A 50,803-nucleotide genomic window follows, 5' to 3' on the forward strand; every position below is an offset into this window, starting at 1 on the left:
GAGTTCGATAGACTCGGGATGTGCGCGCCGAGGCAACGAGGCGTTAAGTCCACGAGCACTAACAGACCGAAGCCACAATCATACGGCACTGACACCACACTCGCATGAGTTCAGGCGGTAACTGGATCGCACGTACACACGGTCGGCCGATCGCAAGATCGGAACCACCCGACACAGGCGTCTCTCCACACGGAGAGTCTCGGTTCGAGTCCGAGAGTCGGCATGAAGGCGGCCAGAGCGGTGGAGGAACACCCGTACCCATTCCGAACACGGAAGTTAAGCCCACCAGCGTACCGGGAAGTACTGGAGTGAGCGATCCTCTGGGAACCGCGGTTCGCCGCCTACCCACTCATACCGGGAGTATACTCCCACTCACGCCCAGCGACACCGCGTCGCTGGGCTTTTTACAGTTATACAGAGAGCTATCAGTCGCACATGTAGCGCCGCGTTTTTACGGGCGTTGTACCCGAAGTGAAGCTGTTTAACTGCGATCCCGCTACCGTGGTGAGTCGTTCGGCTCGGGGGGGTCAAGGTGATGGTCGACGACAGTTCCGTCTGGATCGAGCGTGACTGTCCCGAGAGAGACGGTTTCGCCGGGTTCGAAGCGCTCGGCGATGGCGTGGAGTGTCGATTCTTGATCGAGTTGGTCCCAGACTGTGTCGGCGACGAGCGTTTGAAACGCCTCCGGATCGGTCCATCCCGAGTCGATCTCCGAGGGAACGTGAACGACGAACTGGAGTTCTGCCTCGGTGAGATGGATTCCGACGCCGAACGTGTCTGCACACATACCGCGTAATTCGTCGGCGGCGGGTTAAGTATCGCCGGTGCGTTTCGATTGGGTTTTTGACGGGAAATGGTGCTGTTTTCGGGGACGCAGTGGCCGCAAGTTCTCGGAGGCGATATTTTTGACTCAAGGTTCAAATGGGATGGAGCGGTTGATATCGCATGCACAGACGCTCTGTCGTCACGTTCGTCGGTGACGATCCGGGCGTACGCGATCGCGTCGGACGTGCGATCGAGTCCGCGTGGGGTGGGTCGCGTGTTCCGGACTACCGAGACGTTGGACCGGCCGAGTTGGTCGGAGCACGCGCGGACGACACCGAGTTGTTGCCACTGACAGACGTGTGTGGGATCGTCGCAACCGGTCGTGCGGTGGCGGACGACGCGGTCGCAGAGAAGTTCTCTGCGACGCCTGCGGGAGTTCCAGTTATCGTCGTTCTCGAGGAGACGACCGCAGACGGGTTTCGGTCGGCGCTTCGGGCCGATCCGTCGGATGTTGTCACCAAAGCGGAACTCGACGTCGAACCCGAAGACGCGGGCGACGCTGACGTGCTCGCGCAACGACTCGCAGAGCAGGTATCGCCGGGTCGGCTCCGATTTGGCGCAGACGATGCGGATCGGCTCCGTGAGGTCTTGTTAGACGCCGGGTCGACGCTCATGAGTACGCGAACGGACGAGGTCGATACGAAGATAACGTGGACGATGGCGAACGTCGGCGAACACGCCGAAGCTGACCGCATCATCTGTTACCTCCGTGACGGCGACACCTTCGATCCGCGGTACGTCTGGTGTCCCGATGGGTGCGATACCGCGAGTCGCTCGCTCGACGAATTCCCGCAGGCCGAGCGGCTGTCTACCTTCGAGAACGTGGTTCACTCGTCTGCTCAGTCGGCTTCCGAGTCCCGGATAGACGACTCCGAGAGAGCGGAGAACGAGACCACGGGTGAACCGCCCGCAACCGTTCACGTTCCTCTCGTAGCGGATTGGGAGCTGATCGGCGTTCTCTCCGTGGAGACGGATGCGTGGCGCACTTGGATCGAAGAGGAGGTCGACCTGTACCGGACGTTCGCCGGCCTGATCGCACATACGATCGCGCGAAACGATCGGAGACTGGAGCTACGGCGACGGACCGAACAGCTCGAACAGTTCAGCTCCGTCGTCTCTCACGACCTTAGAAATCCCCTCAACGTGCTTTCGGGATACGTGGACATGATCGACGGCGAGATCGCTGCGTCGAAACACGCTCCGATGGACCGTGCGATCACGCGGATGGAGACGCTTCTGGACAACTTGCTCATGCTGGCGAAACGCGGTGAGACGATCGGGGAGACGGAACCGACTCCCGTTTGTCAGGTCGCTGAAGACGCGTGGACCTCGATCCGCGCACCACACGCGACGCTGACGCTCGCAGACGAAATCGGCACCGTGCAGGCCGACCCTCTTCGGCTCCGTCAGCTGTTCGAGAACGTGTTCCGCAATGCCGTTGAACACGGCGGGCCACAGGTCACGATCGAGATCGGCCCCCGAGACGACGACGGCGGTGGGATGTATATCGCCGACGATGGTCCCGGCGTGTCACCGGACGTGAGCGACTCGCTTTTTGATTCAGGGATCTCGACTGCGGACAGTTCCGGTATCGGACTCGCGATCGTCTCTCGTATTGTTGACGCCCACGGCTGGGACGTCGATGTCACCAACGACGACGGTGCGGTGTTCGATATCTCGTTCGAGACGCCGACTGCCGTCAAGCCTACCTGATGTCGGGGCCTCCGTCTGCGGTGGCTGTCGTCTCGAACCGGTCGACGGTGCGACGGTGTCTGTCTCGGAACATGCCTTCGAAACCGACCTTCGCGAAGGGACCGGCGGCGTCTCCGAGAAGACCGAGCGGCAGTCGGTAATCGACCGTGTCGACGAGCAGCGTCTGGTCGCCGTCCGCGTAGAACGCGTGCGTGTGCTCCCACGTCCGAAAGGGGCCTCCGTCCATCTCGTCGACGAACTGCGCGCGCTTTCCGACTGGCTCGTCCCCGTTGGGCGTTCGTTCGACGATCCGTGAGGTCCACCGCTGGCGTGGGCCGACTCCGAAGGGACGGATCGACATTCGTATGCGGGATCCCTCAACGAGTAGTTCTGGGTCGGCGTTCCCCTCGGGTCCTTCGACGCCGTCGATCACGAGGTTCATCCAATCGGGGGTGAGCCGTCGGAGTCCGTCGATCGTCGAGTGAAACGTCCACACCTCATCGATGGAGGCGGGGATTCGGGTCGTCCGGCGATACGTCGGCATATCGTACGTCACGGTCCGCTCGGACAAAAACCCGTCTTCGGTCGGCCGTTGGTCGGTTCCCCGCTACCGAAACCCCGATACGACCGCATCGCGAGTGTCTATGGTATGGAACGAGGTGCGGTTGACATCGCCGATCTTGTCGGGCCGTTCGATCTGCAGGCGACGGTCGAGAGCGGTCAGAGCTATCTCTGGAACCGCGCCGACGGCGGCACGTACGACGAACTCCACGCCTACGGTGGAGACGAGTGGTACGAAACGGTCGTCGATCCGATACCCGATGTCGTCGACGAGCGGGTGCCGCTGCGAGTCAGACAGGTCGGTGGCGTTCACGACGGAACGCTTCACTGGGAGTCGTCTATCGACGCCGTTCCGCTCTTGTATCATCTGTTTCGCCTCGACGACGACCTCGACGCGATCCGCCAGTCGACGCCGGATCTTTCGCTCCTCGATCGGGCGTACGACGCCTATGAGGGAATGCGCCTCACGCGCGACCCGGCGTTCCCGTGTCTCGTCTCGTTCATTTGTTCGGCACAGATGCGAGTCGCACGCATCCACGGGATGCAGCGCCGACTCCGCACGACGTACGGCGACACCGTCACGCTCGACGGTGAGGAGTTCCACGCGTTTCCGACGCCGGAGCAGCTCGCTTCGCGGACGGAAGACGAACTCCGCGATCTCTCGCTCGGGTACCGTGCCCCCTACGTCCAGCGAACGGCGGAGATGGTCGCTTCCGGCGAGGCTCACCCGCGGGAGGCGGCGGATCTCCCGTACGAGGAGGCTCGCGAGTCGCTGACGCGGTTCGTCGGGGTCGGAGACAAAGTCGCTGACTGCGTGTTGCTGTTCTCGCTCGGATTCCTGGAGGCGGTGCCGCTCGATACGTGGATCCGGACGACTATCGAAGAGTACTATCCCGACTGTGAGCGGGGGAGCTACGCCGAGACGTCGCGTGCGATACGCGAGCGATTCGGCGGCGAATTCGCCGGCTACGCACAGACGTACGTCTTCTACTACCTCCGGGCCGGGGGCGACTAACCTCGAAACGTCGGCCGAAGTTTCATGCTGATTCGTGTGGTACGCTGACTTGTGATGGACTGTCGAGTCGTCGTCGAGGCCGCCGTTCCAGTGTACGATGTCGAGACGCCCGATGAAGCGGTCCGAATCGCGATATCGAAGACCGGGAAAATGCTGAATCCGGACCTCAACTACGTCGAGATCGAGACGGGAACTCGACACGCACCGAGCGGTGAGGAGCTTCCGCCGGCGTTCGTTGCGGCCGACGAGGCGCTCGTCGCACTCGAACTTCGAATGGACGTGTTCAACGTCGACCGTACGGAACACGCGAGCCGCGTCGCCAGAAAGGAGATCGGTCAGCGTCTTCGCAACATTCCGCTGGCGGTGATCGACGTGGAAGTGATCGACGATGGCACCGACGACGGCGATTCCGACTCAGTCGACGACCCGACGTGAGCGAACTCTCGTTACGTTCGCGCTTCCGGATGACGCGACGGGTCGCACTCGGCGAAGCGTTGTTATCACTCGGTGGGTGACGAACGACTGCAGTCGGCTGTGAAGAGTTAGTCTGCGGTCGGGGCCAGCGGCTCCGATTCAGATTCGTCCATCGGCTCGGTGATTCCGTCGGTCAATTTAAAAACAGCGGCTTTGTGGTCAGTCTTCGATTTGTGTATCGATGTCGGCTTCACGCCGAGTTCTTCGTAGGCGTCGAGGTCAATGTCCTCGTTCCAGAATTCGCACTGTTTTCGTACTTCTGCGAGGAGGCCGTGAAGATGGATGAGCTCCTGCTTCTTCATGAGTACCAGTCCTTTGCTACCGGAGGTTTATATTATTATCTTGAGTCACGTTATCATGGGTAGCTCGAATATTACGCCTGTACGGCCACAAACGGCCCGTTCTACGTTATCGATCGGTATAGTTCCGGTGGGCGGCTTCATTACGGAACATTCGAGGCGAAAGCCTCGCGCTGAGCGCGGGGAGGCTGTCACGGACCAACGTCGACGACGATCGGTTCGCTGTCGATCGCGTCGCATCTCACCGTTACTGGAACTGTCTGACCGCTTCGAGATCGCGTTCCGTTCGCATGAACTCCGTCAACCGTCGGGTGGCGTGACAACTGGGACAGCTAAAGTTCGAGCGAAGTTGTTGCAGGTCTGCGGGGTTGTCCTGCCACTCTTTGCCACATTCCGGACAAACGAGTCTGACGAACGCGTCCACCATGAACCGTGGTACACGCTACCAGGTTAAAAACATGCGTGGCGGATCGCGTCCGCGGTCAGCCCCGTAGCTTGGTGGGAGGCGGCGAGCAACCGCGACGCGGTATCGACGTTCGAATGGGGTCGACTCAGGCGGCGACTCCCTCGCTCGTTTCGAGCAGCTCCTTGTACCGGTTCCGAATCGTAACCTCCGAGATGTCGGCGACGGCGGACACCTGACTCTGGGTGACTTTCTCGTTCGAGAGCAGCGCGGCGGCGTAGACCGCAGACGCCGCGAGGCCCACCGGCGACTTCCCGCTCGTGATCCCCGCGTCTTTCGCGCCGTCGAGTAGGTCGCGGGCGAGACGCTGTGTCTCCTCTGTGAGTCCGAGCTTGGAGACGAACCGCGGGACGTAGCTCCCCGGGTCTGCGGGCTGGACGCGCAGCCCGAGTTCGCGGATCACGTATCGGTACGTTCGGGTGAGCTCCATCTTGTCCACCCGCGAGACCGCGGTGAACTCGTCGAGGCTCCGCGGATTCCCGACCTGCCGAGCCGCGGCGTAGAGCGCGGCGGTCGCGACTCCTTCGATGGAGCGGCCGGGAAGGAGATTCTCGCTCAGCGCGCGGCGATAGATGACGGATGCCGTTTCACGGACGTTGTCGGGGAGGCCGAGCGCGCTCGCCATGCGGTCGATCTCGCCGAGCGCCTGCTTGAGATTGCGCTCTTTCGAGTCGCGGGTGCGGAACCGTTCGTTCCACGTGCGGAGCCGCTGCATCTTCTCGCGCTGGCTACTCGACAGCGACCGGCCGTAGGCGTCTTTGTCCTGCCAGCCGATGTTCGTCGAGAGCCCCTTGTCGTGCATCATGTTCGTCGTCGGAGCCCCGACTCGCGACTTGCTGTCCCGCTCGCTGGCGTCGAACGCGCGCCACTCCGGCCCTCGGTCGATCCCGTCCTGCTCGACGACGAGCCCGCAGTCGTCACAGACCGTCTCTCCGTGCTCCGTGTCGGTGATGAGCGACCCGCCGCACTCGGGACAGGTGGTCGTTCGCTCGCCGGCTCGCGTCGTCTCGCTGTCCGACGTCTCCTGGTCGGCCGTTCGGTCGTCGGCTGTGCGCTCCCGTTCCGTGTTTCCGCTGTAGCTGCGTGTGCGTGTTTCTGTCATGGGTTCTCCGATCGAACTCCCGACAGAAATACTGGTGCCGGGCACGCCGATTCGTTAACTAACAGTAAGTCGTGAGTCTATATAAATGTGTCGCCAGTCTTATCTAGTCTCGCGACAGAAGCTTCGGCTTGACGGGTAATACCACGGAATAGTGATTCACTCCGTCTGATCGCTTCGCCAATAGACCGGACCGGGTTCGACGGACACATATATACTTTGCTAGTCTTTGCCAGTCGTTTCGGCCGCCCTCTGCCCCGGCGTCACGCGGATGTGACGGCGGAGGCGCGCGGTGCCGTCGCCGTCGGATCGGCCGCTCGGGTCTCGGTCAGCGGTTTCGTCCCGCGGGGAACCCTCGGGCTGGTGCTCTACGTCCTTCTCGGTCGGACGCGCTGACCGGGCTCTCAGACCCCCCTGAGAACGTCGGTCAGGCCGACCGTCTCCGTGAGTATCCACCCCACGAACAGCAGGTACGCGACCAAGAGCGTGTACGACTCGGTGCTGGTGAGTCTGAGGTCGGTCCGGAGCAACGCGAAAAGGAGCACGGTCGCCACGGTGAGGACGCCGAGCATCGGGACCGCAGTGGAGAAGTTGATCTCCGCGCTGCCGACGATCAACACCCCGATCGGGATCGCCACGAGCAGGTCGAACGTGTTCGATCCGAGGACGTTTCCGAGGCTCGTCGCGCCCCTGCTCTCGCGGGCGGTCCGGACGCTCACCAGCGCGTCGGGCAGGCTCGTCGCGGCGGCCACGACCGTGATGCCGGCGAGAAACTCCGGGACGCCGAACGTCGCAGAGAGCGCCTCGACCGACGCGACGAGCCGCTCCACCGTGACGACGATGACGAGCAGTCCGGCGGCGAGTTTCGCCCACTCGCGGCGGACGTCGACCCCGGACCGGAGCCGATCCATCGCGGCGTCGCCGACGTCTTGATACTGGATGAACAGGTAGAGCCCGTACAATGAAAGCGGGATCACCGCGAGCGGTCGCGTGAGTTCGCCGATGATCGGCTCTGTCGAGACCGGATAGTAGATGACCGCGAGCGCGAAGGTGACGACGAGCGCAGAGACGGCGATCATGTAGAACTGCGCCTCCTTGTAGACGATGGCGCGGCTGGCTTCGAGCGGCTCGTCGGTGCCGAGTCCCGACAGCGCCGGAATAACGAGGATGTTGAAGATGGCGGAGCCGACGAGCGCGCCGACGCCCATGTCGAACACGCCGACCGCGGCCGTGACGAGAACGCTCACGAGCTCCGGGAAGCTGGAGCCGATCGCGACGACGATCGATCCCTGCACGACCGCCGGCAGTCCGTAGTACCCCGAGAGCGCCTCGGCGGACTCCTCTAACCACCCGCTTCCGACCCAGAGCGCGGCCGTCGCCGCGGCGACGACGAGGACGTGAGCGAGCGGCGAGTCGGGAATGAGGGCCGAGCCGCCCGCGAGCGCTCCACCCATGAATCACCGGACGTGTTTACCGGCTAGCTCCCACAGCCGGTCTGCGATCTCGTCGTCGAGCGCTCCGGGTGACACGCGCCACTCCCAGTTCCCGTCGAGGGTACCGGGTTCGTTGAACCGGGCGTCGCTCCCGAGTCCGAGCAGGTCCTGGACCGTCGTCATCGCGAGTACGGCTTCCGAACGCCACACCTCCTCGATTATCTCCCACTCGACCGCCCGGTCGCCGTCCGCGCCGACGTTGTACCGGAAGCAGTTGCGCTGTTGTTCGGGGAGATCGTCGTAGTAACCGACCCAGGTGTCGGTGTCGTGTGTCGAGGTGTAGCCGACCACTCCCTCGGGGTAGTGCATCGGCTGGTACTGGTTCCCCTCGGTGCACCAGTCCGCGTACTGCGGCACGCGCATGCCGGGGAAGCCGAACTCGGCCATCAGGTCGTCCATCGCCGGTTCCTCGAAGCCGAGATCCTCGGCGATGAAGGGGGCCTCGCCGAGTTCGCGTTCGACCGTCTCGAACAGGTCGCGGCCGGGGCCGTCGCGCCACTCGCCGTCGGCCGGATCGTCGCTGTCGGCGGGGATCGCCCAGTAGGAGACGAATCCGAGGAAGTGGTCGAGCCGCGCCACGTCGGCGAGGTCGAACAGCCGGCGGAACCGCGCGATCCACCAGTCGTAGTCGCGTTCGGCCAACCGGTCCCAGTCGTACACCGGGTTCCCCCAGCGCTGTCCGTCGTCGCCCGGGTTCGGCGGGACGCCGGCGACCACTGTCGGCCGACCGCTCTCGTCGAGCCGGAACGCCTCCGGGTTCGCCCACACGTCCGCGGAGTCGAGTGCGACGTAGATCGGCACGTCGCCGACGATCGAGACGCCCTCCGCCGCCGCGACCTCGCGAAGCTCGCGCCACTGCCGGTCGAAGGTCCACTGGACGAACTCGCGGTACCGGACCTCCTCGGCGTGGCGCTCGCGGGCCTCGGCCAGCGCGTCCGGGTCGCGGGTCCGAAGGCCCTCGGGCCACTCGGTCCATGTATCCTCCGGGCGCGACGACGATATCGCGCGGAACAGCGCGTAGTCGTCGAGCCACGGCTCCCGGTCGCAAAACGCCGCAAGCTCCGCGCGGTCCGACTCCCCGGCCCCCTCGTCGAACCGTTCGAACGCTCTCCGTAACAGCGGCAGCTTGTACTCACGGACCGCGTCGTACGCGACCCGGTCGTCGGGGAACGACGGAACCGGTTCGAGGTCGGCCGCGTCGAGCCACCCGTCGTCGACGAGCCCGGATAGATCGATCAAAAGCGGGTTGCCGGCGAACGCCGACGGCGACTGGTACGGCGACTCTCCGGCCCCGGAGAGCGTCGGTCCGATCGGACAGATCTGCCAGTGGCGAACGTCGGCGTCGCCGAGGAACGAGAGGAACGCGCTCGCGCCGTCGCCGAGGTCGCCGATCCCGTGGTCGCCCGGGAGCGAGGTGAGGTGACAGAACACGCCGCCGGAGCGGTCGAATCGCATACGCCCCCCTGTGTCCCCCACCGACTCAAGCGTTGCGTCCGAGGTCGACGGCGGTCGTCGCCGCTCGTCGCGCTCTCGGTCCCGGCCCCCTCGTCACACCGCTTCGCGAACGACCGCGACCGCGTCGACGCGGATTCGCTCTCGTCCCTCGCCGTCGACGACGACGCACGAGTCGCCCGTGACGAGGTCGCGGTCGGCGTGGGTCGTCTCGACCGCGACGCTCGCCGGCTCTGGGGCGAAATTGAGCACGACGACGAGCGACTCGTTCCCGTCGCTGCGGCGGAACGCGACCACGTCCTCGGGATGGACGTCGCCGCTGGCGGCGATCGGCCGCTCGCCGAGGTCACCGCTCGCGACGTGGTAGTCCAGCCGTTCGAGGTCGCCGTCGGGTCCGAGCGCCGGGTGCGCTCCGCGGACGTCGAGCAGCCGTCTGTAACGCTCGCGGACCGGCTCGCGGGCGTGATCCCACGCGATCGCGTCTCTGCGCCCGCGCTGTCCGATCTCCTGTCCGGCGTAGATCATCGGCACGCCGGGGAGGACGAACGTCGCCGCGCCCGCCGCGGCCGCGGCCGCGTCGCCGCACTCGACCCGGTAGCGCGTCTCGTCGTGGTTCTCGATGTACTGCAGGAAGCCGGCGTGGTCGGGGAACCCGATTTCGGCGCGCTGGTCGATCGCGTCGAGGACGCTTTTCGCCGGCTCCGCCCCCCGACCGATCTGTCTGAGCTGGAAGTACAGCGTCGCGTCGAAGTGGACGTCGAACATCCCCTCGTGGAAGTCGGGGATGTACGGGATCGTCTCGTCCATCAGCAGGAACTCCCGGTCGATGTCTTTCACGCGGTCGCGGAGTTCGCGCCAGAAGGCGTCCGGCACGGCCCACGCCATGTCACAGCGGAACCCGTCGACGAGCGGAGCCCACTCGTCTATCACGTCGAGGAGGAACCGCCGGACGTGGAGGTTCGCGTGGTTCAGGTTCGCGATGAGTTCCCAGTCGAAGTAGGTGCCCGGCTCGCCGGAATCTTGCCACTCGTAGCGGTCGCGGTACGGCGAGGCCGGGTTCTGGTAGGCGTCCTCGAACCACTCGTGGTCGCGGGCGGTATGGTTGGCGACGAAGTCGAACAGCACGCGCATCCCGTGGTCGTGGGCCGTCTCGACGAGCGCCTCGTAGTCGTCGCGGTCGCCCAGATCGGCGGCGGTGTCGAAGAAGTCGGTGATGTTGTACCCGTGCGGCTTCCCGTCGTGTTCGAGCACCGGTGTGAGCCACAGCGTGTCGACGCCGAGATCGGCGATCTCGGGGATGCGGTCAGCGAGCGCGTCGAACGCCTCGCCACCCTCCGCGTCCGAGAACGTCCGGACGTACACTTCGTAGACGGTGGCGTCCGACGCCCACGACGGCGGGTCGTTGAGCCGGACCGTCTCGAACCGCGTTTCGCCGGCCCCGAACGCCCCCTCGTCGAACGCGTCCCCGTCGAACGCCCCGGCGGTCGTCCGCTCGACCGCGACCGCGTCGGCGACGCTGACGCGCGGGTCCGCTCCCGGCGCGCGGGCGACGGCGACGGCGTGGACGCGAAGCCGGTCCGGAACCGCCTCGGCGTCGACGCGGAGCGCGCGCCCATCGTCGGTCAGTCGCATCGCATCTCGCGGGTTCGTTCGACCGGTCGCCACCGCGGTTTCCACGTCGCGGTCGTCGACGACGAACGTCACGGCCAGCTCCTCGGCGTCGAGCGCCGACTCCGGATTCGGCGTCGGCGTGGCGCGGACGACAACCTCGGTGCTGTCGGTCTCGCCGCCCCGCGTTCCGGATTCGTCCTTCCCTTCCACGGTCGCGTCGAGCCGGACGCGCGGGCGGCCCGCCCCCTCTCGGTCCCGGTGGGCGGCGTAGCCGCGGTCCGCGGTGTCGTCGGCGTCGCGGTCGCGCAGCGCGGTGCCGCTTCCGCCCGCGACGTCGACGTCCGCGTAGTCGGCGGCGAACGCGTGGACGGTCAGGCGGTGGTCGCCGTCGGGCGCGTCGAGTCCGAGCAGGTACCGGCCGGGCACGTCCGGCGTGAACTGCGTCACCGGCTCCGTGCCGACGGTCGCGTCGCTGTCTGGCGGTGCGTCGACGATGCGCCACGCGTAGCTCGCGTCCGGGTCCGGATCGCGCGGAGCCAACTCGGTCGTCTCGCCGGTCGAGAGGAACCGCGGGGGACCGGGGTGGTGCTGGCCGACCCGTGGCGCGTCCGTGTGGGGGTCTCCCTGCCGTGTCATGTCACACCCATCGACGCCCGGGGTCTTCGGTGTTGCTCTTCGAGACACCCGTGAGACTCCGATCGACCGCCTCGGTCGTCAAGACTTTTACCGCGGGTATCACAGGGTGACCATGCGACTGCGAACCGCTCTCACAGAGCACGAACGTCGACGCGACGAGCGCTACCCGGCGGAGCGTCCCACGACCGCCGGCGCGTTCACGGGCGACGACGGACGGCTGGTCCACGTCGGACCCGACGGCACCGTCCACGACTGTTCGTACTCCCTGTCGGGAGTCGGCGGAGCCGACCGGCTCCGCATGGGGATCACGGCCGGGCGCGGCGTGCGCTGGTTCGACGAACTCACGACGACCCGTCAACACTACGACGGCGACACGCCGCTCGTCGAGACCGAGTACGACGCCGGGCGGTACACGATCCACCAGTTCGACCTCGTGGTCAGCGACACGCACCTCACGCACGTCGAACTCCGCGGCGCGCCGCCCGCCGGGGCGGAACTCGTCGCCGCCTGCGCGTTCGCGCCGGACATGGTCGAAGGCCGCGTCGGCAACCTCGTCCACGAGTCGGCCGGTCCCGAAGACGGGAGCGTCGTCGAGGTGTACCACCGCACCGAACACGACTTTTTCACCGCCTCGACCGGGCTCTCTGCGGCGCACGGCCAGCGCCTCCGCACGATCCCCGAACTGCTCGGCGAGAGCGGCGATGGGTTCCCCCACCGCGGCGAGATCGACCAGCGCGAGGACTCCCGGCTCACCCCCGACGTCGTCATGCGCGCGCCGTTCGAGCGCGACGGACGCACAGAGCGCGTCACGCTCGCCAGCCGCGCCGTGGTGGACCGGCGAGACGCACGCGACACGGGCGAAGACGCGAAGGACGCGCTCTCGGACGGTCCCGACCGCCAGCGCCGCATCGACGAGACAGCACGCATCGCGACCGCCTATCCGGACGCCGGTGACCTCCGCGAGGCCGCCGCGGGACGCGGGCCGACCGTCCCCGACGACGTGCCGCGACGGGACGTCGTCGCGGGCGACCTCCGCACGCTCGACCTCCTCGCGGCGGAGTCGGGCGCGCGGATCGCCGCCCCGGAGTTCGATCCTTTCTACTCGACGTCCGGCGGTTACGGCTACACCTGGTTCCGTGACGAGGCGGAGGTGTCGATGGCGCTTCTGGACGCCAGCGAGGAGATCGGCCTCGACGCCGACGAGGACCTGCTCGCGACCGCCGCCTTCTTCTGTCGCACGCAGGACGCCGACGGCTCGTGGCCACACCGGGTGTGGGCGGACTCGGGGAAGGTCGCTCCGGGCTGGGCGAACGCGCGGATCGAGGGTGCGAACGGGACCGCGGGTCCGAACGACCAGCTCGACCAGCCCGCCTCCGTCGTCGCGTTCCTCGCCCGGCTCCGTCGGACGGCCGACCTCCCCGAGGAGTGGCGCGACCGGATAGACGCCACCGTCGCCGACGCGGTCGCGTTCCTCCGCGAGACCACCGAAGCGGACGGACTTCCGCGACGCTGTCAGAACTGCTGGGAGAACGCGCTCGGTCGGTTCACCCACACCGGTGCGACGTACCTCCGGGCGTTCGCCGCGGTCGCGCGCGCGCCGGTGGACGACGAGACGCGCGTCGCCGCGGCGGCCGCGGCCGACGACGCGCTCGCCGGGCTCGACGAGCGGTTCGACGCCGACACCGGACGCTTCCCGCAGCGCGCGAGCGACGACGGCCGCGACGGCCGCGCGGACGCGAGCACGTTTGCGCTCGCGAGCGCGGCGACCGAGTACGCGGCCCTGCGGGACGAGCGCGCGGAGGTCGACGGCGCGCCCACCGACGGGTCGGACGCGGCGGTCGCGACGGCCGACTTCGAGCGGTTCCTCGACCGCGTGCAGACGCACGTCGGGAACACGATCGACGCGCTCCACCGGGAGACCGCGGACGTCGATGGACTCGTCAGGTTCACGGGGGACGACTGGCGGACGGCAGAGCAGGGCGCGGCGAAGGTGTGGTCGCTCGCGACGCTGTGGGGAGTGACGGCGGCGGCCGAGATCGGCGGTCTCGTCGCCGACCGCGGTGGCGACGCCGGACCGCTTTTTTCGGACGCGAGGGAGCTGTACTCGCTCTGTGAGTCGGACGGACCGTTCGTCAACGACGCGGGGCTGTTCGCCGAACAGGCCTTCGACGACGGCGCTCTCGACAGCGCGACTCCGCTCGCGTGGTCGCACGCGCTCCGGATCGACGCGACGGTAACGCTCGCCGCACATGGCGCGCTCCCGGTACCGCACGACCGTCCGACGGGACCGGACGAGGCTCCGCACTGGACGACGGGGCGGAAGTTCGGCGTCGGAACGCCGGCCGACCACGACGCCGACCGGCCGGTTCCGGTCTGGTACACGCTGACCGAGGGGGCGCTCACCGAGGCGCGGTTCCCGCGGATCGACGTGATGAACGTGCGGACGTTCGATTTCCTCGTCGCTGACCCGGAGACGGGGTACACGATACGGACCTTCGACGAGACGAGCCATGTGACGGCGACCGAGACGGTCGAGCGAACGACCGAACCGACCGTCGGCGACGCGCTCGCGTACACGCAGACGATCCGCGAGACCGGAGACGGCCACGGCCACCGATGGACGCTGACCGTCGAGTACGCGGTCGACACGGAAGGAAACGCCATCCTCGCCGACGTGGAGTTCGAGGGGAGCCGCGAGTACGACGTGTACGCCCTCGTCGACACGACTATCACGAACGTCGGGACCAACGACCGCGGCGACCGGGTTCGCGACGAGGAGGGGTACCACCTGCTCGCGCGCAACGATGACGCGGCCGACCGCGACCCGGGGAAGCTCGTCGACGACGACGGGGAGTCGTTCGAGGTGGCGCTCGCGCTCGCCAGCGAGGACCGCTTCGACTGGGCCAGCGCGCTCGCGGCCGGCGGCCACGAGGCCGACGCGCTGTTCGGCGAGGGAACGCGCGGCGAGGGGATCGCGGAGGCGGTCGGCAACGTCGTGTTGGCCGGGCTGGTCGGCAGCGGCACGGACGTCTCCGACACGGTCGCGCTCGGATTCGCCGAGGAGGCCGACACCGCGGCCGCGCTTGACGAGGCGGAGGGTGCCATCTCCCGCGGGTTCGAGACGGTCAGCGACGCCTACGTGGAGACGTGGCGAGACTGGCTCGCCGACCGGTCGTTCCCCGCCTCCGTCGCCGGCGACGTCGACGTGGAGACGCAGTACCGGTTCGCGCTGATGACGCTGGCGGCCGTCGAGGACAAACGACACGACGGCGCGGGGATCGCGAGCCCGTCGGTACCGTGGGGCGAGACCGAGTACGCCGCCGAAGACCGCGGCTACGGCTACAACTTCGTCTGGTCACGCGACCTCTATCAGGTGTTCACGGCGCTCGTCGAGGTCGGCGAGGTCGACCGCGGGGCCGACGCGCTCGCGTACCTCTATAACACCCAGCAGGACGACGACGGGTTCCTCCCGCAGAACACCTACATCGACGGGCGCACCCGGTGGGGCGGCGAGCAGATGGACAACATCGCGTTCCCCTCCGTGATGGCGTGGCAGCTCCACGAACACGGCGTCGAGTTCGCCGACGCCGACTACACGTACGACCACGTCCGTCGGTCGCTCGGGTACATCGCGGTCAACGGCCCCGAGACGGCGCAGGAACGCTGGGAGGAGGAGGCGGGATTCTCTCCGTCCAGCATCGCCGCCGAGATAGCCGGCCTCGTCTGCGGGGCCGCGTTGGCGCTCGCGGAGGCCGACCGTCGGGACGCGCACGGACGGGTCGCGGACGCGGGCGACCTCCTCGATCCCGACGCGCTTCGCGCCGACGCGCTCGCGTGGCTCGCGCTCGCCGACGACTGGACCGACCGCGTCGAGGAGTGGTGCGCGACCGCGACGGGGACAGAGCGGCACGCGGAGACCCCGTACTACGTCAGGATCACGGCTGACGGCGACCCCGAGGCGGGGCGACCGCGAACGATCGCCAACGACGGACCGACGTACGACGAGCGGGAGATAGTCGACGGCGGCTTCCTCGAACTCGTCCGGCTCGGTATCAAGCCGGCGGACGACGACACCGTCCGAAACTCCGTATCCGTCGCCGACGACTCGATCCGGGTCGACACGCCGCACGGCCCCGCGTGGTACCGCTACGTCGGCGATGCGTACGGCGAGATAGCGACCGGCGACCCGGGCGCGCCGTGGGCCGGAACCGGCGACGGTCGCGGCCGCCTGTGGCCGATATTCACCGGCGAGCGCGGCGAGTACGAACTCCGCGCTCGCGCCGACGGACCGGACGGGTTCGGGGGCACGGACGAGGACGCACTCGAACCCGACGCGCTCTTGGAGACGATGGCCGGGTTCGGCAACTCCGGCCGAATGCTCCCCGAACAGGTGTGGGACCGCGAGCACCCGACCGACTACGGCTGGGAGTTCGGCGAGGGAACCGGGGGGGCCACCCCGCTGGCGTGGTCGATGGCCGGGTTCATCCGCCTCGCCCACGGTGTCGACGCCGGCGAGCCGGTCGAGACGCCGTCCGTGGTCCGCGACCGCTACGTCGAACGCGACCGGCCCGAACGCCCCTCGCTCGACGCAACGGCGGAGTTCGTCGCGGACGACCTCGTGATTGCCGGCGAGACGACCGGCGACGTGGTCGCCGTCCACACCCCGACCGGATCGGCGCTCGCGACCCCGCAGGACGGATCGTTCGAAGTCCTCCTCGACGCCGACATCGACGCGCACGGTATCACCGTCGCCGCCGCGTCGACCGAAGCGGCCGCCGACCTCGACATCGCTGACGCCGACAGCGACCATCCCCTCGCCGGGCTTCGCGACGTCGGCACCGCGGTCGAGCGGATCCGTCTGTAGGCGGGCCAGCAGTCATCAGCGCCGCCGATCGACCTCCGTTTATCCCAGTGCGACCACGTCGACCTCGTGGTCCGGTCTGTCCTCATTGTCTCCGCCTCCGCCGGCCTCGCTTCCGCCGGCCTCGCCCTCACTGCTCCCGCCTCCGCGGCCGACGTCGAGCGTCACCGCGTCGGTGAGCGACTCGCGGACGCGCTCGCGCCACGCCTCGACTGCTTTGCCGTGGCGTCGCCGGCGCGTCTCCACGTCGGCGTCCGGATGCTCCGCCGCCGTCTCGTCGACCTCCGGATACGTCGGGACGTCTTCGACCAGCTCTCGCGGGTCGACGTGGATCGCTCCCGGTTCGGCGGTCGATCCCTCCGGTTCGGCCGCCGCTCCCGCGGCCGTTGCTCCCGACGCGTCCGCGGCGTGCAGCCGAGCCCGCATTCGTCCCGAAAAGGGCGGCGTCACCCGCAAGACGACCTCGCGGTCGGTCCGGAGCGTCGCCTCCAAGGCGTTTGCCACGTCCTCTCGGTGGACCGCGATCGATCGGATTCGGGTCGGATCCGAAGCGTCGTCAGTCATGATCACTCGTCGCCCGCCGACCACTCGGCGTCCGAGAGGGTTCGCTGGACCGCCTCCTCACCGACGGCACCGGCGAGGTGTTCGAACCCCGCGCGGACTCCCCGGTCGCTCGCGTTCGCGACGAGCCGCGAAACGATGAACTCCGGCGTCGACTTCCCGACGGTGCCGAACCGCGGCTGGTAATCGACGCGCAACTCGAGGTCGCCGGTGAGCCCCTCCGCGAAGATCCCGTCGATTCGGGCGGCCTCGGGCAGCGGACTGAGATCGTCCGCGAGGTGCGTCACGTACACGCCGAGCGCGCCGCGGTCGACGGTGAGCGTGACGAGGCCGTTCAGCAGGTCGGCGGCGCGGCCCGGCTCCGTGATCGCCTCGAACTCGTCGACAAGCATGAGCGTCCGTCCGTCCTCGACGAGCGGCGGGACCACGGACTTCAGCGTCGACTCCAGCACGCCGGCGTTAAACGAGGCGTGCCGCCGGTGGAAGACGATCCGGTCGAACGGGCCTACTTCGGCCGCGTCCGCCGGCACCGGGAGTCCCATCGACGCGAGCAGTGCGACCGCACACAGGGTTTCAAGCAGCGTCGTCTTTCCGCCGGAGTTCGCCCCTGTGAGTACGCTCACCCGGTCGCCGCTCGGCGGCGCGTCTGTCGCCGCGACGCCCGCGCCGTCCGCGAGCGAGTGAGGCCCGACCCCGTACGACACCGGCTGAACGTCTCCGGAGACGAAGAGGCTACGAGCATTTCTGACCGCGATCCCGTCGTCGACGAGCCGCGGCCGAACGAGGTCCCGGTCGGCCGCGAACCGCCCGAGCGACAGCAGGAACGCGGCGTCCGCTACCGCCGCGGCCGCGCGGGACACGTCGCTCGCGCTGCTGCCGCGCTCGCCGTCGTTTGCGTCTCCGCTGTCGTCTGTCTTCTCCACGCCGATCCGCGCTCGGATGTCGGCGGCCACGGTCGCCTCGCGCTCCTCGACGGCCGCCTCCAACTCCGCTTCGAGGTCGCGGAGCGTGGCGGAGACGAAGTCGGCGGCGTCGAGCGCGTCGTCGGGCGCGGCCGCCCGCACCCGTGCCCTGTCGACGCCGGTCTCCGCGGCGACGTGGTCGATCGTCGCCGACTGCAGGGCCTCGAAGTCTCGCAGGGAGCCGTCTCTGACCGATTCCAACACGTCGAACGCGGCGTCCGACAGGTCGCGCGCGCCCGAGAGCTGCTCGCGCCGCCGGTCCAGTTCGTCGTCAGCGCCGCGAGCCACGTCGATGTCGGCGTCCGGGTCGGGGTCGATCGCGCCGCGAACGTCGGCGAGCGCGTCGGCCGCGTCGCGAAGCGTCTCGCCGTCGAGCGCGCCGATCGCCGCGAAGGGTCCGGATGTAACCGCTTCCTCCCGCAAGGCGATCGCCGTCTCGACCGCGGCGCGGTCCCCTCCCCTCGCCTCGTCGTACGCGTCGAAGGCCGCGACGACGCGCTCGCGCGCACCGTCGTCGAGTCCGGCCCACGTCTCGCGTGCGGCCGTGACGTCGTCGAGGCGCGTCTCCACGGCGTCACGGTCTGAGAGCGGCGTCAGCACACGAATTCGGTCAGCTGCGTGCGCAGTCAACGCCTCGCCGGCCGCCAACGCGAGGAGGTCGTCGTACACGGAACGCGTGTCGCTCGTCGCGAGCACGTTCATCCCGGCCTCGCCGTTCGCCCGGCGGAGGATCCGGGTCGCACGGCCGCGGTGGAGTCCGGCGTCGACGAGCGCGCGCACGTCGGCCGACTCGATTGCCTCGATCGCCCGCTCAGTACCGAGGGAGTCGGCGAGCTGCTCGCTCGTCTTCGGTCCGATCCCCCAGTAGTCCTCGAGTCGCATACCCCGTGGTGTCGCCCCGGCGTCTTTGCGCTTTCGTCGCCGCGGGCGTCGTCGCCGTCTCGCTGCGCCGATACGTGTGTGGCAGTTCCACTATTCCACTCAAACACGTTTTCCGAGCGAGTACGATGACGACCACCGAGCCGCCGCTCTCGTCGAGTATCTCCCCACGCTACTTGATGTACGTTCGGATCGAATCGAGACGACCCGCGACTCGCCGCCGCTACGTCGGTCGAGCGCCGTCGCGAGAAAACGTACGCATACGTTATAGATGGTTGGTGTGGGGTTCTCGAAATATTGTATTGTGCAGTCCAGACACAACTGTTATATCGTTCAACCGGATAGTAATCATCGTCCAGAAATGTGCAACACTCGAATTATCGCTCGCGGTCACCGGAGGACGAACTGATGCCCGGGCTCGAAGTTCCGACGTGGGACCCGGAGACGGCCATGCTCATCGGCGCGATCCTGTTAGAGGCTATCGTGTTATACGTCGGCTACGCCGGCCTCGAACGTCTCGTCGGCCGCCGTCTGATGAAGCTCTTGGTCGGGGGTGACTCCGATGCTCAGTAGCCTGATCGGGACGATCGGCGGCTCGCCCGAGACTATCGCGCTCTTCGTCGGATTCGGGCTCGTCGTCGGTCTCCTCTTCGGGTTCTTCGGGATGGGCGGGTCGTTCCTCGTGACGCCCGCGCTGTTGATGTTGGGCTATCCGGCCTCCGTCGCGGTCGGGAGCGGGATGGCGTTCGTGTTCGGGACGGCAGTCATCGCGACGCTCAAACACCACGACCTCGGGCAGGTCGACTACAAACTCGGCGCGATCATGATCGCCGGGACGACGCTCGGCATCGAAGTCGGACGCGCGAGCGTGTTCTACCTCGAATCGCTCGGACTCGCCGGCGGCGTGATAAGCGTGGTCTACGTGTTCTTACTCGGCGGTATCGGGCTCATGGTCACCCGAGACGCCCTGTCGGGCGACAGCGGCGGCGGTATCGATCACGACGCGGGCGATGAGAAGGATCTGAGCGAGTACGAGATCCCCGAGATCGCGACGCGGATCCAAGAGACGGTCAGGATCCCGCCGATGGTCACGCTTCGCGGGGACATCCGCGTCTCCCTGTGGGTTATCACGGCTGTCGCCTTCTCGACCGGCGTCTTGTCCGGGTTCCTCGGCGTCGGCGGCGGCTTCATCCGGATGCCGGCGATGATCTACGCGATCGGCGTTCCGACTCCCGTCGCCGTCGGGACCGACCTCTTCGAGATCGTGTTCTCCGGCGGTATCGGCAGCTACCTCTACGGCCAGAGCGGCGGCGTAGAGCTGAGCATCGTCGCGCCGCTCCTGTTCGGGAGCGCGCTCGGCGCGCGCATCGGCTCCGCCGCGACCGCCGTCGTCAACGCCGACGACATCAAGGTGTACTTCGGCGGGATGCTGCTCGCCGGCTCCATCGCCGTCGGTATCGGCGAAGTGGGGTCGTACCTCGGCAACGAACTGTTGGAGACGGTCGGCCTGTTCCTCGTCATCGGAGCCGCGGTCGCCGTGGCCGGCGCGATCGTCTTCAGCACGCTCCGGACGCTGCGGTCGACCCGCGGCCGCGCGACCGCGACGACCGACTGATCTCCGATCGCTAGTTCTCGCCCGGCGTCCACTCCGCGTCGAGTTCGCGGTGCGTGTACGGAAGCGCGTCCTCGCCGCTGTAGCTCGCCACGAGGTGACCGTCGCCTTCGAGGTAGTACTTGTACGTCGTCAGTCCCTCCAGCCCGACCGGACCGCGCGCGTGGACCTTCCCGGTCGAGATGCCGACCTCCGCGCCGAGCCCGTACCGGTAGCCGTCGGCGAACCGCGTCGAGGCGTTGTGGAACACGCTCGCGGCGTCGATCCCGGTCATGAACGCCTCGGCGGCCGCGTCGTCCGCGGTGACTATCGACTCCGTGTGTTTCGAGCCGTGCGCGTTGACGTGGTCTATCGCCTCGTACACGTCGTCGACGACGGCGATCGACAGTTCGAGGTCGCCGTACTCGGTGTCCCAGTCGTCTGCGGTCGCCGCCCCGACGTCGACTATCTCCCGAACCGTGTCGTCGCCGCGGAGTTCGACGCCCGCGTCCTCGTACCGCTCGACGAGGCCGGGGAGGAACTCGGCCGCGACCGACTCGTTCACGAGGAGCGTCTCGACCGCGTTACACACCGCCGGGTACTGGACCTTCGCGTCGAAGGCGACGTCTTCTGCCATCTCCAGATTCGCCGCCTCGTCGACGTAGACGTGACAGATACCCTCCGTGTGACCGAGCACCGGGATCTGCGTGGTGTCTTGGATGTACGAGACGAACTCGGAGGAGCCCCGCGGCATCACGAGGTCGATCTGGTCGTCGAGTTCGAGGAGGCGATCGACCTCCTCGTGTGCCTCGACGAGTCCGGCCCAGCCGTCGGGGATGTCGGCTATCCCCGCGGTCGCCTCCTCTATCACCCGGTGGAGGACGCGGTTCGACTCGCTCGCCTCGCTCCCGCCCTTGAGGATGACCGCGTTGCCGGATTTCAGCGCCAGCGCCGCGATCTGGACCAGCGCGTCCGGCCGCGACTCGAACACCGTGGCCACGACGCCGAGCGGGACCGACACCCGATACAGGTCGAGTCCCTCGTCGAGCTCGCGGGCCGCGAGCGTTCGCCCGAGCGGGTCGTCCTGTTCGGCGACCGACTCGACCATCCCCGCGATATCCTCGACCTTCGCCGCGTCGAGCTTCAGCCGGTCGACGAGCGCCTGCGTGTACTCCCCTTGCGCCAGGAGATCCTCGGCGGCGGACACGTCGCGGGCGTTGGCGTCGAGGATCGCCGCCTCCTCCTCGCGGAGCGCGTCGGCGATCGACCGGAGCGCCTCGTTCCGCGTCGCCTCGTCGACGTTCGCGAGACGCAACGCGGCGCGCTGGGAGTCTCGAACCAGTTCGTCGGTGTCGCGCTCGACCGCTGTCGTGTCACTCATTTGTCTCACCAGTGGATGGGACGAATAGCGTGCCCGCGGATTTACCGGCTGCGATCCGCGCCAAGACGTCCGGCTCGGCCGACCCGGCGATGATCGCCGGCCGACCGCTCTCTGCGACGTCCCGCGCGCCCTCCACTTTCGTCTGAATTCCGCCGAAGTCGGTGGTCGTGCTGTCGCCGATGATGGCTCGCACGTCGTCGTAGTTCGACCCCACGGCCTCGATCACTGACGCGTCGGCGTCGCGCTTCGGGTTCCCGGTGTACACGCCGGCCACGTCGGTCAGCGTGACGAGTAAGTCGACGTCGAGCGCGAGTGCGACCGACGCCGACAGCATGTCGTTGTCGCCGATTCGCAGCTCGTCCGTCGCCACCGCGTCGTTCTCGTTTATCACGGGAACGACGCCCCACTCCAGCAGCGTCTCGACCGTGTTCCGGACGTTTCGTAGCCGCTCGGGGCTGTCGAGGTCCTTGCCCGTCACCAGAATCTGTGCGACCGTCTGGTCGTACCGGTCGAAGCTCTGCGTGTAGTGACGCATCAGCAGGCTCTGTCCGACCGTCGAGAGCGCCTGACTCTCCTCTATCTCGTCGGTGTCGCGGTCGAGATGCGTCTGTTCGAGGTGGCCGATACCGGCCCCAACCGCGCCCGAGGAGACGAGGACGACCTCCTTTCCCTCGCGCCGCAAGTCCATCACGTCGGCGACCAGCTTGTCGAGCTTGACCCGGTCGAGCTTCGAATCCTCGTCGGTCAGAGAGTTGGTCCCCGCCTTCACCACGACGCGGTCGGCCGACGCCGCCGCCTTACGGGCGCGCTCGACGTCGGCGGGATCGACCGCCGCCACCGCCGTCTCACTCGTCATCGAACGCCTCCGCCAGTTCCTTCGAGCGCTCTTCGGCCGCCGCTACGGCGTCTGCGACCGCCGCGTCGGCGTCGCTGTCCCAGAGCACCTCCATCCCTTCGATGGTCGTCCCGTTGGGCGAGCAGACCGCGTCGATCAGCTCGTCCACGCTCCGGTCGTCGCGGAGGACCGTCTCCGCGGCCCCCTTGAACGTCTGTGCGGCGAGCGTCTCGGCCTGCTCCGGGTCGAGCCCGCCGTCGATCCCGCCCTGTTTCATCGCGTCGATGAGGTAGAACGCGAACGCGGGACCGCTCCCGTTGACCGCCGTCGCGATGTCCATCAGCGACTCGTCCACCTCGACGAACTCGCCGACGGCGTCCAGCAGGTCTCTGATCTCGTCCGTGAGTCCGTCCGTCGTCGCCGCCGCGGCCATGTCGCCGGTCTCGGCCGCGAGGTTGGGCATGATCCGAACCACGGTCGCCGCCGTCCGCTCGGCCACGAACTCGCGGGGGAGTCCCGCGGCCAGTGTCACGAGCTGCTGGTTCGCGTCGAGGTCGAGGTCGGCGAGCACCGGCTCGGCGATGTCGGGTTTCACCGCCAAGACGACGATGTCGGCGTCTGCCGTGCCCGCGTCGACGTCGTCCGTCGTCTCATCGACCGCGTCCGCGACGCTCGCGCGCGCCTCGGGATCGAGGTCGATCGCGGTCAGGTGATAGCCGTCGGTCCGGGCGAGCCCGCGCAGGAGGGCACCCCCCATGTTGCCACAGCCGATAACGCTTACGCGTGTCATGTTGCCTGTAGAGAGCAGGTTCAGGCTCATACCAACTGCGGTTTCGGAGAAGCGGCTGCCGTGGTCTCGTTACAACACTCGGACGCTATTCTCTACCGAGACGTTGTGTCGTGAACGGCACGGAGAGTGTCCCACACGTACGACCTCGTGGCGGGAGACTTACAGCGAAGCCCGACCTCATCCGGGAAGTTGAACGACCATATTCAACGCTTGGGGGAGCAGGACACTAATGAAAATCTGCGACCACATTGCGAACGTCGTCGGGTACGTTCTGGTGTCTTTGACGTGCGAAATCGTCTCTTGGACCTCCTCATACCGTTCCCTATCTTCGATATTGAAGAGGGTAGCGTCGTACGGATCGTTCACCACCCGCTTGAGTTCTTCTTCCAAGGATCGGATCTTCTCCTCTTTTTTCCGCTTCATAATGGAGTGCGTCTTGCTCATCGAGTAGACGATCGTCACCACGCCGGCGATCCAAACAGCCGAAAGCGCCGTCTGAAAGATCGGTCCCGGCGCGGGATACGGCGATGACACGAATTGTGAGAGGATGACGGGCGTGTGTGTTTGAAGAAACCACAGTAGCAAAATCGCCGTGTAAATGTAATAGGAGCGCTTGAGGAGTTCGCCTATCGGTTCAAATCCTCCCAGATTTCGAGGGTCATAAAAGAACAGTCCGAAATCGGCTGCAGCGAGCCGTCGAGGAATGATGAGATGAATACCGATGTAGGAGATTCCGAGCTCGAACAGAATCGGGATGATGATAAGGGGAAACGTGACCGTCTGAGCGTACAGAACCAAGCCGATGCCGCTAATTTCGATGAGCTGTGGAATTCCGAGAACGACCGCGACGAAAGCGTAGTACACGACGAGCGTGGCGACGTATCCTGCAACTCGCACTCGCAGTGAGACGAGCCCCTCAAATTCTCTCCGTAGTGCTTCATCGAGATCAACGTGATCGTCGTCGACACCGAGATTGACCATGGCAGTGACGTAGCTGTCATGGATGTACCGAAGCCCTACCACCCCGAGGACCGTCATCGCCGGAATTGCGAGGGTGTTCGGCTGCGCGAGAAACGAGCTTTTGCCCGAAATCAGGTGATTGTACACGTCGAACAACCCATACTCGATGAACAGTCCGACGATAACAAACAGATATGGCGGATAGATATCTCGCCCGGGGAGTGCGTCTGACAGCCTCCCGAAGTAAAGTTTCTCAGCAATGATCTCGATGAGCAGCCGATCTCGATACGTCTCCATCTCACCCATGGCGTGGTGTCAAACACCCGGAATTATAAAAATGACCTCTCTCAGGGTCAGGATGTCGACACTCTAGTCTCGCTGAGCTAACTAGCTCTGCTGTTGAGAATTCAAGCGGGCCCGTTCCGTCGACACGCTGTCACGCCACCCGCTCGTACAGCGACCGGTACCGCTCGGCGATCGAATCGAGCGAGAACGCCTCGCTGCGAGCCGCCGCGTTCGCCCCCAGCCGCTCGCGGAGGTCGGGATCGCGGAGCCGGCGGAGGGCGTCGGCGAACGCACCGATCTCGCCGTCTGCGTCCGTCCCCTCCCCGGTGCCGGTCGCCGAGACCTTCAGACAGTCCTCGCCGTCGTCGAGCCACTCGAACGTCTCGATGTCGCGGACGACGACGGCTTTCCCGGCGGTCATCGCCTCCAAAAGCGCGATCCCCTCGTTCTCCTCGTGGGTGGGGAACAAGAACACGTCGCCCGCGGCGAACGCCCCCCGGACGTCGTCGATGTATCCGGTGAACGTGCAGTTCTCCGGCGATTCCTCGATGAGCCGCGTGGTCTCACGCCCCTTCAGCGACAGATCGAGGGGACCGAACCACGCGAAGTCGATGTCGGGAAGTTCGCGGGCGAGGTCGACGAACGTCTCTAACCCCTTCCGTTTGATCACGTGGCCCACCAGAAACACGGTCGGCGGATCGAGGTCGTATCGGTCGCGGTACTCCGCCTCCAGCGACTCGAACCCGTCGAGCTTCTCGCGGTCGACGCCGTTCGAGATCACGGTCGTCGGCGCGTCAGTGTAGTCGGCTATCACGTTCTCGTTGTATTCGGAGGGGCAGACGAGCGCGTCCGCGAGCCCGTACGCGCGGCTGAGATACGGCTTGAGCGGCTTCGCGAGCGCGTTGGTAAACCGGAAGCTGTCGCCGAAGTCCTCCGCGGTGACGTGCGTGTGGGCGACCACCGGCACGCCGCGGTCGCGCGCGCGCTTCGCGTACCACACCGACCGGGGACCCATCAGGTTGCAGTGGAGCACGTCTGCGTCGAGCGTCGGTTCCGTGGTATAGTCGATCCCGACGCGGTCGAGCATCGTCCGCTGGTGGGCGACGGACTCCGCGATGCCGCCCGTGATCCGGTCTCCGAACTCGAAGTAGTGGCTGACTCTCATCGCGGCGTCACGGCCGTTCGCGCGGCCGTCGCAGCGGCACGGCCGACCGCGCGGCCGTCCCGGTCGCCCTCGCTCACTCGACTTCCAGCCACGGGACCTCCATCAGCGGCGGGATGTGCGTCTCGATGTGGTGTTCCCACACGCCCTCCTCGCCGAACGCCTCGCCGTGATCGGCCGTCACGACGACGGTGCCGTCGAGTTCCTCGACGAGTTCGGCCACGGATTCGAGTGCGATCCGGAGGTTCTCCTCGTACAGCCGTAGTGCGGTGACGCGGGTGCCGTCTTTCACGAGGTCGGCGGGGTCGAGTTCCAGCCAGAGGCCGGCCTTCTGGGCGAACTCGTTGTCGTCCAGCCGGCTCTCGATCTTCGGGCGGATCGAGTCGCTGAGCGAGGAGAGCAGGCCGCCGTCGGCTCCGCCCCCTCCGTCTCGGGCGGCGTCGTCGTCTGCCGACTCCTCTTCCTGCCGTTTGATCCCCTTCTGGATCTGTTTGAGCTTCTGTCCCTTCCCGCGCGAGAGGTACGGCGCGTGCGGCTGCATGTAGTGGAGGACGGTTCGGTCTGCGGCCTCGACGGCCGCCTGATTATCGTGGAACGCTTCGGCGAGGCCGTCGGGCGGGACCGTGCCGAGGTCCTCGTCCCAGCCGGTCTTCCAGACGTCGTGGATGTCGCTGATGTGTTCGGAGGCGGTCCACGCGTAGTCGCAGCTTGCCCCCCACTTCAGCTCGTTCAGGGGGATTCCAAGGTCGTTGATGAAGGGGTTCCCAGAGAAGTAGGCGATGTCGTGATCGCCCGTGAACGTCCGGTAGGCCCACTCCGGCGTCGACGAGCCGACGCTCCAGCGCTTCTCCAAGTCGCCGTCGAGGTACTCGTCGTACACGTCCTCGAACACGTCGTAGCGACACGCGTCGAGGACCAGACAGTAATCCCACTCCGACTCGAGGAACCGCTGGTCTTCCATAGGTCGTGCGCCCGTATCCGGCCGACGGTTGTATTCTTATTGGTACGGGCGCTCGACTCCCGTCCACCCCTGACTCTGCCCGCCCGCGACCAGACGTTTCAAGTCCGATAGCGCCACAGGAGGGGCATGGACCGGAACCCGCGGCGCGGGCTGATACTGGGCGCGCTCGCGGCCCTCGGGATACTCGCGGTGCTCTTCGTCGTCGTGGGGGCCGGCCGCGTCGTCGATCAGCTCGTCGCCGCCGACCGTCGTCTGGTCGTCGCCTCGTTCGGCCTCGCGCTCTGCTGGCTGCTCGCGTGGAGCATCATGCTCCGGACCGTGCTCGGCTCTCTCGACGTGTCGCTGTCGGTTCCAACTGCGTTCCTCGTGTACGCCGGCGCGGTGTTCGCCAACAACGTCACGCCGTTCGGACAGGCCGGCGGCGAGCCGGTCGCGGCGGCGCTCATCTCGCGCGTGTCCGGTTCGCGCTACGAGACGGGGCTCGTCGGGATCGCGAGCGTCGACGTGCTCAACGTGGTCCCGTCCATCTCACTCGTCTTCCTCGGCGTCGGCTACTACGCGACGACGACCGCTGTCGGCGAGCGGCTGAGCGTCGCGGTCGCGGTCGCCGTCGGACTCATCACCGTCATCGTCACCGTCATCGGACTCGCGTGGCGGTTCCGCCGACGGATGGTCGCCCGCCTGCCCGCCGGCGTCGCCGGACTGCTCGGTCGGCTGGACCGGTTCGATCCAGCCCCGCTCGAAGCCCGACTCACAGAGCGGCTCCGGAACTTCTTCGCGGACATAGAGCGCGTCGGGACCAGTCCGGGCCGGCTCGCGGCGGCCGTCGGGCTCTCGCTCTCGGGGTGGGTCTTTCAGGCGGCGGCGCTCACGGTCGCGTTCGCGGCGGTCGGCCACCACATCTCGCCGGCGATTCCGATATTCGTCGTTCCCTTGGCGTACGTCGCGGGTGCCACGCCGCTTCCCGGCGGACTCGGCGGGATCGAGGCCGCGTTCGTCGCGCTGCTCGTTCCCACGACCGGCATCCCGGCGTCGACGGTCACCGCGGCCGTGCTCGTGTTCCGCGGGGCGGTCTACTGGATGCCCGTCGCCATCGGCGGCGTCTCGGCGTCGGCGCTCGGCGTTCGAGCGATGCGGTAGGCGGGAGCGAAGACGGTCGCCGCGTGAACCGAGTCGCTAGACGTACCCTTCCTCGACGAGCAGTTCGCCGTTCAGCAGGGAGGCACCGGCCGCGCCGCGGATCGTGTTGTGCGCGAGACAGTTGTACTTCGCGCCGTCGTCGGTCGTCTGAACCCCGCCGGCGACGATACCCATCCCGTCGGCGTACGTCCGGTCGAGCCGCGGCTGCGGACGCTCCGGATCGTCGTCGCCGAACACCTTGATGAGCTGGTCCGGCGAGCTCGGCAGGTCCGCGCTCTCGAACGCCTCCATCGCCTCTCGCAGCTCCGCCGGCGACGGGTCCGCTGTGAACTCCGCGAAGACGTTCTCTAAGTGGCCGTCAAGCGTCGGGATCCGGTTACACGAGGCGGCGACGTCGGCGTCGTGGAGGTGTACCGCTGCGCCGTCGAACTCCCCGAGCAGCTTCCGCGACTCCGTCTCCATCTTCGCTTCTTCGCCGCCGATGTGCGGGATGGCGTTGTCGATGATCTCCATCGAGGTGACGCCGGAGTAGCCCGCACCGGAGACCGCCTGTAAGGTCGAGACGTGCACGCTTTCGAGCCCGAACTCGTCGATCGCCGCGAGCGTCGGAACCATGGTGATGGTCGAGCAGTTCGGGTTCTTCACCAAGGCCCCGTCCCAGCCGCGCTCGTCGCGCTGGACCTCAATCAGATCGAGGTGGCCGGGGTTGATTTCGGGGATGGTGAGCGGGACGTCGTCGGCCATGCGGTCGTTTGAGGAGTTCGACGAGACGACGTATCCCTCCTCTAAGAACGCCGGTTCGACGTCGCTCGCGACTCCCGAGGGGAGCGACGAAAAGAGCAGGTCGACGTCGGCGTCGGCGACCCCGGCCGGGTTCGTCTCCGCGACCTCCATCTCGGCCACGTCGTCCGGAATGGGCGTGTTCACGCGCCACTTCGCGGCTTCGCGGTACGTCTTGCCGGCGCTCTCCGCGCTCGCGGTGACCGCGGCGAGCTCGAAGGTCGGGTGGTCGTCGAGCAACTGGATGAATCGCTGTCCCACAGCACCGGTGGCACCGAGGATGCCGACTCGTACAGACATTGCACGGGGGTCAGTCACAGGGACGTAAGTGCGTTCGGATACGCGCCGATTCCGCCCGCTCGCTGAGAGGAATTAAATACGCTCTCGCGAGTTATGCGATATGACCGACTTCGGCGCGCTGTCGATCGCTCCGCCCGTGCTCGCGATCGTGCTTGCGATACTCACCCGAAAGGCCGTGTTGTCACTGTTTCTCGGTATTTGGTCCGGTGCGGTGATCGTCACCGGCGGGCTCGGGATCGTCCAGACGTTCGAGTGGATCGTCGCCGCGATCTCCGACGAGTTCCAAGCCACCATCCTCGTGTTCACCCTCCTCCTCGGCTCCGGCGTCGCGATGGTGTGGAACCTCGGGGGGACGGCCGCAGTCCGGGAGTGGGCGCTCGCGCGACTCGACAGCCAGCGGAAGGCCGGGCTCGTCGCGTGGGGACTCGGTGTCGTCCTCTTTTTCGACGACTACGCGAACACCGCTATCGTCGGCTCGGCGATGAAAGACGTCTCAGACCGCCTCCGAATCTCCCGCGAGAAGCTGTCGTACGTCGTCGACTCCACGGCGGCACCGGTGGCCACGCTGGGGATCTCCTCGTGGGTCGCCTTCCAGCTCTCGCTGATCGGGGAGGGGTACGAGTCCGCGGGCGTCGACGCCGCCAACCGCCCCGGCACGTTCGAGGTGTTCGTCTCCTCGATCCCGTTCAATATGTACGCGATCTTGGCGATCGTGATGGTGCTCGTGATCGTCGGCACGGGCCGCGACTACGGCGAGATGCTGACCGCCGAACACCGCTCGTGGACCGCGGGAAAGGTCACCCGCGACGAGGCGGTGCCGATGCAAGACGTCGCCGGCGAACTCGGCGAGCCGCCGGCGTCGACGCCCCGACTGGTCAACTTCTTCGTCCCCGTTGCGGTCCTCATCGCAGTCACGATCGCGACTGCGCTGTGGTCGGGAGAGTTCTCGCCGATCGGGTTCGCCGGCGACCTCGCAGCCGGCGAGTTCGGCCCGGCCGGCGGGCGGCTCTGGGACGCGGCGCTTGACGCCTCTTACGAGGTGGCGCTCATGATCGGCTCGTTCGCGATGGTCGCGAGCGGGTTCGCACTCGGGAAGGCGTACGACGTCTTCGGCGTCGGCGACGCGACGGAGTACACGATAGACGGGTTCGGAATCATGCTCACCGCGGCCGCCATCCTCTCGCTCGCGTGGGGGATCGGCGAGGCGATCGACGCGCTCGGGACGGGCGACTACGTGGCGACGATGGCGGTCGGATCCGTGTCCCCCGCGCTGTTGCCCGCGCTGGTGTTCGTCGTCGCGGGCGTCATCGCCTTCTCGACGGGCACGTCGTGGGGGACGATGGGAATCGTCACCCCAATCGCGATTCCGATCGCGTGGGAGGTCAGCGGCGGCGGTCCCGCCGGTCACACGCTCGTCGCCGCGATGGTCGGCGTCATCTTCTCCGGGGCGATCTTCGGCGATCACAGCTCGCCGATCTCGGACACGACCGTCCTCTCGGCGACGTTCACCGGTGCCGACCTGATCGACCACGTTCGGACGCAGATCTACTACGCCGTCACCGTCGCCGCTGTCGTGGTACTGCTTCTCGTGATCTGGGGGTTCACGCGGGTGACGCCGCTCGCGCTGCTCCCGCTCGGCGCGGTCGTGCTCGTCGGGCTCGTGTATCTCCTCTCTGCGGTCGACGCGCGCCGCCGCGGGATCGACCCGGTGTCGGTCCGCGAGGTCCAAAGCGACGACGGCGACGCGGTCGTCGTCGCCGGAACCGAACAAGAGGACTGACCCGACCCGGGACGGACCAATTAAGTCCGCTCGGCGGCTAGCGTCTCATGCGCGCCCTCAAGTCCCCGCCCGAGTACTCCCCGATGGGAGCGATGACCGCGCGGAGAACCCAGGCGCGCGACATATAGTCGCACACGCGACTCGCCCGTCGCCGCGCAGGCGACCGCCCGCCACGAGGGTTTCCCGGTCGACGCGGCACGCCGCCGGAGATGAGACCGGACGTTAGTGTTGCGGGCGTACATTTCGAGTATGTTAACAGAAATATCTACAAGTAAATAAATCGGTTCAGCCACAGTCTATCGTCGGAGAAGAGTCCGCAGCAGTGGTCCTTTTTCCTCACCGGATTTTGGAACTAATCGATGATGACGAGATTGGGATGAGGTCTGCCAGGAGTACTCAGGACTATCAGTTCGGAATGTCCATACTGCACACAGAGCGGAGTTCAGAAGTCACAGTATATCGCTGTATGTGGATGGAGAAGAACCCGCATAAGTACCACCAACAAGTCCACAATCTTTTGACTAGCCCGCTTGTTACGATTTAATTGTACGTCTCAGTCGAGATCATGACTTCTGTGAAATCACTCCGATCTCTCCTGACTCGCAGTCGTCCTGGGAAACTCGGACTCCTCGAGGTCATTGCGATGGGTGTCGGTGGTATGGTTTCGGGCGGGATCTACGCTGTACTGGGTGTCGCAATGCAGCAAGCCGGTAACGCTGTCCCGTTGTCGTATCTCATTGCGGGTATCATCACCCTTCTTACTGCCTATTCCTATCTCAAACTCACGCTACACTTCGGCGAGTACGGCGGCGCATTTTCATTCGTTGAGCACATCGTTGACAACCCGATAATTGCCGCGTACGTCGGGTGGGTTCTCGTCGTCGGCTACGTCGGCGTGATGGCGATGTACGCGTTCGCCTTCGGTGCATACACGCTCACTGCCGCGAGAGCCATCGCAGGGATCGAACTCCCGCAACTCTTGCGGCCGATTATCTCAACCCTGATCGTCGCTACGTTCGTTGGTCTCAATCTCCGGGGCGTCCACGAGACTGGCCTCTTCGAAGACATCGCAGTGTACATCAAAATCGTCGTCTTGCTGTCACTCGCAACCCTCGGAGTGATTTTTTATGATGGGAATGTGGCAGCACTCGACTTCTTCAGCAAGGGCGTCGTCAGTCCCATCGCCGGATTCGCCATTATTTTCGTCTCCTATGAGGGCTTCCAACTCTTGGTCTATGACTACGAAGACATCGAGAACGTGGAACGAGTGTTGCCAATCGGGATGTACGTCGCCATCGCTATTTCGATACTGATCTACGTCTCAGTGTCGTTCATGGCGACACTTCACCTTACGCCAGAGCAACTTCTCGCCCATCAGGAAGTCGCACTCGCCGAGGCCGTCTCCAACATCCCCGTTCTCGGGGGTGCTGGATTTGTTCTCGTCATCCTTTCGGCAATGAAAAGCACCTCGTCGGGTATCAATGCGACCTTGTTCGGTACCTCGCGGCTTGTTCATAAGATTGCGACAGAAAATGCACTCCCGCGTATGTTTTCGTTCCAGAACCGAAAAGGGGTCCCCGTCTACTCGTTGCTGATTATCGGCAGCCTGACGGCAGCACTCGCAGCCCTTGGCACTCTCAAACAGATTACTGAATTCGGATCAGTGGCCTTTCTGATCTCGTTTGCAGTCACGAATTACACGAACATCGTGCTCGCCGACGAGACGGGGTCGAACCGCCTCATTCCAGTACTTGGTCTGGTCGGCACGGGAGTTGCGCTACCGGTTGTTCTCTATCACCTCTATCGGACTGACGTGGAGATTCTGCTCTGGATCGTGGGGATCTTCGCGGTAGTCTTCCTCATAGAGTTCCTCTATGTCGATCGGAGTTCGTTTACGCCCGATCTAGACGGGGGAGAGAGAGGTTGATCTCAGCGATGGAATTTCAAAATGGCGAGACGCCCCCGTTCAACATAGACTCATTCGTTCATTTTCGCTGAGGCTACTAGTAGATTGTCGCCCGGTAGTGTTGCGGGCGACACGCTGTTCGTATCAGTCAGCCGCCGGCGTCGCCTCGGTTGTCCCGCCGTCCTCGGAGGCAGGCGACGCGAGGGTCAACACGGCGGGGAGAATACCGAACGCGGTCGCGAGCGACAGCCCGATCGCCAGCACGGTCGTCACCCCGAAGTTCGCGAGCACCGGGAACCGCGAAACGACGAGGATCCCGAACCCGAAGATCGTGGTGAAACTTGACCCGATGATCGGTCGGGAGAGCTTAGCGACAGACGTTGCCGCGGCCCCGATCGGCGGCCGCCCGTGCGTCTCCGTCTCGTAGACGAACCGCTCGTAGATGTGGATCCCGTAGGTCACGCCGATCCCGAGCGTGAGCGACGACATCGTGATCGTGAGCGGGTTCCACGGGACCGCGAGCACGTACATTCCCCCGGCGACGAGGAGCGCCGCGCTGCCGGCGACGCTGACGACGATGATCGCGGACACGCGGACCGACCGGAACGCGAACGCGAGGAACACGAACCCGAGCGTGAACGAGATGACCGTCATCGGCGTCAACCCCGCCGTGACGTTCTCGATCACGTTCCGATTGAGCACCGGCTTCCCGGTAACGCGGACGTCGTTCGCGCCGGTCAACGCGAGGTCGGCGTTCCCCTCGAACTCGTCGATGAGCGTCCGGACCTCCTCACCTTCCACGTCGTCGACGTAGAACGTCAAGAGCACCCGTGACGGCGTCTGGGCGGGATCGCGGACGCTCATCATTCCCGTCCCCGTCTGACGTGCCAGCGTCGTGTCAAGCTGTCCTTCGGTCTCCGGAATCGTACCGCCGTTCGCCATCTGGACGGCCAACACCGGACTCTGTACCGCGTTCACCCGGTCGTTCGCCAGCATGAGTCGTTGGTACCTGGCCAGTTCGCGGAACGTCTCCGGCGAGTACGCCGTCTCGGAGCTGACGCTGACGTACATCACCTTCGGGCTGTCGACGGTGTCGGACAGCCGGTCCATGTCGTTTTTCGCGTCGAGATCTTGAGGCCAGAAGTCCATCATCTCCTGATTCGGTTCCACCTGCGGATACGCGTAGGCACCGCCGGTGACCAACAGGAGCGCGACGAACAGGGTCACGAGCGGTCGTCCCCCGGTGACGACGCTGGTGAACCGCTCCGTCCCGGTCTCCAGCCAGTCGCTCGACGCCGGGGAGGTGTCGGTCGGATCCCGCTGTGTGTACCCGTCGCCATCGAACCGGACGAGGAGCGCGGGGAGGAGCGTGATCGACAGCGCCATCGACGCCAACACCGCGGTCGCGCTCGTTATCCCGAACTGTCTGACGGGGGGAACGCTGGACACCAGAAGCGACCCCAGTCCGATCACGGTCGCGCCCATCGCGATGAGCAGCGCGCGACCGGTAGTCCGCGTCGCGACCGCCGCGGCGGTCTCCGGCGAGCACCCCGCCTCGCGCTCCTCGACGTACCGCGAGTGGATCTGCAGCCCGTAGTCGATCCCTAGGCCGAGCGCGATGGGCATGACTCCGAGCATGATCGCGTTGAAGTCGAACCCGAACACGCCCATCGCACCGACCATGTACGCCAGCGCGACCATGGCGGTTCCGAGCGGGAGGAACACGTGCCACCCCCGCTCCACCTTCGCGCGCATCACCAGGTAGACCACGGTGAAGATGAGCGCGAACGCCCCGGCGAACAGCGTGATCATCTCGGGCAACATGAGTCCGAACGCGGCGTTCTCGAAGACGGGCTGCCCGGTGATGGTCGTCGTCACGCCGGGCGGTAACGGCGCGAGACCGGTCTCCGTTTGGACCCTGTCGTAGATGATGTCGGAGTCGCGCTGCGGGAGGAACGCCCCTCGGTCGAACGTGTCGACGTCGCCGTAGCTCGCGAGGATGATCGTCGTGCCGGGCTCGGGTTCGAGTCGGTCGACCATCGCGGCCGACTCAGGGCCCTGCGCGCGTACCCTGTCGATCGCTCGTTCGACCTCCGATTCCGTCTGCGGTAGCTCGCCGCCGTTCCCCTGACGGACGACGTCCGCCAAGGAGGTGACTGTGGTCGTCTCGTCGATATTCTCGGCGTATCGCCTGTCGAGCCTGTCGATCGCTCGGATCGTCTCGGGGTCGTGAAGCTCGCCGGACTCGACGATAACGAACACGTTGTTGCCCGTCTCGAAGTCCTCTTTGAGCGTCTCCCAGTCGGTCGCCGTCTGAGAGTCGTCCTCGATGTACAGGGTCATCCCCATGCTCATCTGGATCCCCGCGACCCCGACGCCGACGGCGACGAGCGCCGTCACGAGCACGACGGCAATCGTCTTGACCTGATTTCGCGCGGCGTACCGGCCCGCGTGTTCTAACCCGTCTTGGATCCGCTCTCCGGCGTTCATTTACCCGAGGTACTGGCGCAGTCGGTCGCGCTTAAACACGATCCCGGCTCCGAGAAGCACCGGCACGCCGACCGCCGTCAGGACGAGCGGAGTCGACGGACCGCTCGGCTCGGTCACCTCGACTGTGGCCGGCCGGACGTCGGAGACGACCGTCTCGTCGAACGGATTGTCGTACTTGATCGTCGCGTCGAGGGTGTACGCCTTCGGCGTCGCCGCCTCGTCTGCGGTGACCGTGTACGAGACGGTCGCCCGCTCGCCCGGCGACAGCTCGCCGACGTACGCCGTGTCGTCGTCAGTCTCGAACGGCGAGTCGGCGTTGATTCGGACGACCGCGTCCTCGAAGGCGCTCTCGCCCGTGTTCTCGACGGTCATCTCGATCCGCTCCGTCGCGCCCGCTTCGATTCGCGCGGTGTCGACCACGGTGAACTGCCGCTCGGGACCGACCGAGACGTCCGCGGTCAGCGGGTCGCTGCGGACGGTGTTTCCGTATTTGTCGTCGTGGGCGACGACTATCGGGAGCGCGTACGACTGCGCGAGCGCCCGATCGGACACTTCCATCTTGATGCTGGTGGTCGCCGACTCGCCCGGTTCGAGCGTCCCGAGCTGCCCGCCGTTCGACAGCGGCGCGAACGGTCGATCGGGCTTGGCGAACACGCGCGCGTTCGTCGCGGCCACGTCGCCGGTGTTCGTCACCGTAACGCGCGCTGCTCCGGTCGAATCCACGTAGAGCGAGCGCGACTCGACCGACACGTCGTACTGCGGCCCCTGTGACACGCCGACGCTCCCGTATCGCACGGTGGACTCACTCGGCTGTCCGTTCGCGTCTTCGTAGGCGGCGCGGAATCCGACGGCGTACGACCCGGCGGACTCGACGCCGCGGACGACGGTTTGGAAGGTGGCGTTCCGCGTGTCGCCGGGCGCGACGGTGCCGAGCGCGACCTCGTTGCTCTGCGGTTTGAAGTGGGTCGACCCGACGAGCGAGAGCGTCGCGTCGTCCATCGCCTCGCTGCCGGCGTTGCGCACGGTCACCGCCACGTCGCCCTCGGCGTTCTTGTAGAGTCCGTCGCCGCGAACGTCGACGACCGTCAGCCGGCCGTCCGGCTCGACGCGGATCGTGACGCCCGTCTGCTCAGTCCCGGTGTTCCGGTTGACGGTGTAGTCGTCGCTGTCGACGAAGATGTCGCGGATGTACGAGAACTCGAGTTCCATCGGCACCCTGTAGGTCCCCGGTTCGGCCGACTCGTCGACTTCGATAGTGAGGGGGACTTGCGTGGCACTGCCAGTCCGCACCGTGCCAACGCTCTGTGCCCCCATCTTCACGTCGAGCGGGACCCCCTCGTCGTCGTACGTGACGGTCGTTCCGGTCGCAGCCCCGATCTGCACCCCGTGTGCCTGTACGACCCGCGAGACGTCTTCGATCGCCCGATCGGAGTCGGTGACCCCGTCGTGGCGGTTCTGGATCGCGAGCGTCAGCGTCGTGGTCTCACCCGGGGTCACCGTGTTGCTCCCGGCGACGGTCGCATCGAGTTCCGGAACCGACTCCTCGCTGAACCGCTCCGCGGCCGTCCCCGAGATGCCGATTCCCATCGATCCGACGAGCAGTAACGCGATTCCGACGACGGCCGCCTTCCGCAGCGTCCCATCTAGGTTGCCGTTCATGTTGTGTACACATTATACAATACTATATCATAAGCGTTCGGATCTGACGATCGGTAACCGGCATGCCGCCGAGCGGGATATTCGGTTCCCGCGTTCGATATCGAAACGTCCTGCCGCGGTGACTGACACCGCCTTCGACTTGCATATCTCGATTTCGACCAAACGCCTTTAGAGTCCCTAAAACACCCGATTATCCACACCTGGTGCGCTCGCCCGCCGCTCGCTGTGGCAACTCGACCACGTCCACTCACCGTGATTCAAAAGCGAAGACGGAGCGGGCGTCGCCACCGGTGGACGCGAACTGAGATATCGCACTGTCGGTCCGTCTCTCTGAATCACTATTGTGGAAACTGCGAAATACATTCTGCTGGTCGTCCGTCGTCGCACGCCGCCGCCTAGCCTTACCGGGACGCAAACATTTAGACGCCTATCCGGAGTCGGACCGAGTGATGGGAGCGCTGTCTCGGCCGGGATCGCTTCTGTTCCGCACGCTGTCCGATATCAAAGACGACGGGCCGATATCGATCCTCCTCGTCGTCTCGCTCGGCTGGTTCCTCACGCTCGGCGTTCGGATCGTGTACCCGGCGCTGCTCCCGCAGGTCACAGCCGAGTTCGGCGTCAGCAACGCCACGACCGGCGCGTTCATCGGACTCCTCTGGACGACGTACGCGCTGTTACAGTTCCCGGGCGGGGCGATAGCGGACGTCGTCGGCGAGCGTCTCGTGCTCACCGGTAGCATCCTCCTCTCTGCCGGTGCGGTGAGCGTGATAGTGCTCTCGTCGACCGTCGAGACGTTCGTGCTGGCGACGGTGCTCCTCGGTCTCGGTACGGGGCTGTTCGGGACGACCCGGCTCACGGTGATCTCGGCGCTTTTCGACCGGATGCGGACGACCGCGATCAGCGTGAACCAGGCCGCGGGCAACGTCGGGAACGTCGTTCTCTCTGCGAGCGCTGGGTTCGTGAGCGTCTACCTCGGCTGGCGGTGGGGCTTCGGTTTCCTCTTGCCTGTCCTGTTGGCGTGTGCGATCGGTCTGTGGATCGCTCTCCCTCGGCGGGCGTCGCCGGAGGCCGGCGACGAGTCCTTCCGGGAGACGATGCGGAAGGTCGCGGCGTCGGTGCGCCGCCCCCCGGTACTGGCCGTCACGGCGCTGCTTTCTCTCAACATGTTCTTGTACCAGAGTGTGACCGGGTTTCTGCCGACGTATCTCGTCGCACAGAAGGATGTCGACCCCGGTTCGGCCGCGACGCTGTACAGCCTGTTCTTTGCGGCCGCGATCGGCGTGCAGTTCCTCTCCGGAATCGTGGCCGACCGGCGCGGAAACCGCGTCGCGATCGTCGCGTTCATCGGCCTCAGCGTTCCCGGATTCGTGCTCTTGACCGTCGTCGAGACGTTCGTGGCGCTGGCCGCGGTCACCGTCCTGTTGAGTTTCCTCCTCGGTGCGATGCCGCCGGTCAACGCGGCTGGCCTCGCGTCGCTCCCGCCGGAGATTCAGGGAAGCGGGTTCGGACTCCTACGGACCGGGTACATCGCGTTCGGGGCGCTCGGACCGCCGGCGGTCGGCGTCTTGGCAGACGCGGGACGGTTCGACGCCGCGTTCCTCGCTCTCGGCGTCGTCGCGCTCGCGACGAGCGTGTGGGCCGTCGTCTTCGAGCGCGTCGGTCGCGCTCTCGCGTAGTCAGTGTCTCCGTTCTGGTCGCCGAGCGGGCCGCTCTCCTGATGTCCCGTACGACGGCCGGTCACGGTCACATGACTACAGTCGGGGCCGAGCGCCGGCGTAGTGACGTCGTCAGGGCTCAACACCCGAACCGTTATCAGACGCGGCCGTGAGTCGCACTCGTCGAACGATGAACTCGGTCGTTCTCGCACACGTCACCGTATTCGCCGGCTCGGCGCTCGCCTGCGTCGCCGCTCTCCCGCGTGCGCGGCGCGTCCGGCATCCGGAGACGCGAGAGGGACTCGTCGGGCTCCTCCTCGCCGTCACGATATGGGCCGGCGGGTACGTTGGATACCTCCTCGCGCCCGGCGAGCGGCTGAAGATCGCGTTCTACATCGCGGGTTTTATCGCGGCGCTTTTCGCCGTCGGCGCGTGGCTCTATTTTTGTGCCGCCTACACCGGTCGGTCGCCCCGGCGAGCACCGCACCGGTGGGTCGTGGTCGGCGTGTTCTTCGTGACGAGCGCCCTGAAGGCCACGAACCCGCTCCACAATCTCTATTTCACGGCCGCGTGGACGACCGAGCCGTTCCCGCACCTCGCGATTCGCCACGAACTGCTCTACTGGGTCGTTCTCGGCGTCTCGTACGCGATCGTCGCGGTCGGGTTCTACATGCTCCTCGAACAATTCTATTACACCGGTGCCGATAGCCGCCCGCTCGCCGCGCTCGCGGCCATGACCGCCGTTCCGACCGTCGCCACCCTCATCGGCGGCGAACTCCCGTGGCTGCTCCCCCTGTTGTACGAGCCGCCGGGCGTGGCGCTTTTCGCGCTCGGAACGCTGTTCGTCTACTTTCACCGCTTCGAGACGATCCAGTTCGCCGCCGAGAGCGACGACGCAGCCGTGTTTTTGGACCAAGGCGGCCGGATCCGCGATTACAACCGCGCCGCTCGGCTCCTGTTCCCGTCGCTCGCGGGGTCGGTCGGACAGCCGCTCGATACCGTCCTTCCACACCTCGCGATCGAGCGCGGCGGAGACGACGTGATAGAAGTCGATCTGGGAGATTCAGACGACCTTCGACGGTTCTACGAGGTCTCGCGGAATACCTTTACTTCCGGCGGCGCGACGGCCGGCGAACTCCTGACGATCGACGACGTCACCGACAGGGAGCGGTATCGGCTTCGGCTCGAAGAGCGAACGGAGCAGCTCGAAGCGCTGAACCGCGTTGTCAGACACGACATCCGCAACGACATGGCCGTGATACGCGGCTGGTCGGAGACTCTCCGCGATCACGTCGACGACGACGGACAGGACGCGCTCGACCGCGTGTTGCGAAAGTCCGATCACGTCATCGAACTCACCGAGACCGCCCGAGATTTCGTCGATTCGCTCACGGGCGATGCGATTCCCGATATCAAACCGGTCGACCTGCGAGAGCTGATCGAAGACGAAGTACAGGCGGCTCAGGACTCGTACCCCGATGCCGAGTTTCGGCTGCGCGACGACTCATCGCAGGTTACGGTCCGGGCGAACGAGATGCTGTCGTCGGTGTTCCGTAACCTCCTGAACAACGCCGTACAGCACAACGACAGCGACACGCCGCAAGTGACGATCGGGTGCGAGACGGACGACAACCGCGTTCGCGTCCGTATCGCGGACAACGGTCCGGGGGTCCCAGACGACGAGAAGACGACGATATTCGGCAAGGGCGAACGCGGAATCGACAGCGCCGGGTCCGGCATCGGGCTGTATCTCGTGTACGTCCTCACCGACCAGTTTGGCGGCGACGTGTGGGTCGAAGACAACGACCCCCGCGGTGCGGTGTTCGTCGTCGAACTACCGGTGGCGGAGGAGTCACTCGACCCGTCTGCCAGCTCGGACGGCTCGCAGGATCCGTTCGTCGGACCGGACGCGGTCGTCGAGACCGACCCGGAGCGGTAAGCGCCTCCGAGCGCGAGGGTCGGTCCACGGTCGCTCCGCTCTGTCCCGTCCCAAGTCGGCTCCGCCCCTCTTCGTCACTACGTTCCGCAGAAGGTCCGGGTGCGAGAATCGAACCCGCGTCTCAGCCTCCACAAGGCTGAAGGATAGTCCACTACCCTAACCCGGACACGCACCCTCACGTACCCCGTTTCGACTGATAACCGTTACGACTCGCCGTAGTCCGAGCGAACCGGTCGCACGGACCGCCACGGGACGAGAGTCTCGTCTCGGTCGCACGCCCGCGATACCCGCGACCGCACCGCTTTTGCCGCGCGACGGCGTAGTACCAGCCAACTCGTGGCGTTTACCGACAAGATATACGTAAAAAATCACAGACAACTCGCCTCGCAACTGGAGACGAGCATTCCGAAGGGCGCGTTCGCAGGCGCGACGCTCGACATCCTCTACAGCGGCGACGGCCTCTCGAAGCTCGACTCGACGACGCGGGACCGCATCCTCGATTTCGCCGAGGACTTCTTGGATTGCGACTGCGACGCCAACCCGTACTGCGGCTGTCCCGAAGAGAAGTTCATGCGGTACGTGCTCGAACTCCGCGCGGAGGGGCTCGGCCCGCAGGCGATCGTCGACGTGATGACCGACGACTACATGGTGTACGCGTACACCGGCGACGTGCTCTCGTTTCTCGACGACTCGGTTCGCAACTTGGAGGCGATAGAGACCCTCGCCGACGTCGAGGGCAATGAGGAGATGTCCGAACGGGCGCGGCGCGCGAAACGCGAGCTATCGGGGTGACGTGACCCGGTCGCCGTTCCCGCTCCCACGGATCGGTCGAACGGTCTAAGTACGCGCGAGTCGGAATACGGACAATGAGTCTTCGGCCCGCGTGGCTCTCGTTCAGACGATACGCGGCGGCGACGACGGGAATGACCCTCGTGTTGTTCTCGCTCGGAGTCTACACCGCGGCGACGGGGTCCGGACTGGCGTGTCAGGCCCAGTGGCCGCTCTGCTCCGACCAGTTCATCCCCACGCTCACGATCAATCCCGATTTCATCGAGTGGTTCCACCGCGTGTGGGCGATGGTGACTGGATTCCTCATCATCGGCGTCGCCGGCTGGACGTGGATCGGTTCGTTCGACCGTCGGACGAAACTGGCCGCGACCCTCGCGGTTGCGATCCTCCCGCTGCAGATCACGGTCGGCGCTATCACCGTCACCGTCGGCGGGCTCGTTCCGGGCGGCTACACCGTCTCGACGCACGCCGCGCACCTCACCGTCGCTCTCTGTATTTTCACCCTGCTCGCGCTGGCGACGATCTGGGGCGGCGGTCGCGCGGGACCGCGACTCCTGCGGATCGCCACCGCCATCGCCGTCGCCGGCATCGTCGCCAGCGCGGTGTTCTCGCGGGCGGTCCCCTTCGTCACCTACTCGCCGGGCGCACAGGCGGGATTTTATATTACCGGGCTCGCCGGACATCTCGGACTGGTCGCGACGGTCGCGTACGCGACCGAGGGGGTGCGAGGCGGGTACCCCGGGATCGACCGCTCGACGGCGCGGACCGTACGCGCGTTCGCTGCGGGGTCGATGGCTGCGCTCGTCGGGACGCTGCTTCTCGGTCGCGACCTCGTGTTGTACACCCGCGTCTGGCAGCAGATCAACCTCGTCGCGCTCGGGTTCGCGCTCGTGTGTGCCGTTGGCGCGGCGTGGGTGATCCGCGGTGCGGGCGGCACGAAGCGGCGGACGACGCCGATCGGCGGCGACTAACCGCCTGCCGCCGTTTCGGCCGCGCGACGGCCATCGACTGATCGCCGCAGCCGCATCGAGACTGTGAGGATCGATCGATAAAAACGCTCGTTGACGGCCGCACGTCCGGTTCGAGGAAGAAAGGTTGAAATCACTCCCGACACTTCCTCTCGGTATGTCATACCGCACGCAGACCGACGTGAGTCGTCGGACGTATCTGAAACTCACCGGCGGCGCGAGCGCCGTCGGACTGACCGGCGTCGCCGGCTGTCTCGGCGAGAACACCACGACGATCACGCCCGGTACCGCCCCCGGCTTCCCGCCCTTTGAGATGCGCGAGGACGGCGAACTAATCGGCTTCGATATCGACCTTCTGGAGGCCGTCGTCGCCGAGACCGACTACGAACTCGGCGAGTGGGCGACCTTCGAGTTCGACTCGCTCATCCCCGCGCTCACGCAAAACGAGGAGATCGACGTGATCGCCGCCGCGATGACGATCACCGAGGACCGGCAGGAGACGATCGCCTTTTCGAACCCGTACTGGGAGTCGGATCAGGCGATCCTCGTGCGCGAGGGGGGAGACTTCCAGCCGAGTGCGTGGGCGGATTTCGAGGGGATCAGCGTCGGCGCGCAGTCCGGGACGACCGGCGCAGATCAGGTTCAAGCGAACCTCGTCGACCCTGGCATCATCGCAGACGAAGACTACTCCACGTACGACAGCTACGTCTTCGCCGTCGAGGACCTCGTGAACGAGAACGTCGACGCGGTCGTCGTCGACAACCCCGTCGCGGAGACGTTCGCGGCCAACCGCGACGTGACCATCGCCTTCGTCGAAGAGACCGGCGAACAGTTCGGCTTCGGACTCCGGCAGGGCGAATCGGAGTTCCAGTCCGCGCTCAACGACGGGCTCTCGACGGTCCGCGACGACGGGACGTACCGAGAGATAACCAACACCTGGTTCGGTCAGGAGTAGGATGTCGGTCTCGGGGACGCTCGCGCTCGCCGCGGTCGACAGCCTCGGCGCTCTCGCGTCCGGATGGGCTCCGTCGACCGCCGCAGTCGACGCTGCCGCCGCCGACGCTGTCGCGTCCGGACTCGTCGTCGGGACCGCAGACTGGTGGCTTGTCGGTGACCCCGTCGACTGGCGGTTCGTCCTCGACAACGCCGACTACCTCGGCGTCGGCGTCCTGTTGACGATCGGACTCACTGTCGCGTCGATCCTGTTCGGGTTCGCCTTGGGCTTTCCCGCGGGCGCGATCGAAGTGTACGGTGACGGGGCTCTCAAGCGAGCCGTCGGCACCGCTGGCGTCGTCCTCCGCGGAACCCCCATCGTCGTCATCCTCATCGTGATGTACTTCGTCGTCGGCGTCCCACAGATAAATCTCGGCGTCGCCTCGCTGTCGCCGGCGGTCGTCGCCGGCATCCTGGGGCTCGGACTGCGAAGCGCCGCCTACCAGTCGCAGATATTTCGGGCGACGCTCGCCAGCGTCGACGACGGTCAACTCGAGGCGGGCCGGTCCATCGGCCTCTCACGGTTCGAAGCGATCCGCTACGTCGTCGTCCCGCAGGCACTTCGGCGGTCGATTCCTGGCTTTCAAAACGAGTTCACCATCGTGTTGAAGGACACGAGCATCGTCTTCGCGATCGGGCTCGCAGAGCTGCTGACTCGGGGATACGACCTGTTCTCGGAGCGAACGACAGCAGTGCTCGAAGTCATCCTGTTCATCAGTGCAATCTACTTCCTCCTCACGTTCACGACGAACCGCGCGCTCGATTACCTCGGTACTCGCTATGCGATCCCGGGGGGCGAATCGACGTGAGTGACTCTGCCCGCGGCTTCCTCCGCGTGTCCGACGTCTCGAAGTGGTACGGCGACGAGCAGGTGCTCCACGACGTGTCCTTCGAGATGGGTCGCGGCGACGTGACCGTCCTCATCGGTCCGTCTGGCTCCGGGAAGTCGACGATGCTCCGCTGTGTCAACCGGCTCGCCGAGGCCCAAGAGGGATCGATCCGCCTCGACGGCGAGGAGGTGCTGTCGCCCGACCTCGACGTCGACGACCTCCGCCGAGAGGTGGGGATGGTGTTTCAGGGGTTCAACCTGTTCGCACACCTATCCGCGGTCGGAAACGTCGCGCTCGGCCCGCGGCGCGTGCTCGGGCTCTCCGAAAGCGAGGCGCGCGAGCGTGCGGAGGCGCAACTGGAACGCGTCGGACTCGGCGATCAGTTCGACTCGTACTCGGCGGAGCTGTCCGGCGGACAACAACAGCGCGTGGGGATCGCCCGCGCGCTGGCGATGGAGCCGAAACTACTGCTTTTCGACGAGCCGACGAGCGCCCTCGACCCCGAACTCATCGGTGAGGTGCTGGAGGTGATGCACGGACTCGTCGACGAGGGAATGACGATGCTTGTCGTCACCCACGAGATGAGCTTCGCCCGCGAGGTCGCAGACGAGATCGTGTTTCTCGACGACGGCCGCGTGGTCGAACGCGGACCGCCGGACCAGCTGTTCGAACGGCCCGAAAAAGAGCGGACCGGCCGCTTCCTCGAACGGATCGCGAGTCACGACTAATGGCGGGCGCGACGAGACCCAGCACGGTTCGAGAGCGCGTGAGCGACGCGGACGTCTCGGCCGGTCGGCTCCTCCTCGTCGCGGCCGGCGTGCTGTTCTGGGGCTGGCTCCTCGTCAGCTGGGTCAACCGGTGGCTGGGCGGCGTCGTCTCCCCCGTCGGCGAACCGCTCGTCGCATCCGGGCTCGTCGAAGGGGCACTTGCCTCGCTCCCAGTGCTCGCGGCGTACGCTGGTGACGCCGCGTTCGTGGTCGAACTCATGCCAGACCTCGCGCAAGGCATGTGGCTCACGGTCGTCATCACCGGCGTGAGCCTCGTCGTCGGATTCCTCCTCGCCGTTCCCCTGGCCGTGGCCCGCGTGTACGGTCGGTTCTCGGCGTGGTTCTCGCTCGCGTACACTGAACTACTACGTGGCACGCCGCTTCTCGCTCAGCTCTTCGTGCTCTACTACGGATTGAACCTCGGACGCTACGTCCCCGGCGCGCTCTCGGGGGTGTTCCCGCGCGACGTCGTCTGGGTCGCCATCCTCGGGTTTACTCTCAACGGGGCAGCGTATCAGGCGGAGTACATCCGCGGCGCAGTCGAGAGCGTCGACGAGGGACAGATCACCGCCGGACGGGCGATCGGTCTCTCGAAGATCGAAGCCATCTATCACGTCGTGCTCCCGCAGGCGTTGCGGTACGCTATCCCTTCCTGGACGAACGAGTTCGTCTACCTGATCAAGTACTCGTCGCTCGCGGCGTTCATCACGGTCCCAGAACTCTACTACCGCGCCGACCAGATCGCCTCGGAGACGTTCCGGTACACGCTCATCTTCGTCGTGACCGGCGCGATGTATCTCGCCCTCGTGATCACGGCCTCGAAACTGATGGAGCGGGTCGACGACCGCGTCGCGATACCCGGACTCGGTGCCGATCGCGAGCGGTGACGGCCCCACCGATCATGTTGTTCGAGAAAGATTTATCATACTACATTGAGGGGTGCAATTGTGTGCCATTCGATGGAGCGGCGACCTGGCATCGCGTATCGCCGCCCCGACGGTGATCCAGACCGGTTCGTCGTCGAGAGCGTTGGCGAGTCGAGGCTCGACCCTGCGGCGCTCCCGCGGAACGGATGGTCGGCAGCGGTTGCAGACGCAGACACCGACCGATTTCGCGCCGCCCTCGGTGAGGAAGAGGTCGACGTCGCCTATCGTCTCACGATCGACGACGCGGAGACGTGGGTTCACGAGCGCGCGGTCCGCGACGATCGTGGCAACCTCGTCGGCTACCTCTTCACCGCCGGCGACCGCGTCGAGCGCAATCAGCAGCTCGAACGACAGCGTGAGCGTTTAGAAGAGTTCGCGAGCGTCGTCTCACACGACCTTCGCAATCCCCTCTCCGTCGCGGTCGGAAACGTCGAACTGGCGATGGAGTTCGACGGGGACGACAGTACGGACCGGCTCGACCGCGCGCTCGACGCGCTCGACTGGATGGACGATCTCATCTCCGACCTGCTCGCTCTCGCCCGCGAGGGACGGTCCGTCGAGGAGACCACACCGGAAGATCTCACGGGCGTCGTCGAAGAGGCGTGGCGGACCGTCGGCCCCGGTGCGGACGCAAGGCTCGTCGTCACGGATCCGTTGCCGCGTATCGAATGCGACAGACGCCGTCTTCGACAGGCGCTAGAGAACCTCTTTCACAACGCGCTCGAACACGGCACGGACGCCGAGATCACCGGCGACAACTTCGACGACCGCGACGGAGACGACGCGTTCGACGGCGACGTTCCACCCGGGACGTTTACCGATGCGGCCGACGGCGTCTCAGACGTGCGGAAGGCCAGCGCGGACGACCCCGCAGGCGCGGAGGACCCGGCGGTTCAGGTGTTCGTCGGCCGATTCGACGGCGGATTTTACGTCGCCGACGACGGCGACGGGATTGACCCCGCAGACCGGGACACCGTGTTCGAACCGGGACACACGACCGTAGAGGGAGGGACGGGCTTCGGGCTCCCGATCGTCGACAGAATCGCCCAAGCCCACGGCTGGGATATCACAGTCGCAGAGAGCCGGACCGGCGGGGCGCGCTTCGAGTTCGACGGCGTCAGCGTGGTCGACGCTGGCCCATGTCTCCACGCGGACGACGACACGGACGACACCGCAGACGACGACGCGACCTGATCGGTGCGGTCACAGAAAGTCGCCGAGACCGGCCTGTCCGTCGTCGTCTTCGGCGTCGCTCGCGTCACCGTCGGTGTCCGCCGTGTCGGTTCCGCCTTCGCGTCCCGTCTTGCTCCGGCCGTCATCGGCACCCTCGTTCTCACCGTCGCCGTCTGCGGGTCCGTCATCGCGGTCACCCACGGGCTCTCCGTTTCTCCCGTCGGTGCTCGCGGCGAACGCGCCCCCCGCGTTGTCTTCCAGTCGGTCATCACGGAGTGCCTGTGCGTCCTCGACTATCGACTCCACCTTGTTCGTCGACTCGCCCGAGCCGGTGACGAAGGCGACGCCGGCCTCGTCGAGGTCGTATGCGGCCGCCATCGCGACGGTCAGCTCTCGGGGTTTGCAGTGGTGCGTGATCGTCTGTAAGAACGGCAACACCTCCCTCCGGGCGGTGGCGACGCTGCAGCCGCTCGCTGCCGCGATCCGTCCCACAACCTCGTCGGCGGTCGCGTCCGAAGAACTCCAGAACTGCGGACGGCCGTAGCGCGTCCATCCGCCTTTGGTCTCGTCTCGCGCGGCGGCGACGCCCGCGGCCGCGTTGTCGGTCGCGTACCGCCAGTACGAGTAGTTCTGCGTGGCGCGCACGCGCCCGAGCCATACATCGGCGTTCGCGAGGAAGTCGTACGCGCGAACCGCCTCTCGGGCGTCGTACACGTCGAGGACGTTGTTCTCGATCCACTTCGTGAGGTCGTCGGGCGTCTCGTCGACGGCGTACGCCGACTGGAGCGCCTCCTCTGCGGACTCCTCTTTGAGCACTGCATCGAGGAAGGGGAAGAGTCCGAGCGCCTTGTCGCGGTCGCCGGTCACCACGTCGTCGACGGTGATCGCGTCGCGTCCCTCGGCCGCCGCCTGCAGGTCGTTGACCGCGCCGCGGAGGTCGCCGCGGTTTCGTTCGGCGATTTCCGAGAGCGCGTCCGACTCGAACTCGATCCCCTCCTTCCGGCAGATGTCCCGGAGCACGGGGACGATAGACCGAGCGGAGACGTCGCGGAACTCGATCTCTTGGGTGGCGTTGCGGAGCCCGCGAGACATGTCGTAGTAGTCGTTGGCGATGAGGACGATCGGCTGGCCGGACTCTTTCACCAGCTTCGTGATCGCGCTCGCGCCGCCGCGGTCGTAGTTGCCGTGGATGTTGTCTGCCTCGTCCAAGATGACGAGCTGGCGCGAGGCCGTGTCGTCACCAGCGGCTCCGCCTCCTGCCGCGCTCCCACCGAGAGTGGCGTTGCGGGCGGCCCGCCCCGCGAACCGTTCGATGACGTCGGCGGTGCGCTGGTCCGAGGCGTTCAACTCGACCGTCTCCCAGCCCATGTCGTTCGCGAGCGCGTGCGCCGCGCTCGTCTTGCCGACGCCGGGGCTCCCGTGGAGCACGACCGCCTCGCGGTGGTCGTCCCACGAGCGCGCCCATTCTTCGAACGCGTCGCGGGCCTTATCGTTGCCGCGGACCTCAGAGAGCGTGTGCGGGCGATACGTTTCGGTCCAGTCGGCCATCATCGGCGGTACGCGAGTGCGGCGTTTAGTGGTTCCGGAGCGGTCTGCCCGGCCGTCTATACCGGTAGTCCGCCGTCTGCGGCGTTTCGTCGCGTCGGAGCACACTTCCGCGCGAACACGAGAACGTCCGGTCGTCCTCGTCGTCCGGGCCGTCGATCCCTATCGCACCTATTTCGGGGGCGAGCTCGACGGAACCGAGCCGGTGCGGTCAGGTTTCGCGAGCCGGCGAGCGGCCGCCGCGGAGACCGTCACGCGCCCGTCGCCGACGCTCACGGGCTCGCCGGTCACCTCGGCCACCACGTCGCGGAGGTCGCAGAGATACGCGCGTGACCGGTCTTCCTGAATGACTCGCGTGTCTTTCGTCTCGTACGTGAGCGCGCGGTGACTGACGTAGATTCGGGCGAACGACTCGCGGACCGGTTTGGGTGCGTCCCACACGATCTGCGGGAACGAGTCAAGCCCGACTTTTTTGCCGACCGGGGCACCGATCGCAACGAGACACCGGCCGAGTACCGAGGCGTCGGCGGCCGGAACCACCTCCGTCGCACGGTTGTCGACCTCCGCGTTGCGGGTGAGAACGTCGACGCCGAGCGCCTCGAAGACCGCTCGCACCTCATCGGTTGTCACCGAGTCGTCGACAGTGATCGCGGGGACGAACGTGTCGTTGATGCTGCCACCGGCGAGGACGTGTGCGAGGAGGTCGACGAACGCGGCAGTGGTCGTCTCGTCGGGGTCGAGCCAGCCGTGGTCGATCGCCGTCTGGATACCCCGAACTGGGTCGGGCATCCCGCCGTCGAGCCATCCCCGAACGCGGCTCGGCGGAAGATCGAGTGCGTTGCCCACTCGCGTCCGCCCGTGATCTGGGTGTTCTGCAGCGTACTCTCGGACGCGGCAATAGTCGAGGACTTTCTGCCACGGGTCGGAATACTCCCGGTCGCTGTAGGTCCGAGCGAGGGCCTGCGCCGTGGGGGACATACCCACCAATCGAATCAGTTACACCTTGAACGTAGCGGGATGGTTTTCAACGCTGAGATTTTGGACGACACGTACATATACCAGATTCGCGTAGTATCAAGTAGCCAGCAACCCGACGGACGCGACCGCGGTAGGTCGTACTCGCGTCTTCGGCCGACGCTGGGTGCAAACCATGAAACTATTCAACCAAAACACAGCGGACGACCGCGCCGTGAGTCCTGTTATAGGGGTTATACTTATGGTCGCAATCACCGTCATCCTCGCGGCCGTCATCGGGACTTTCGTGCTCGGTCTGGGCGATCAGCTAGGGGATACCGCGCCGCAGGCAAGTTTCGAAGTCGACAATGTTTCTGTGACTACTGGAAGTGACGCTTCAGTCGATTTCACTATGACAAAAACTGGTGGTCAAGACCTACAAGTCTCTGATCTTGTGCTTGCCGTTGAAGGTGGACGCTCTGGCACAGATGTCGCAGGTAAATTCAGTGGAGAGACTTGGCAGACTGGCCAGGCAGTCGACTTTAGTGGAGAGCCATCGGGCACCACTGTTGAAATCAACAATGGGGATTCATACACAATCCGCCTGATTCACGAACCGTCTGGTAACCCTGTATACTCGACCACTCTCACTGCCTAAAGATCGGCTACTTCACCTCCACCGACTTTCTACCTGCGTTCTATATCGCAACCCAAGCATATCGGTGTTGAACTGCTGGATCGTCGCGGGTTCCAGTTCTTTGCGGGCGGTGCGGATATTTTATTTTGACTGAATCAGGTGCGCGAGAGCACTGATGACGACCGACATGGGCGGATCGTCGTCGAAACTACTCGCCACAATTTCGTTCGCTTTTTCGAGTTGTCGCTCGCGTTCGTCGGTGGGTTTTAGACTCGTTCGACGGCAAATTCATAGCCCTCCGTATGCGCGGGGGTCACTGTCCCGCCGATAGCGTGGACCACGTACACCCGCGGTCGAGTCGCTGGATGTGCATATTCTGCCCCGTCGGTATCTCACCGCCGTTAAGGAACCTGTGGGATGCAAAGATCGTTGCCGCTTGCCTGTGCGAGAGTCACAAGTCGATCAGGACATAGGACTCCCATAACTGACTCCGGTTACGTCGGTACTCCTCCGATGAGAGGGGCATCGGCTACTACCGCCCCAAAATTGGTTGACTGTCGTGGAAAACTGAGCCGCAAGCATGTGTCTCGACGGGCGGAGGCTTCTGACGAAAAGTGTTTTATTTTGAGTGGGACCGCTGAGGACACAAACTGAATCTGTGTTGCGACCCATCCGACGCTCGACGTGAGGTTGTGATGTATCATTTGTACAGAGTATCGAGATG

General features: G+C 65.9%; 40 protein-coding genes, 1 tRNA gene, 1 rRNA gene and 1 pseudogene. 20 read left to right on the forward strand and 23 right to left on the reverse strand.

The features are described 5' to 3' along the window. Positions 1 to 224: 224 nt before the first annotated feature. Positions 225 to 346 (forward strand): 5S ribosomal RNA (gene rrf, locus EP28_RS00005). Positions 347 to 496: 150 nt separating this feature from the next. Here rrf and EP28_RS00010 read toward each other — a convergent pair. After that, positions 497 to 787, reverse strand: coding sequence for a DUF8124 family protein (locus EP28_RS00010; protein WP_049981980.1), 291 nt, complete (start codon positions 785 to 787; stop codon positions 497 to 499). Positions 788 to 945: 158 nt separating this feature from the next. On the opposite strand from EP28_RS00010, the gene EP28_RS00015 reads away from it, so the two are divergent. Further along, on the forward strand, positions 946 to 2,538 hold the full coding sequence (locus EP28_RS00015) for a sensor histidine kinase (RefSeq protein ID WP_049981981.1): 1,593 nt from the start codon (positions 946 to 948) through the stop codon (positions 2,536 to 2,538). Here EP28_RS00015 and EP28_RS00020 read toward each other — a convergent pair. Continuing rightward, positions 2,531 to 3,061 (reverse strand): SRPBCC family protein, encoded by a 531-nt coding sequence (locus EP28_RS00020; RefSeq protein ID WP_049981982.1) that lies wholly within the window; start codon positions 3,059 to 3,061, stop codon positions 2,531 to 2,533. The genes EP28_RS00015 and EP28_RS00020 overlap by 8 nt on opposite strands. A 105-nt stretch (positions 3,062 to 3,166) precedes the next feature. Between EP28_RS00020 and EP28_RS00025 the strand changes: the two genes are divergently transcribed. Beyond that, the gene (locus EP28_RS00025; protein ID WP_049981983.1) at positions 3,167 to 4,093 is read left to right on the forward strand and encodes a DNA-3-methyladenine glycosylase family protein; all 927 of its coding nucleotides are present in this window, start codon (positions 3,167 to 3,169) and stop codon (positions 4,091 to 4,093) included. Positions 4,094 to 4,147: 54 nt separating this feature from the next. After that, entirely contained in the window at positions 4,148 to 4,528 is a 381-nt protein-coding gene (locus EP28_RS00030) for a DUF555 domain-containing protein (RefSeq protein ID WP_049981984.1), read from the forward strand. Between the two features lie 107 nt (positions 4,529 to 4,635). On the opposite strand, the gene EP28_RS00035 is transcribed toward EP28_RS00030, so the two are convergent. The 6 genes from EP28_RS00035 to malA all read right to left on the reverse strand — a co-directional run bounded on the left by EP28_RS00035 (position 4,636) and on the right by malA (position 11,620). Then, a complete protein-coding gene (locus tag EP28_RS00035; protein WP_049981985.1) occupies positions 4,636 to 4,869 on the reverse strand; it encodes a UPF0058 family protein in 234 nt (77 codons plus the stop codon). Positions 4,870 to 5,113: 244 nt separating this feature from the next. Beyond that, positions 5,114 to 5,293: a DUF7836 family putative zinc-binding protein gene (locus tag EP28_RS00040; protein ID WP_049981986.1), complete on the reverse strand. Its 180-nt coding sequence runs from the start codon at positions 5,291 to 5,293 to the stop codon at positions 5,114 to 5,116. A 124-nt stretch (positions 5,294 to 5,417) separates the two neighbouring features. Then, positions 5,418 to 6,431, reverse strand: a complete 1,014-nt coding sequence (locus tag EP28_RS00045; RefSeq protein ID WP_049981987.1) for a transcription initiation factor IIB — start codon at positions 6,429 to 6,431, stop codon at positions 5,418 to 5,420. Positions 6,432 to 6,832: 401 nt separating this feature from the next. Beyond that, positions 6,833 to 7,882 carry a sodium:calcium antiporter gene (locus EP28_RS00050; RefSeq protein ID WP_049981988.1) on the reverse strand — a complete coding sequence of 350 codons (1,050 nt, stop codon included), beginning with the start codon at positions 7,880 to 7,882 and terminating at the stop codon, positions 6,833 to 6,835. Positions 7,883 to 7,885: 3 nt separating this feature from the next. Beyond that, a complete protein-coding gene (gene malQ, locus EP28_RS00055) occupies positions 7,886 to 9,376 on the reverse strand; it encodes a 4-alpha-glucanotransferase (protein WP_049981989.1) in 1,491 nt (496 codons plus the stop codon). Positions 9,377 to 9,469: 93 nt separating this feature from the next. After that, positions 9,470 to 11,620 (reverse strand): alpha-amylase MalA, encoded by a 2,151-nt coding sequence (malA, locus tag EP28_RS00060; RefSeq protein ID WP_049981990.1) that lies wholly within the window; start codon positions 11,618 to 11,620, stop codon positions 9,470 to 9,472. 112 nt (positions 11,621 to 11,732) lie between these two features. Between malA and EP28_RS00065 the strand changes: the two genes are divergently transcribed. Further along, positions 11,733 to 16,484, forward strand: coding sequence for a DUF7997 domain-containing protein (locus tag EP28_RS00065; RefSeq protein ID WP_049981991.1), 4,752 nt, complete (start codon positions 11,733 to 11,735; stop codon positions 16,482 to 16,484). Between the two features lie 39 nt (positions 16,485 to 16,523). Here the strand turns inward: EP28_RS00065 and EP28_RS00070 are convergent, their stop codons facing one another. Further along, on the reverse strand, positions 16,524 to 17,045 hold the full coding sequence (locus EP28_RS00070) for a DUF8009 family protein (protein WP_049981992.1): 522 nt from the start codon (positions 17,043 to 17,045) through the stop codon (positions 16,524 to 16,526). 2 nt (positions 17,046 to 17,047) lie between these two features. Next, positions 17,048 to 18,886: a MutS-related protein gene (locus EP28_RS00075; RefSeq protein ID WP_049981993.1), complete on the reverse strand. Its 1,839-nt coding sequence runs from the start codon at positions 18,884 to 18,886 to the stop codon at positions 17,048 to 17,050. 405 nt (positions 18,887 to 19,291) lie between these two features. Between EP28_RS00075 and EP28_RS14310 the strand changes: the two genes are divergently transcribed. Together EP28_RS14310 and EP28_RS00080 are read left to right on the forward strand one after the other, a co-directional pair. After that, positions 19,292 to 19,456 carry a DUF7512 family protein gene (locus tag EP28_RS14310; RefSeq protein WP_196219577.1) on the forward strand — a complete coding sequence of 55 codons (165 nt, stop codon included), beginning with the start codon at positions 19,292 to 19,294 and terminating at the stop codon, positions 19,454 to 19,456. Beyond that, positions 19,446 to 20,498, forward strand: coding sequence for a sulfite exporter TauE/SafE family protein (locus EP28_RS00080; RefSeq protein ID WP_049981994.1), 1,053 nt, complete (start codon positions 19,446 to 19,448; stop codon positions 20,496 to 20,498). The genes EP28_RS14310 and EP28_RS00080 overlap by 11 nt, the downstream gene beginning before the upstream one ends. A 10-nt stretch (positions 20,499 to 20,508) precedes the next feature. Here EP28_RS00080 and EP28_RS00085 read toward each other — a convergent pair whose 3' ends face one another. From EP28_RS00085 to EP28_RS00110, 6 genes are all read right to left on the reverse strand, one after another. Beyond that, positions 20,509 to 21,855 (reverse strand): glutamate-5-semialdehyde dehydrogenase, encoded by a 1,347-nt coding sequence (locus EP28_RS00085; RefSeq protein ID WP_049981995.1) that lies wholly within the window; start codon positions 21,853 to 21,855, stop codon positions 20,509 to 20,511. Continuing rightward, positions 21,848 to 22,711 (reverse strand): glutamate 5-kinase, encoded by an 864-nt coding sequence (proB, locus tag EP28_RS00090; protein WP_049981996.1) that lies wholly within the window; start codon positions 22,709 to 22,711, stop codon positions 21,848 to 21,850. Before proB ends, EP28_RS00085 begins: the two co-directional genes overlap by 8 nt. Next, positions 22,701 to 23,480 carry a pyrroline-5-carboxylate reductase gene (proC, locus tag EP28_RS00095; RefSeq protein WP_080506007.1) on the reverse strand — a complete coding sequence of 260 codons (780 nt, stop codon included), beginning with the start codon at positions 23,478 to 23,480 and terminating at the stop codon, positions 22,701 to 22,703. Before proC ends, proB begins: the two co-directional genes overlap by 11 nt. A gap of 177 nt (positions 23,481 to 23,657) precedes the next feature. Next, positions 23,658 to 24,746, reverse strand: a complete 1,089-nt coding sequence (locus EP28_RS00100; protein WP_049981998.1) for a hypothetical protein — start codon at positions 24,744 to 24,746, stop codon at positions 23,658 to 23,660. Positions 24,747 to 24,876: 130 nt separating this feature from the next. Beyond that, entirely contained in the window at positions 24,877 to 25,890 is a 1,014-nt protein-coding gene (locus EP28_RS00105) for a glycosyltransferase family 4 protein (protein WP_049981999.1), read from the reverse strand. A gap of 73 nt (positions 25,891 to 25,963) precedes the next feature. Continuing rightward, on the reverse strand, positions 25,964 to 26,848 hold the full coding sequence (locus tag EP28_RS00110) for a hypothetical protein (protein WP_049982000.1): 885 nt from the start codon (positions 26,846 to 26,848) through the stop codon (positions 25,964 to 25,966). Between the two features lie 126 nt (positions 26,849 to 26,974). Here EP28_RS00110 and EP28_RS00115 point away from each other — a divergent pair, with 126 nt between their 5' ends. Further along, complete coding sequence (locus EP28_RS00115; RefSeq protein ID WP_049982001.1) at positions 26,975 to 27,988, forward strand: lysylphosphatidylglycerol synthase transmembrane domain-containing protein; 1,014 nt, start codon at positions 26,975 to 26,977, stop codon at positions 27,986 to 27,988. Between the two features lie 36 nt (positions 27,989 to 28,024). Here EP28_RS00115 and asd read toward each other — a convergent pair whose 3' ends face one another. Further along, positions 28,025 to 29,068, reverse strand: coding sequence for an aspartate-semialdehyde dehydrogenase (gene asd, locus EP28_RS00120; RefSeq protein ID WP_049982002.1), 1,044 nt, complete (start codon positions 29,066 to 29,068; stop codon positions 28,025 to 28,027). A gap of 100 nt (positions 29,069 to 29,168) precedes the next feature. Between asd and EP28_RS00125 the strand changes: the two genes are divergently transcribed. Both EP28_RS00125 and EP28_RS13545 read left to right on the forward strand, forming a co-directional pair. Further along, entirely contained in the window at positions 29,169 to 30,848 is a 1,680-nt protein-coding gene (locus tag EP28_RS00125) for a Na+/H+ antiporter NhaC family protein (RefSeq protein ID WP_049982003.1), read from the forward strand. A gap of 544 nt (positions 30,849 to 31,392) precedes the next feature. Further along, entirely contained in the window at positions 31,393 to 32,775 is a 1,383-nt protein-coding gene (locus EP28_RS13545) for an APC family permease (protein WP_155118377.1), read from the forward strand. Between the two features lie 123 nt (positions 32,776 to 32,898). On the opposite strand, the gene EP28_RS00140 is transcribed toward EP28_RS13545, so the two are convergent. Continuing rightward, complete coding sequence (locus EP28_RS00140; protein ID WP_049982005.1) at positions 32,899 to 35,244, reverse strand: efflux RND transporter permease subunit; 2,346 nt, start codon at positions 35,242 to 35,244, stop codon at positions 32,899 to 32,901. Continuing rightward, on the reverse strand, positions 35,245 to 36,903 hold the full coding sequence (locus EP28_RS00145; protein ID WP_049982006.1) for a COG1361 S-layer family protein: 1,659 nt from the start codon (positions 36,901 to 36,903) through the stop codon (positions 35,245 to 35,247). It lies immediately after the preceding gene. Positions 36,904 to 37,352: 449 nt separating this feature from the next. Here EP28_RS00145 and EP28_RS00150 point away from each other — a divergent pair, with 449 nt between their 5' ends. After that, positions 37,353 to 38,579, forward strand: coding sequence for an MFS transporter (locus EP28_RS00150; RefSeq protein WP_049982007.1), 1,227 nt, complete (start codon positions 37,353 to 37,355; stop codon positions 38,577 to 38,579). A 169-nt stretch (positions 38,580 to 38,748) separates the two neighbouring features. Beyond that, on the forward strand, positions 38,749 to 40,497 hold the full coding sequence (locus EP28_RS00155) for a sensor histidine kinase (RefSeq protein ID WP_049982008.1): 1,749 nt from the start codon (positions 38,749 to 38,751) through the stop codon (positions 40,495 to 40,497). A 93-nt stretch (positions 40,498 to 40,590) separates the two neighbouring features. On the opposite strand, the gene EP28_RS00160 is transcribed toward EP28_RS00155, so the two are convergent. Further along, positions 40,591 to 40,663 (reverse strand) — tRNA-His (locus tag EP28_RS00160). Between the two features lie 170 nt (positions 40,664 to 40,833). Here EP28_RS00160 and EP28_RS00165 point away from each other — a divergent pair. The 7 genes from EP28_RS00165 (at position 40,834) to EP28_RS00195 (ending at position 46,964) form a co-directional block, all read left to right on the forward strand. After that, the gene (locus EP28_RS00165; RefSeq protein WP_049982009.1) at positions 40,834 to 41,289 is read left to right on the forward strand and encodes a DUF5814 domain-containing protein; all 456 of its coding nucleotides are present in this window, start codon (positions 40,834 to 40,836) and stop codon (positions 41,287 to 41,289) included. Between the two features lie 74 nt (positions 41,290 to 41,363). Beyond that, on the forward strand, positions 41,364 to 42,257 hold the full coding sequence (locus EP28_RS00170; protein ID WP_394297584.1) for a COX15/CtaA family protein: 894 nt from the start codon (positions 41,364 to 41,366) through the stop codon (positions 42,255 to 42,257). Positions 42,258 to 42,411: 154 nt separating this feature from the next. After that, complete coding sequence (locus tag EP28_RS00175) at positions 42,412 to 43,209, forward strand: basic amino acid ABC transporter substrate-binding protein (RefSeq protein ID WP_049982010.1); 798 nt, start codon at positions 42,412 to 42,414, stop codon at positions 43,207 to 43,209. Between the two features lies 1 nt (position 43,210). Continuing rightward, the gene (locus EP28_RS00180) at positions 43,211 to 44,056 is read left to right on the forward strand and encodes an amino acid ABC transporter permease (RefSeq protein WP_049982011.1); all 846 of its coding nucleotides are present in this window, start codon (positions 43,211 to 43,213) and stop codon (positions 44,054 to 44,056) included. Continuing rightward, the gene (locus tag EP28_RS00185; RefSeq protein ID WP_049982012.1) at positions 44,053 to 44,805 is read left to right on the forward strand and encodes an amino acid ABC transporter ATP-binding protein; all 753 of its coding nucleotides are present in this window, start codon (positions 44,053 to 44,055) and stop codon (positions 44,803 to 44,805) included. The genes EP28_RS00180 and EP28_RS00185 overlap by 4 nt, the downstream gene beginning before the upstream one ends. Then, entirely contained in the window at positions 44,805 to 45,731 is a 927-nt protein-coding gene (locus EP28_RS00190) for an amino acid ABC transporter permease (protein WP_049982013.1), read from the forward strand. The genes EP28_RS00185 and EP28_RS00190 overlap by 1 nt, the downstream gene beginning before the upstream one ends. Positions 45,732 to 45,803: 72 nt before the next feature. Then, positions 45,804 to 46,964 carry a sensor histidine kinase gene (locus EP28_RS00195; RefSeq protein ID WP_049982781.1) on the forward strand — a complete coding sequence of 387 codons (1,161 nt, stop codon included), beginning with the start codon at positions 45,804 to 45,806 and terminating at the stop codon, positions 46,962 to 46,964. Positions 46,965 to 46,973: 9 nt separating this feature from the next. On the opposite strand, the gene EP28_RS00200 is transcribed toward EP28_RS00195, so the two are convergent. Together EP28_RS00200 and EP28_RS00205 are read right to left on the reverse strand one after the other, a co-directional pair. Beyond that, the gene (locus tag EP28_RS00200; protein WP_049982014.1) at positions 46,974 to 48,491 is read right to left on the reverse strand and encodes a replication factor C large subunit; all 1,518 of its coding nucleotides are present in this window, start codon (positions 48,489 to 48,491) and stop codon (positions 46,974 to 46,976) included. A 168-nt stretch (positions 48,492 to 48,659) separates the two neighbouring features. Continuing rightward, complete coding sequence (locus EP28_RS00205) at positions 48,660 to 49,466, reverse strand: hypothetical protein (RefSeq protein ID WP_049982015.1); 807 nt, start codon at positions 49,464 to 49,466, stop codon at positions 48,660 to 48,662. A 172-nt stretch (positions 49,467 to 49,638) separates the two neighbouring features. Between EP28_RS00205 and EP28_RS13550 the strand changes: the two genes are divergently transcribed. Continuing rightward, the gene (locus tag EP28_RS13550) at positions 49,639 to 50,100 is read left to right on the forward strand and encodes a type IV pilin domain-containing protein (RefSeq protein ID WP_080506008.1); all 462 of its coding nucleotides are present in this window, start codon (positions 49,639 to 49,641) and stop codon (positions 50,098 to 50,100) included. A gap of 12 nt (positions 50,101 to 50,112) precedes the next feature. On the opposite strand, the pseudogene EP28_RS14720 reads toward EP28_RS13550, so the two are convergent. Further along, positions 50,113 to 50,367, reverse strand: a pseudogene (locus EP28_RS14720) (hypothetical protein). Positions 50,368 to 50,803: the final 436 nt, after the last annotated feature.

Origin of the sequence: Halorubrum sp. BV1 (assembly GCF_000746205.1) — an archaeon.
GTDB lineage: Archaea > Halobacteriota > Halobacteria > Halobacteriales > Haloferacaceae > Halorubrum.

Bases quoted from the DNA above. Each gene is read 5' to 3' on its own strand.
- EP28_RS00175 (WP_049982010.1), top strand. From the start codon at position 42,412: ATGTCATACCGCACGCAGACCGACGTGAGTCGTCGGACGTATCTGAAA.
- EP28_RS00075 (WP_049981993.1), bottom strand. From the start codon at position 18,886: ATGCGACTCGAGGACTACTGGGGGATCGGACCGAAGACGAGCGAGCAG.
- proB (WP_049981996.1), bottom strand. From the start codon at position 22,711: ATGACGAGTGAGACGGCGGTGGCGGCGGTCGATCCCGCCGACGTCGAG.
- EP28_RS00050 (WP_049981988.1), bottom strand. From the start codon at position 7,882: ATGGGTGGAGCGCTCGCGGGCGGCTCGGCCCTCATTCCCGACTCGCCG.
- EP28_RS13550 (WP_080506008.1), top strand. From the start codon at position 49,639: ATGAAACTATTCAACCAAAACACAGCGGACGACCGCGCCGTGAGTCCT.
- EP28_RS00200 (WP_049982014.1), bottom strand. From the start codon at position 48,491: ATGGCCGACTGGACCGAAACGTATCGCCCGCACACGCTCTCTGAGGTC.
- EP28_RS00045 (WP_049981987.1), bottom strand. From the start codon at position 6,431: ATGACAGAAACACGCACACGCAGCTACAGCGGAAACACGGAACGGGAG.
- EP28_RS00180 (WP_049982011.1), top strand. From the start codon at position 43,211: ATGTCGGTCTCGGGGACGCTCGCGCTCGCCGCGGTCGACAGCCTCGGC.
- EP28_RS00190 (WP_049982013.1), top strand. From the start codon at position 44,805: ATGGCGGGCGCGACGAGACCCAGCACGGTTCGAGAGCGCGTGAGCGAC.
- EP28_RS00170 (WP_394297584.1), top strand. From the start codon at position 41,364: ATGAGTCTTCGGCCCGCGTGGCTCTCGTTCAGACGATACGCGGCGGCG.
- EP28_RS00115 (WP_049982001.1), top strand. From the start codon at position 26,975: ATGGACCGGAACCCGCGGCGCGGGCTGATACTGGGCGCGCTCGCGGCC.
- EP28_RS00070 (WP_049981992.1), bottom strand. From the start codon at position 17,045: ATGACTGACGACGCTTCGGATCCGACCCGAATCCGATCGATCGCGGTC.
- EP28_RS00140 (WP_049982005.1), bottom strand. From the start codon at position 35,244: ATGAACGCCGGAGAGCGGATCCAAGACGGGTTAGAACACGCGGGCCGG.
- EP28_RS00015 (WP_049981981.1), top strand. From the start codon at position 946: ATGCACAGACGCTCTGTCGTCACGTTCGTCGGTGACGATCCGGGCGTA.
- malA (WP_049981990.1), bottom strand. From the start codon at position 11,620: ATGACACGGCAGGGAGACCCCCACACGGACGCGCCACGGGTCGGCCAG.
- malQ (WP_049981989.1), bottom strand. From the start codon at position 9,376: ATGCGATTCGACCGCTCCGGCGGCGTGTTCTGTCACCTCACCTCGCTC.
- EP28_RS00150 (WP_049982007.1), top strand. From the start codon at position 37,353: ATGGGAGCGCTGTCTCGGCCGGGATCGCTTCTGTTCCGCACGCTGTCC.
- EP28_RS00085 (WP_049981995.1), bottom strand. From the start codon at position 21,855: ATGAGTGACACGACAGCGGTCGAGCGCGACACCGACGAACTGGTTCGA.
- EP28_RS00105 (WP_049981999.1), bottom strand. From the start codon at position 25,890: ATGAGAGTCAGCCACTACTTCGAGTTCGGAGACCGGATCACGGGCGGC.
- EP28_RS14310 (WP_196219577.1), top strand. From the start codon at position 19,292: ATGCCCGGGCTCGAAGTTCCGACGTGGGACCCGGAGACGGCCATGCTC.
- EP28_RS00025 (WP_049981983.1), top strand. From the start codon at position 3,167: ATGGAACGAGGTGCGGTTGACATCGCCGATCTTGTCGGGCCGTTCGAT.
- EP28_RS00035 (WP_049981985.1), bottom strand. From the start codon at position 4,869: ATGAAGAAGCAGGAGCTCATCCATCTTCACGGCCTCCTCGCAGAAGTA.
- EP28_RS00065 (WP_049981991.1), top strand. From the start codon at position 11,733: ATGCGACTGCGAACCGCTCTCACAGAGCACGAACGTCGACGCGACGAG.
- asd (WP_049982002.1), bottom strand. From the start codon at position 29,068: ATGTCTGTACGAGTCGGCATCCTCGGTGCCACCGGTGCTGTGGGACAG.
- proC (WP_080506007.1), bottom strand. From the start codon at position 23,480: ATGACACGCGTAAGCGTTATCGGCTGTGGCAACATGGGGGGTGCCCTC.
- EP28_RS00010 (WP_049981980.1), bottom strand. From the start codon at position 787: ATGTGTGCAGACACGTTCGGCGTCGGAATCCATCTCACCGAGGCAGAA.
- EP28_RS00080 (WP_049981994.1), top strand. From the start codon at position 19,446: ATGCTCAGTAGCCTGATCGGGACGATCGGCGGCTCGCCCGAGACTATC.
- EP28_RS00155 (WP_049982008.1), top strand. From the start codon at position 38,749: ATGAACTCGGTCGTTCTCGCACACGTCACCGTATTCGCCGGCTCGGCG.
- EP28_RS00145 (WP_049982006.1), bottom strand. From the start codon at position 36,903: ATGAACGGCAACCTAGATGGGACGCTGCGGAAGGCGGCCGTCGTCGGA.
- EP28_RS00030 (WP_049981984.1), top strand. From the start codon at position 4,148: ATGGACTGTCGAGTCGTCGTCGAGGCCGCCGTTCCAGTGTACGATGTC.
- EP28_RS00195 (WP_049982781.1), top strand. From the start codon at position 45,804: ATGGAGCGGCGACCTGGCATCGCGTATCGCCGCCCCGACGGTGATCCA.
- EP28_RS00100 (WP_049981998.1), bottom strand. From the start codon at position 24,746: ATGGGTGAGATGGAGACGTATCGAGATCGGCTGCTCATCGAGATCATT.
- EP28_RS00125 (WP_049982003.1), top strand. From the start codon at position 29,169: ATGACCGACTTCGGCGCGCTGTCGATCGCTCCGCCCGTGCTCGCGATC.
- EP28_RS00020 (WP_049981982.1), bottom strand. From the start codon at position 3,061: ATGCCGACGTATCGCCGGACGACCCGAATCCCCGCCTCCATCGATGAG.
- EP28_RS00040 (WP_049981986.1), bottom strand. From the start codon at position 5,293: ATGGTGGACGCGTTCGTCAGACTCGTTTGTCCGGAATGTGGCAAAGAG.
- EP28_RS00110 (WP_049982000.1), bottom strand. From the start codon at position 26,848: ATGGAAGACCAGCGGTTCCTCGAGTCGGAGTGGGATTACTGTCTGGTC.
- EP28_RS00205 (WP_049982015.1), bottom strand. From the start codon at position 49,466: ATGTCCCCCACGGCGCAGGCCCTCGCTCGGACCTACAGCGACCGGGAG.